A 57,671-nucleotide genomic window follows, 5' to 3' on the forward strand; every position below is an offset into this window, starting at 1 on the left:
ACTTCGCCACCGCTGAAACCCTGTCTCGAAAACAGAATCAATTATAAAAGAGGCGCTGCAGACCAATACTCTGTGGCTATCAGCAACAACGACAGTCTTAGGATTTTCAGCGTAGGCGCAATGCTTGCCTGGTACAAGATTTTTTAACTACTCGGGACACAACAAATGAACTGTCAAAGGAGCCTTGTACTCCTGGCCACGATTTTTCTTATCCTGGTCAGCCCTGCCGCTTTTGCCGCGAGCAGCACATTGGATATTACCCTTACCACCGCCAGCCTGGCCTGCATTGTTATCTTTGTGCTGGCTTATGTACTGGTAATGCTGGAAGAAAAAATCCATCTGCGCAAATCCAAACCTGTACTGGTCGCTGCCGGTATTATCTGGACCCTTATCGCCTGGCAGTATACCGCAGTCGGTATGCCAGAACAGAGCACCGACGCCTTCCGTCATGCACTGCTCGAATTTGCCGAGCTGATGTTGTTCCTGTTGGTGGCCATGACCTATATCAACGCCCTGGAGGAGCGGCGCCTGTTTGACGGTCTGCGCGCCTGGATGGTGGAAAAAGGCTTCAGTTATAAACAGCTGTTCTGGATCAGCGGTATTCTGGCCTTTTGTATCTCCCCTGTGGCCGATAACCTCACTACCGCCCTGTTGCTCTGCGCCGTAGTGATGAAAGTAGCCGACGGTGATAAGAAATTTATCGCCATGAGCTGCGTGAATATTGTGGTAGCGGCCAATGCCGGCGGTGCCTTCAGCCCCTTTGGTGATATCACCACACTGATGGTATGGCAGGCTAATGTGGTGGAATTTACTGAATTCTTTGCGCTGTTCTTACCTGCGCTGATCAGTTATCTGGTGCCAGCCCTGGCCATGTCTTTGTTTATCGAAGACAGAAAACCCGCCAATTTCAGTGAAGAAGTGGAGCTGAAACGAGGTGCATTGCGAATTCTCACTCTTTTCCTGCTGACTATCGCTACAGCCGTAGTGCTGAAAACCACACTGCATCTTCCGCCTGTACTGGGTATGATGATGGGCCTGGGTTACTTACAGTTCTTTGGCTACTTTCTGCGCGTCACCCTGCCCGGCTCTCTTGCCCGTAAACGGGCAATGGCCGAGCGTGCCGGTGATCAGGAAAAGCTCGCACGTTTAGGCTCTGTGGTGCCCTTCGATGTATTTGGCCGGGTCGCCCGCGCCGAGTGGGACACCTTATTGTTCTTCTACGGCGTGGTGATGTGTGTGGGCGGCCTGGGCTTTATTGGCTATCTGTCGATCATGTCAGACTTCCTCTATCACGGCTGGAACCCGACTATAGCGAACGTCGTACTGGGGCTGATGTCAGCGGTGGTGGATAATATTCCGGTGATGTATGCGGTGCTGACCATGATGCCGGAAATGTCCCACGGCCAGTGGCTGCTGATCACCCTGACAGCCGGTATCGGCGGCAGTCTGTTATCCATCGGTTCCGCCGCAGGCGTGGCCCTGATGGGACAGGCCCGAGGCTACTATACCTTTGCCAGTCATCTGAAATGGACACCGGTGATCCTGCTTGGTTATGCGGCAGGGGTGCTGGTGCATCTGTATCTGAATACGCGCTTTTTCGCGTAGCCCGTATGCAGCGAAGCGGAATACGGGTTCTTGCCGTTTCATCCCGCAATCCGCTTCGCTTCTTGACGGGCTACACCGCTGTCAGCCCAATAAATTGGGCCCTACAGGGGAACGCAGATCTTTGTAGGGTCGAAAGCGGATACAGGGATGTATTGTCCCGCGAACCTAAGGACGGAATGTATTCGACTTGATTCAGAATATTTGTCGAATAAATTCCATCTCGCAGAGGCGCAAAGGCGCAGAGAAAGAACTTGCGCCATTAAACCCCCGCGTCTCAGCGCCTCTGCGAGAACCAGTATAAGTTCGTGCTTTTAGTGTTTTTCGTGGTTAAAGGCTTTTTACCCCTAACCACAGGAAAGGCAATATTCACCACTGAGTCGCGGAGGGCGCAGAGAATCATCGTGTTAATTCTCCGCGTACTCGGCGTCTCTGCGGTAAATTTTATGCAGACGGCTTCCACTACTAGAAATAGTACTCCAGACTAAACTGGATATAGTCATCCCGGCGCAGCAGATAAGTGGGCTCGTTTTGTGTATCTGAGCTGAAGAACCAGCCATCGACCCGCCACTTCCAGTTATTGCTGATACGGCTGGAAGCTTCGATAAAGCCCGAGCGGCTGCTGGTTTCATCCAGATCCTGCACATAGGCGATCAGCACTTCAGTACCATCGATATCGTTAAATACAATACGGCTGCCGACCATCAGGTCATTCTGGCCCAGACTGGTAGCCTGCTCGCCCCGTTCATCGTACTGATACTCCATCAGCCAGCCTATATCATAGGCACTGTTAAGCACCCCAACAAAGGTGTGCTCAAAGCCTGCGGTCAGGGCGTAAAAGTCTTCATCGGTGGATTTACGATGAATGGCTTCGAGTTTGTACAGAGTACCCCCTGCAATGGCCAGCATATCCAGACCGGTCTGCTGCATCTGCCCATAGTAAGGTCTCAGACTCACCCCATCCTCGCCTGGCTGAGGAACAAAATCCGGCTCTCTGTTAGTACCGTCAAAGTAGGACAAGCCGATTTCCACAGCCCCAAAATACTGAAAATAGCGCAGCGCCCAGTCCAGATTTTTTTCTTCGTCATCGGATTCGTATAGTGGATTGTCGGTGTCTATAGCGATGGGACTGCGAAAACGCCCTTCGGGTCCGGCAAAGGTGCGTTCACGAAAATAAGGTAAGGCAAAGGCACTGAGCGTTCCCCAGTCTTTGATCAGAGAGAACTGCACCATAGGCTGTCCAAGTTTGTCTTCACCGTCAATGGCTTCGACAAAATCCGTCTGGTTGATCACATCCACCAGGTGCTGTGACTCAGTCTGGCCCCAGAATACCTTACTGATACCGGCGCGCATTTCCCACTCATCCCCAATCTGCATCCATACAAACTCGCGCAGATCCCAGTGCGTGCGCTCTGAATCTCTGCTGTCATAGCGCACAAAGGGCTTGATATTGATACTGCCAGTGCCCTGATTCCAGCTGTAATACAGTTCCGGCTCGATAAACACCGAAATATCGCTGTTGTGCTGCGGCTCATACAGCGCATCCTGAAAATAGAAGCGCTGTTCAATGGCCGCTTTAAGGTAGGTCTGAGTGTCTGCCAGCGCAGTAAAGCTGGCCAGCAGACTGAGTGTAACAAGTGTCCTTTTCACGCTGCTCTGGTCCTCGCTGTTTAAGCTATTGGGTGCGTTAACGTGCACGCCTCAGGGTTGCCTGGTTAAAGTCGTTTTCTTCCAGCCCGGTACGAAACTTAAGCTCATGAGTAATCAGATCGGTGCTCTTGCGGTTCTGATTATTCACCATAGAGAGTTTCATTGGCCGCCAGTATTTATCCAGATAGAGTTCAAAATCATGCATGGTCAGGGTCTTTAATAAACTGCCCTTGCGATCGTAGTATTCAATCTTGTGGGCACGATAATGCTCCTTGTCTATCCATACTATCATTTTGGTATAGCCGGAGTGCTCATAGGCCGGGGTTTGTTCCACCACAAAGCTGTCCAGACCGTTAATCTTATCATCACGCAGAAATTTATAGCTGTATTTCTCTACCTCAAAGGAGCTTAAGTCCTCAAAGGCAAACTCGCTGCCCATAAAGGGCCCGGATTTATTCCTTGAGGAAATACGCTTAACCCGTTTCAGGGCTGGCAGATACATCCACTGGTCATCGGGCTCAATGGCATGGGAATAATTTAAAAAGGCGGTGCCTTTTACATCGGCTGGCTGATCAAAAATAGTCAGCCCTTTATCGCCATCATCCTGCATCTCCAGTGACAGCATCCGCATCTTACGCTCAATCTGCTGGCCACTGGCGGTGCGCAGGATCATACTGGCTTCAGCCTGAGAGTCGCCCCAGCCTCTGTCTCTGGCTTTACGTTCCTTGGCAATTTCCAGTCCCTTTTGTTCAGGGCTTTGCGCCTGTACCGGCAATGCCAGCAGCAGTGCCGTTAAAATCAGACCATTAATTTGTCTGATGGAGTGTATGCGAATCATCCCTTTGCTCCTTAGCTGTTTGTTGCTTATCAAATACCATTAGAAATGCTGGCAGGAACAAAAAGTCCACAGCCAGTGCCATAAGAATAATAATGCCGGTCAATAGTCCCATATCGGCATTCAGGGCAAAAGATGACAGCGACAGTACGCTGAAACCTATTACCAGCACCAGGGTCGTTACCCACAAAGCCCGGCCAACACTGGCGAAGGCAAAGCGCACCCCCTGCTCGGCGCTCTGCCCCTGGCCTCTGGCATGGCGATACTTGCTTAAAAAGTGCACTGTATCATCAACAATGATCCCCAGGGCCATACTCAGTACTACCGACAAACCGAGGTTAATATTGCCGGACAATAGTCCCCATATACCAAAGCCAATACCTGCGGGAAGCAAATTTGGGATCAGACTGATCAGCCCCATACGCCAGGAGCGCAGAGCAAACACCAGCAACCCGGAAATCAGCACCAGGGCTAATAAGGTGCCCTTGAGCATACTGTCCATATTCAGTTCACCGATATGGGCAAACATCAGTGACGGACTGGCGGCCTTAACGGTAAGCTCCGGAGCCCGCTCAGCCATCCAGTCTGTGGCACGCTTCTCGAAATCAGTAAATTCCTTGCTGCCGAGATTTTTCATGGTCGCCATCACCCGGGTAGCGGATTTATCCAGATTGACCTGGTTATTCAGATCAAGCCCGTAAGGCAGTGACATCTCATACAATAGCAGATACTGCGCGGCCAGCTCCTGACTGCCCGGCAACCGGTAATAGCTTTGATCATCGCCATGCATATTCTTGTTCAGGCGCTTGAAGGTATCAGAGATGGTATTCACATGATCCACTTCCGGTTGCTGTCTGAGCCACTGACTGAAATCTTCCACAGCCTGCAATACTTGCGGATCATTCAATGCCGAGGGCTCACCGGCATAAATGGCAAAATCCACCGTCGACATGCCGCTTAAATGCTGCTCCTGAAAGTCAGTAGACTGCCTGAACGCGGTACTGTCATCGAAATATTCGGTGGCAATATCATTGACGCTGTTGTTAAAACTGGCAGCCACTGCCAATATCGCAATCACAAAGGTGACCGGCAACAAACGTTTATGATGACGGATCACCCACTCACCAAAGGCTTCAATACCTTTTCCTTTAGTCTTTTGTTGTCTGGCGACCCGCATCGGCAGAATCATCAGCAAAGCCGGCAATAAGGTCACAGAGAAGACAAAGGCCAGCATCACGCCAAGGGCCGACACATTACCCAGATCCGCCAGTATCGGCACATTGGAGAAGTTCATGGTCAGAAAACCAATGGCGGTGGTGGCGCTGGTGATAAAAATTGGCATCAGATTTATGTCCATGGCGTAATGCAGGGCCTGAGCCTTATCTTTGCCCTGGCGCAGCGCAAACAGCATGGATGAAATCACATGTACGCAATCGGCCACCGCCAGGGTCATAATCAGAGTAGGCGCATTAACCGTCGCGGTGGAGAGAAAAATACCCGACCAGCCTGTAAGCCCCATGGTCGCAACAATAGTAGTCACGATAACCAGCAACGTGGCCAGCGTGCCGGTAAAAGAGCGCAGCAGAAACCACAGCACCAGAATGATGGCCAGAAACATAAAGGGCACCAGGGTTTCCACATCTTTTTGTGCTTCTACCGCAAAGGCTTCGTTCATAAACACAATACCGGTGTGGTAAAACTTATGCTCAGGGTAGTCAGCCTTATATTGCTCTGTTAATGCCCGTACATGATCCGCCACTTCCTTAACCACGGCGGTTTTATTCTCCTCAGGCATATGCACCGTGATATTGATCATGCTGGCCTGGCCGTCTGTGGCGATGATCTTATTCACCAGATTGGGCTCGTTAAGGGCCACGGATTTTATCCGTGCGATTTCTTCACTACTCAGAGCATCAGGCTCGAGGATAAGGTCCTCAACAATCAGATCATCCTCTTGTGCCCATGTATGCTGGAAATTGGCCAGCGAATCGACCCGGGTCGAATACGGGGTCTGCCAGGCCGCATCGGTAAGCTCGTAAATCAGTTTCAGCGTTTGAGGGTTAAAGACTTCACCCTCTGGTGGCGCCACAATGATGCTGGCGTTTTCGTTTTTGCTGAACTCCTCCTGCATCTGCTCAAAATCCAGCAACTGAGGATTATCGGGCTGAAAATAAACCTTATAATCGCCACGAAAATACAGATCCTTGGCACCATAACCAGCCGCAGCAATAAACAGTATCCCAATCAGTAACACCAGCCACGGCCGTTGCAGGATATTCTTCAACCACATTGATTTCATCGTACTTTCCTTTTTACTAAAGCCACTTCTTCGGCAAAAATTTGATCTGCGATACGCTGCCAGCTCTGCGCATAGTTATGCTCATGACTCAGGGGAGAAAAATTCATCCCGTCCAGCAGCAGATTAATATTCAGTAATATGGATTGCTCGGCGTCCAGTTGCTGCAACATTTGCGCTTCGCTGGCGGCATTAAACAGCGCATTGCTGCCAAACATCAGCGCCCAGGCAGCAAAGGTTAGCTGGCTGGCCGTTCGTTGTTCTGTTGGAGGTAATTCCCCGCTTTTCATCGCCTGCGTAAAGATTCTGTCACCCACATCACCGAGTTTCTGCTCCAGCTGTTGCTGATGTTCCAGTCGCCCGGCGCTGGCCTTTTCCATCACTGCAGGTGTCTTGGCGCTGAGCACAGAATAAAACAAGGTAGGGTTAATCAGCGCGTGCAATCGATAGGCAAAACACAGCGCCAGCAGTTTTTCTCTGTTACCGCCCTCAAACGCCAGCGCCCTTTCAAACAAGGCCAATTCCACCTGCATGCTGCGGGTACATAAGGCGCAGAGCAGATCTTCCTTGCTGGAAAAGTGGTTGTATACCGTGCCCTTCGAGTATTCGCAGGCAGCCACCAGCTTGTCCATGGTCAAAGCAGCAAAGCCATGTTGATCCATTAACTGCTCGGCCAGAGCCAATAACTCCTGTTCACGCTCAGCAAAAGCCCGCTGGCGCTTGTTCTTGAATCCCTGCAGTAAGCAGGAACTGCCATTTTGTTGGTTACAGCTAAGCCTGAAATTCATTATTTGACGATTCGTCATTTATTGACGGATCGTCATAATAGTTGAAATTTACGGCAATGCAAGAGACAAATGCAGATTTATACCGGCGGCACAGATTTGGAAAACAGATTCATCACCGCCACCCCGAGAATGATCAGGCTGATGCCTGCTATAGCCGGCCAGTCCAGTTTCTGACCGAAGAACAACCAGCCTGCTATTGATATCAGTACGATACCCACCCCAGACCAGATAGCGTACACAATGCCTACAGGAATCACTTTCAGGGTCAGTGACAGGCAATAAAACGACAGACCAAAACCTATTATCACGACAACCGAGGGCAGCAAACGGGTAAAGCCATCACTGGCCTTTAGTGATGAAGTGGCTATCACTTCGGTCAGAATTGCAATACTTAACAACAGCCATTTATTCATACAATTTCTCGATCAAAATGGATTTCAGTAACTTATAACAATAGATGTGACTCAGCAGCAACGTCACTCAAAGCGGCAGTAAAATCCGTCCATAAGCGTCAGCTTCTTTAACAGAAAATTCTTCACTCCAGTTTCATCCGGAATAATCTATTGATTAGTAAAGCGTTATCTAACTGGTTTGATCTTTGCTTTGTCGATGTTTGCATTTATGCACAACAGACACCGTTGTATTCCTGCCTTGGCAGCGTTTTGGTGATATTTCGCACTAAATGAAAATCAACAAAAAGGTGAATCGATGAAAATCACAAGATACTTGCTACTTACACTGCTTGCCGGCTCTATGGCCACGCAAGCCAATACCATTGTCTACGACGACACATTGCAATGGGGTAACCCGGGTGGTGAAAACAGTGGTGGTGGCAGCAGTGCCATTACCGACAGCAGGGCCAGAGCAGGCAATGGTTCCCTGGAATTATTCGGTGATCGTACCCGTTTTGTAGGGCTCGGAAACTTCTATGATCCGGGCTCAAACCTGATGTTGCTCAGTGATGTGCTGGATTTTGGCTTTGACTGGATGATTGCCGATGACAGCCTCTCCAATCTGCACCCCGACGCCACACCAGCACTACGCCTGCATATCTGGGACGGAGATCAGCGCAGTGAATTAATCTGGGAAGGGGCGTATAACAATGGTTATGGCAACACAGATAAAGAAACCTGGTATACCACAGGCAGTGACGATGCGTTCTGGCGTTGGGAGTCAGGCATAGGTGTAACATTATCTTCAGGTGCCCAGGTAAATCAGAGTATCAGTGACTGGATGGATGCAAGCTGGTATTCAGCTACGGCTTATATTGCCGGTATCAGTGTCGGTGTGGGGTCATCTATTGGCAGTGATTACCATGCTTTTGCAGATAATGTACGCCTCAATGACACGGTATTTAACTTTGAAGTACAGCAGGTACCGGAGCCAGCGCCTTTGCTTCTTCTGTGCGCCGGGCTGGCAACTTTAATGCTGCGAAAATCGCGCAGGTAAGCTATGCCTTGAAGAGAAGGGAGCCAGAAGCTCCCTTTTTACCTATGACTTCTCTTAGCCGTCAATAACCGGCACAATAGTCCCCTTTCGTTACTGCGCCTTCCTCCGGAATCAGTATGGCCCAACTGTATTTTTATTACTCGGCGATGAATGCCGGTAAATCCACCTCTCTGTTGCAATCCGCTTATAACTATCGTGAGCAGGGTATGCATGCTGTGCTCTTTACCGCCGCACTGGATAACCGTTTCGGTCGCGGTAAAGTGGCTTCCCGTATTGGCCTGGAAGCAGAAGCACAGTTGTATGACCAAAGCACTCACCTGCTTGAGCAAATCCACAGTCTGGACAAAAAAATACCCATTGACTGTGTGTTTGTCGACGAAGCCCAGTTCTTAACCAAAACACAGGTGCGTCAGTTAACCTTTGTCGTGGATGAGCTTGATATTCCGGTACTGGCCTATGGCCTGCGCACTGATTTTGCCGGTGAAACCTTCGAAGGCAGCCACTATTTGCTGGCCTGGGCCGACAAGCTGGTAGAGCTGAAAACCGTCTGTCATTGTGGTCGCAAGGCCAACTTCGTGGTGCGCATGGATGAATTCGGCCAGGCAATTAAACAGGGCGCACAGGTCGACGTAGGTGGTAACGATAAGTATGTATCTATGTGCCGCAATCACTTCCGCCAATTGGTATGGCAGGACTGACATTTCACTGATTGAGTTGAACACTGATCAATCTGGTTTTAGTATGCCCATATTAATAACAGATGGCACCACCTCATGGATAAGCCACAGTATCAGGAATTCCTGCAAACATTGCCTTTCCCTGCGTTGCTTGGTGAACCGGCAGAGGATAGCAACAACCATAAAGTGACCTTTGTTAATCAGGCTTTTATCGATGAATTTGGTTTTACCCTTGCACAGATACCGGACAAAGACCACTGGTGGCAGCTGGCCTACCCGGATCCGACATACCGGGCAGTAGTGGCCAGTCAGTGGGAACTGGAATGGGAGTTGGCCGAGGACAAAGGTCTGCAACAAATCAGTATGGAAGCCTGTGTTACGAATAAGGCGGGAGAAGAATATCGCTATCGGGTCATCAGTGCTGTCGGTCACAATCCGGCCGATACAGTCTATCAGGTGTTTTTTATGCGCCTTGAATAAGCATAGTGGTTGCCCCCGGGGATCATTATATCTCTCACCATCCCCCAGTTAAGTCAGCATCGTCTGTAGGAACAACCCATGAGTATTAATTTTCGTGATCGCATAGACCTGAGCAGACCCTATGGCGGCGGCACCTTTGACAGCATCCGTAAGCTGGAGCGGGCGCTGGAAAGTGACAGGGGCAGAATCATCAACTCTGCCGCCATTCGCCGCCTACAGCAAAAAACCCAGGTCTTCCCCCTTGAGCGTAATGCTGCGGTGCGCAGCCGCCTCACCCACTCACTGGAAGTGCAGCAAACCGGGCGGTTTATCGTTCGCACCCTGTTCGACAAATTGGGCGATGACGCCAAGGCCTACGGACTGGATGGACTGGAGCGGGCCATCGAGTCATTGGTCGAAATGGCCTGCCTGATGCATGATATTGGCAACCCGCCCTTTGGTCACTTTGGTGAAGCGGCCATTACCAAATGGTTTCGTCAGTATCTGCCCGAACTCCCGCTGTTCAGAAACTCAGAGTCCGGTATACAACCGCTGGCGGATAAACTGATCGCCGATTTAAGTAATTTTGAAGGCAATGCGCAGGCCATTCGTCTTATCCATTCTCTGCTGGGCCTTAATCTGACCTATATGCAAAGTGCCTGTATTCTCAAATATACCCGCCCGGCTTATCAGCCCCGGCCAGCAAAAGGCGCAGCACTGGACTATCTGCAGAAAAAACCTGGCTTCTATCTGACTGAACAGGAATTTGTCAACGCTCTGCGGGAACAACTGGGACTGGAAGAGAATGCCCGCTACCCGCTCGCTTATCTGATGGAAGCGGCAGATGATATTTCCTATTGCCTGGCTGATATTGAGGATGGTGTCGAAAAAGGCCTGCTCAGTTATCACCGGCTGGCGGAACTGTTGATCTCAACCTTTGATGATGGCAAGGGTAAAGCGGATATTCCTTGTTTTGCCAGCGAGGGTAAAAAGCCCAAAAGCTTTCGTCAGGTGATGGAGTACGTTACCCAGCGGGCAGACAAAGAGCCGATTAACAAAGCCCATGAGTTTTTCGTCTGGCTCAGGGTTAACCTTATCCACCCGCTGGTGCATCACGCTGCAGAGGGCTTTATCGCCAACATTGATGATATTTACCATGGCCGCCTGAACCGGGCCTTGCTGGAGGATGATTCTCTTTGTCACCATCTGATCGAAACCTTTAAACAGGTCGCCATCAAACATATATTCAGCGTTGAGGAAGTACAGACCCTTGAGCTGCAGGGGTACCGGATTATCTCTGAATTGCTTAATCAGTATCGCCCCCTGCTGGAACTGGATACTGAGGAGTTTAATCAGGTGATCAGCGGCGGTCACCGGGATTTGCTGATTGAATCCAGACTGGCCAGGCGTTTGCCCAATAAGCATGTCAGCGCCTATGGCGAGGCGATGAGACAACTTAAGATAACAGACCCCGGGCAACTACGGCTCTGGGAGGGCTACTACCGCTGTCGCCTGTTGCAGGATATGGTTTCGGGGATGACCGATCAGTACGCGCTGGATGAATATCGTGAGTTACTGGCGCTGAGCACCTGATGCTGCAGATATCACAACTGTCATTTATCCTGCCAGTTGCACCTGTGAGCGAAAAACACCACACCAACGCCAAAGCGTGATAATAATAGGATCCGAATAAAGCCGCATCACGTAACCCGTTTGAACAATAACCAAAGGAGAAGGATATGAATAAAATAAAAACCCTCTGTGGCTTCTGCGCCACTGTGCTAATCAGCACCTCGCCACTGACGCAGGCCAACGAATTGCAGCAGGCGGTCATAGGTGAACACCGCACCGCCTCCTATCAGGCCAGAGACGAATATCGTAACCCTCAGCAGACGCTCCGCTTTTTCGATGTAAAGCCAGATATGACAGTGGTTGAAATCTCCCCGGGCGGTGGCTGGTACACAGAAATTCTTGCCCCTTACCTAAAAGACAACGGCAAACTGATCGCAGCCCACTTTGATCCCAACTCTGATGTGGAATACTACCAGCGCTCCCATAAAAACTTTATGCAGAAAGTGGAAGCAAACCAGGATGTATACGGCAAGGTGGAAGTCAGCGTATTCCAGCCGCCACAAAAACTGGATTTCGCCCCTGCTGGCAGTGCTGACAGAGTACTGACCTTCCGTAATGTGCATAACTGGTATATGCGCGGTGCCGGTGAAGAAAATCTGAATAAGGTTTTTGCGTCTTTTTATAAAGCCCTGAAACCGGGAGGTGTCCTGGGTGTGGTAGAACACCGCCTGCCCGGAGATCGCCCTGCTGAGGATATGGAGCAAAGCGGTTATATGCACGAAGCCGTGGTCATCAAAGCGGCGGAGCATGCCGGCTTTAAACTGGCCGCCTCATCAGATATCAATGCCAATTCAAGGGATTCAGCAGATCATCCCAAAGGCGTATGGACCCTGCCCCCCAGCCTGCGCTTAGGAGAAGAAAACCGGGATCATTATCTGGCCATAGGCGAAAGCGACAGAATGACACTGAAATTTGTTAAGCCAGCACAAGAATAATCTGCTCTTAGCTTAACCACGCAGCAAGGCCGCCACTCAGGCGGCCTTTTTAATAAGTAGGGTCAGAGTAAACTTTTTAGGGTCCCCGTCAGGCAAATATTTACTCTGGAAAAAAGTTTACTCTGACCCTACTTTTCTTTGTTTTCATATTTTTTTCCATCCCAAATAAACCTTTTGCACCTTTCCCGCGACTTACCCTGAAACCCATATCAATCAGAGACAAGAATGAAAATAGCTGATACCAGTGGTCAGGATGAAGTACTGTCTTCACCATCCAGGCGCCCGTTGTATATCTGGGGAGGGCTGGGTGTGCTGCTTGTCATCGGCCTGCTGCTGTTAGTTATCCCTAAGGTGCAAAGCTACAGTACGACCGATATCAGTATCCCGGCCGAACGTTTGCGTCTGGCGACGGTAACCAGGGGCGATCTGACCCGGGATTTATCGGTGCAGGCCAGGGTTGTTGCTGCAGTCAGCCCGACACTCTACAGCCCGGCTGACGGTACCGTGACATTGATGACCGATGCCGGTGACAGCGTGTCACAAGGCCAGATACTGGCCCGGATTGACAGCCCGGAGCTGAGTAACCAGCTGGAACAACAACAATCAGGCCTGGCAAGCCAGAAAATTGAGCTGGATCGTCAGCGTATTGAGTCCAAAAAACAGCAGCTTGCCAATCAGAAAGCCGTGGACATGGCCAAAGTGGCGCTGACCGCCGCCGATCGGGAAAAGCGACGGGCCGATAAAGCCTACAGCACCAACAGCATCAGCCAGCTTGATTATGAAAAAGCGCAGGATGATCTGGAAAATGCAAAACTGATATACCAGCATGCAATACAGGACGCCGAGCTGGACAAAGAAAAACTGAATTTCGAAATCCGCACTCAGGAGCTTTTACTGGCCCGGCAGACACTGCTGGTTGAGGACCTGGAACGGCAGGTCAGTGAGTTGACGGTACGCTCACCCGTGGAGGGCATCGTTGGCAACCTGGCGGTAGCAGAAAAAAATCAGGTCAGTCGCCACCAGCCGCTGCTAAGCGTGGTGGATCTCAGCCAGTTCGAGCTGGAAGTGGCCATTCCCGAGAGTTACGCCGATGATCTCAGCATTGGTGTGCAGGCAGAAGTTAATCTTAACGGTCACACCCACGAAGCCACTCTGGTCACCATTTCGCCGGAAATTGAAAACAATCAGGTTACCGGCAGAGTGCGCTTTAGCGACAAAATGCCGCAAGGTCTGCGTCAGAACCAGCGCCTGACCACCCGCCTGCTGATGGAGAACAAAGCCGATGTGTTAATGGTACAACGGGGGCAATTCCTGGAAACGGGCAGTGGTCGCATTGCCTATCTGGTCGATGGCGAAATCGCCACAAAGCGACAAATTCAGACCGGTGCCCGCAGCCTTAATGCAGTGGAAATCCTCGACGGCCTTAATCCCGGCGACACCATTATTATCTCAGGCACCGACCAGTTCCGTGGTGCAGACACTGTGCTTATTACCCAATAAGGAAATCCCGATGTTAAAAATGCAACATATCAGTAAAGTATTCCGTACCGATCTGGTGGCCACTCATGCCCTCAGAGACTTTAATCTTGAGGTGGCCGAAGGTGAGTTTATCTCGGTAACCGGGCCCTCCGGCTCAGGAAAAACCACCTTTTTGAACATCGCCGGTTTGCTGGAGACCTTCGACCAGGGTCAGTATTTTCTGGACGATGAGGACATCAGTCACTTATCAGACAATGCCCGTAGCCGTCTGCGTAATGAAAAAATCGGCTTTATTTTTCAGAGCTTTAATCTGATCCCCGATCTTAACCTGTTCGACAATGTCGACGTACCACTGCGCTACCGCAAAATGTCTGCCTCTGAGCGTAAACGGCGTATCGAAACAAGTCTTGAGACAGTAGGGCTGGCCAGCCGCAGTAAACACCTGCCCTCACAGCTATCCGGTGGCCAGCAGCAACGGGTCGCCATCGCCAGAGCATTAGCCGGTCAGCCAAGATTTCTGCTTGCCGATGAACCCACTGGCAATCTGGATTCAGCCATGGCCGCCAGCGTGCTGGAGCTGCTCAAAGAGATTAATGCCGCCGGCACCACTATCGTGATGGTCACCCATGACCCGGTGCTGGCTGAACAAACAGACCGGCAGATTTACGTCCGCGATGGTCAGATCAGTAATATCGCCAGCACCGGTCAGTTGGCCGAAGCGCGCCTGGCCAGCGGAGCCTGATCATGATTAGCTACTATATGAAACTGGCGCTGTTGAGCCTCAGACGTAACCCGCTACTCAGTGGCCTGATGGTATTAGCCATCGGTCTGGGTGTGGGAGCCTGTATGACCATTATCACCGTCAACTATCTGATGTCAGCCGATCCCATTCCGCAAAAAAGCGGACAATTGTTCTATGTTCAGGTAGACAGCTGGGATCCCCATGACACCCGTGATGAGCGCAACCTGCCACCGGATCAGCTGACCTGGACCGATGCCACCAATCTGATGGCCGCAAAACGCGCTTACCGGCAGGCAGCCATGGCCAGTTCGGGAGGCGTGGTAGAACCGGCTGATGCGGATGCCAAACCCTTTAATGCCTCCATACGCCTGACCTATCAGGATTTTTTCAGCATGTTCGAGGTGCCATTTTTGTATGGCAGTCCCTGGTCTGCAGAGGATGATGCCAATGAACGCCAGGTAGTGGTATTGAGCAAGGCCATGAATGACAAGATTTTTGGCGGCAGTGACTCGACAGGCCAGACACTGCGTATCGCCGGTACTCTGTTTACCGTGGCCGGGGTACTGGACCACTGGCAACCGGTGCCACGTTTTTATGACCTTACCACCGGTGCCTTTAACACCACCGAAGATCTGTTTATGCCCCTGAGCCTGAAGATGCCTCTGGAACTGAATTCGAGTGGCAATGTCAACTGCTGGAAAGAGCCTGAGGAGCCAGGTTTTAAGGGCTTTTTGCTGTCTGAGTGTGTCAATTTTCAGATGTGGGTGGAACTGCCCGATGCCGACGCAAAAGCCGATTATATGGCCTTTCTGGATAATTATGTCAATGCCCAGAAAGAACTCGGTCGCTTCCCACGGCCTTTAAACAACCGACTCTCTGACGTCATGCAGTGGATGGAAATTGAGGAAGTGGTGGCTGATGATGCCCGCATTATGCTGTGGCTCAGCTTTATGTTTCTGGCCGTATGTCTGCTCAATACTATCGCCTTGTTGCTGGCTAAATTCAGTGCCAAAGCGCCGGAAATCGGTCTGCGCAGGGCAATAGGCGCATCCCGCGGGGATGTCTTTACTCAGCATCTGCTTGAAGCCGGCAGTATCGGCTTACTGGGCGGTCTGCTTGGGCTAATGCTGGCATTGCTGGGTTTGCAGGGGGTCGGCGCCCTGTACGGCGAATTTGCCGACAATCTGACCTCGCTGGATGTACCGCTGGTGTTACTGGCATTGCTGCTGGCGCTGGTCGCCAGTTTACTGGCAGGACTCTATCCCACCTGGCGCGCTTGCCAGGTTAATCCTTCACAACAACTTAAGAGTCAGTAGGAGCCATCATGCGAGATCTTGGTCCAATTCTGCGCGCCATGCTGCGCAACAAAACCGGCGCAATACTGATTGCCATTCAGATTGCGGTCACCATGACCATCATCGTCAATGCGGTGTTTATTATTCAGCAGCGCAACGAACTGATGGCCCGCGAATCCGGCCTCGATGAGGCCAACACTTTCTATCTTTCTTCTGTCGGTTTTGCCGATGACTTTAATCCGCAAAACACAACACAGGAAGATCTGCTTGCCCTGCGTGCTTTACCCGGTGTGGTGGATGCTATTCAGACCAACGCCGTCCCCATGAGCGGCAGTGGCTGGTCGATGGGATTGCAAACTCAGCCCGGCGAGGAATTTGACGGTACCGGAGTTGCCGTGTATATGGTCGATGAGCAAGGGCTTAACGCCATGGACGTGCAACTCATAGCCGGACGAAACTTCAATCAGCAGGATATCCGCTGGCGTGAGCCATCTGCAAGCACCTGGCCTGATGTGATTATCATTACCCGGGACACGGCCAGTGCCCTGTTTCCTGAGTCGGCGATTCAGGAAGTGGTCGGTAAGACCGTGTATATCAATGATGATGAGCCGATTAACATTATCGGTATTATCGACAAACTGCAGGCGCCCTGGGTAGGCTGGGGCTCTGTTGAGCGGGCCATGCTCAGCCCGGAGCGGACATTGTTTAATTCCGCCAACTACCTGATCCGCACCGAACCAGGCCAGCGGGACATGCTGATGCCAAAGATAGAGGAAATGCTGGCCAAAAGTAACAAGGGCCGTATTATCCGCGATCTGACCACCATCGAAGATACACGGGAACGCAGTTACCGTCGTCACAGCGCCATGATCAAAATTCTGCTTATTGTTGTACTGACACTCACCCTGGTCACGGCAGCCGGTATCGTCGGTTTATCCAGCTTTACGGTCAATAAACGCCGCAAGCAAATCGGTACCCGACGAGCGCTGGGTGCCACCAGAGGCGACATCCTGCGTTACTTTATGCTGGAAAACCTGCTGATCAGTTCAATCGGTATTGCACTAGGATTGTTGCTGACACTGGGTCTGAACATGGTGCTGGTGAATAACTTCGAAATGCAGCGGCTGGATTGGTATTACCTGCCCTTTGGCATGGCGGTATTATGGCTGCTTGGCCAGCTTGCTGTGCTGGGCCCGGCCAGCCGCGCCGCCGCCATCCCGCCAGCCGTGGCCACCCGCTCGGTTTAACCTGATAAAGTGGGGTCAGAGTAAACTTTCTTGGAGCTGTGCCGCTTTAAAACGCGAAAGCAGAGAAAGTTTACTCTGACCCCACTTTTTCAAAGATCAAAATCAGGCAAAGGCAGTTCAATCTGGCGAGTTTTGGTTTTACCCTGCGCCAGAAAGTACTTCATTGCAGTTAAGACCTCTGGTGAACTGGTATACAGGTTGTGCCCGGCGTTGACCACCATCACCTGAGTCAGGTTAGTCAGGCCAGCCACCGCCTCAGCTTGCCCTGCAGGGTAGGTTCGCCCGTCAAGGGTGCCGGTTAACAGCAGAACTGGCACATCGCCGACAGGATCCTGACGAAAACTGTCTCCCAAATCTAAAGGTTTATACACACCCGCAAGGTGGGGCATGGGGAAGTTTAATATTCCTCCGAGTAAAGACTGCTTAGCCTGCTCTTTAACCTGCTTCAGTCGTGCGGCTGAAATTCCAGAGGCGATATCCATCGCCGTTGGCATAATTCTCATCTTTATCGGTTCATTGTTAAGCAGATTGCGAGACAATACCCCCTGCAGCATTCTGGTATCCCCCTTATCCAGACTATGGTACAGCCCCAGCAGCATGCCCACATAACTGCCCGGGTCAGCTATGGTCATGGATGCCAGAATCTGTAAGTGCACCGGCTGAAATAAAAAGTCCATTGGCTCCCCCTGTTTGACCGGCACCTTAATCCTTATAGGCTCTGCTGAAAGTTGAGCATGTACCCGGTGCATCGTGGCAATAATATCCGGGAACTGAGCCTTTAAACCCGGCTGCTGGTCAATAACCTGCTGCAACCTGGTAAAATAATCATCGGTTCGCGCAGGTAATTTCACCGTCTGATCCAGCCCCTCTGCGCTGGCGATGATGACTTTGTCTATCTTCTCAGGAAACAGATTCAGACTGGCCAGGGCCAGATGGCTGCCGTAGGAAATCCCCCATAATGTCACTTTTTCAGCACCCAAATGCGCCCGCAGGGCATCGATATCCAGTGCATTTTGCACTGTGGTATAACCCGTAATATCCGCGCCCTGCTCTTGCCAGAAGTTCATACACTCAGAAAACGCCTGGCGATACAGCGCTGCCATACTCTGTTCATCCCAGCGCTTGTGGGTATGCATGATTTGCGAAGACTCGCACACGGGTACATCCTCTGACTTGCCTGTGCCGCGCTGATCCAGTGCAATTACATCACCATACTGGCGCAGTGACTGAAACAGGCCATAGCGGCGCCATTTCGAGGTAGCAATACCAGAGCCGCCGGGGCCGCCAGCCAGATACACGATGGGCGCGCCGGGATTATCGGTCAGGGCCGGGAAACGCACATAATGAATCTTTAGTTTTCGGCTGTCAGGACTGTTGCGATTTTCAGGTACTGAAAAATACCCCTCAAAAGCCTCGGTGCTTTGTCCGTCATTGGCAGTAAAGGTAATCGGCGACTCATTTTCCGTCTTCTTTCCGCTCTGGTCTGAAGCGGTCACATGCCCTGATAAGAGCAATAATAAAAGCAAACCCGGCAATACTGTTAATCTGTTGATCAATAACATAAGATTTTCTCCTCGTTGAACTGAGCAACAGTAAAACAGAGAAAATCGTCTGACTGGCAAGGGTTTTCGCCAGGCGGCAGTGAAAAGCATGATAAAACAGATAAGCGGTAGTCTGCTGTCAATAAGCGGTTATGGTCGAAATGGTTATAAACAAACAATCTCCTGGCGGTTTTCGATTTTCAATCAGGCTATGGTTGCTGGTACTGCTTGTGAGTATTTCCACCAGCAGCGCCGCTTTCGTGCCGTTCGAAGGTCAACAACCTGTAACCCTTTGCGATGGTGCTCATCAATGGCCGGTGGATTTTACCTCCACGGATTGCCGCACGGTGCTGCTTAAGGACGTCGATCCTCAGGGCAAAACACTGTGGGTTGAGATCCCCGTTAACCTGAGCGAACAACAGTTACAGGCGCTGACACCTCCACTGGCCTTGTTCCTGTATGCTAAAGCCAGCAGTAGAGCCTATTTTAATGATGTACTGCTTGGAGAGAATGGCAAGCCCGGCAACAAGGTCACCGAAATCCCCGGTGCAATGGACAGCCATTTTTATCTGCCCGAAGGCCTGCTCAAAATGGGCAAAAACCGGCTGGTGTTGCATCTGTCTGCGCAGCAAGGCTGGTTAACCTTAACCCGGCCTCTGCATTTTATTGGCATAGGGGGTTTTGCCGATCCACGCCAGCATTTGCAACAATACAGTGAACTTGGCCTGGTGTTGCTGGGGGTTCTGCTTACCGGATTGGTGTACTTTTCTGTGCGCAGTATCACGCCATCACAGCGCAGCAACCATCTGTTGCTGGTGTTAATGTGCCTGTTCAGTGCCGTTCAGTTGTTTGCTGAAATGTCGCGGGGCTTGTTGGGATACGCTTATCCCATACACGACATCAGGTTGCTCACCATCACCCTGATGTCATTGGGCTTTGGTGTTTGCCTGCTGGTATTTATTGCCGGTCAGTTTGCCCGTCATCATGCCCTGCACTGGATTTATGCCGGTATCCTGGTGACGCTGGGCGCATTATGGTTACTGGATAGTTTTGATGCCAGAACCACTGCCGCCACATTTTTCCCCGCCTTCTTTGCTGCTATCATCACCGTCAGATTTTGGTGGCGAACCCGCTCAGACCAGGGTGGTTTCAGCGCGCTGGCACTGAGCCTGTTTATCCTCTGTATGATACTGACCGCAGATTATTTCCATGAAACCTTATACTTTGTATTTGTATCGCTGCTGTTAGGCTATTTGTTTATTCAGCAGGCACTGGAATCCAACCGCCAGGAACTGAGGCAACAGCAGGATAATGAGCGGATTGCCAGGCTCAGCTTCAGGCTGGAACAGGGTCAACAACAAGCCAGGCCCGCCCTGCTCACCTTAAAAAGCGCAGGCAAGATAGATAAGCTCAATACAGCAGAGATCGCCTACTGCCAGGCCGCCAAAGATTACTCTGAGATCCATCTGCTCAACGGCCAGCAACACTTGTACAGCGGCACCCTGAAAAGCCTGGAGGCTGAATTGCCCAGCACCTTCTTGCGGGTGCATCGCTCTTTTCTGGTTAACCTTGAGCAGATCAGGCGCCTGTCCTCCGCCACCCCTGATAGTACTAACGCCAGTTTAATCCTGAGTAACGGCCAGACTGTGCCCGTTAGCCGTCGCCTGGTACCCGCTGTACGCAGCGCCGTTGCTGATAAGCCTGACTTTGGTGCGGATTAGCGTCGCCTGTTCAGCAGCCACTCGGTCAGATAAGCAAATAACCCCGTCAGGAAAAATACCAGGCCGAACAGTTGCATCAGATCATTAGCCGACTGATTTACCCGACGGGTCTGGGTTAGCTCATAGGTGCGCGAGCCTCCTTTTACCGGCACATTGAAGATCTCGCCCTGATAGGCAGCAGTGACCAGATAATCTTCATGCAGGCATACCAAGATGAATATCGATTAATATCAGGAATATAATTAGAAAGTAGGGTCAGAGTAAACTTTCCTTCGGTCTGAGCCTGGTTCAGAGGAGGGAAGCAGAGAAACTTTGCTCTTGCCCCACTTTGCATCAGCCGGTGGCCTGAAACTCACCGAAAAAGCGCAGGCCCAGATGCACATCTTCGATAATCCGCACCTGATTAAAGCGGCTGGCCAGACGGGTCACCTTCTCCATCCGGAAACTACGTTTTTCATCACTGGCCATGCCTTCGTACTCGGCAATCACCTGGAACAACCAGATTTCGGGATCCCACTCAAGATCATTCCGGTTCATATAATCCAGCGCACTGACAGGATTCCCCTCATCAATCACCGCAATAAAGAAGTTCTCCACGTCCTCCACCAGTTTTTTCTGTACCCTTTCGGCCAGCTGTTGCTCAGGGGCGGCAAAGGGCTCGGCGTTTTCGGTTGGTGTGACGTCCTGCTCCGGGCGCGGAATGGCACGGGCCAGTTGCGCCAGCGTGCTGCTGTCGCTGTCTCTGTCCAGAGCAATGGCGGCAGCAGCTCTGATCTCTTTAGCCTGATTCACCACCGCCGGTACCTTGCTGCGGTTGGGATAATCGCCAATCTGAAAATTCGGATGCTGGCGTAAGAAGGCGCTCATGCGACTGACCAACAGTGCCCGCTCCTGCTGCTGGCGAAACCTGGCCATCAGCAATACCAGACGCTTCTGCACTTCCAGCAAGGAGCCGGAATGTTCTGAAATACGTGCCTGCAACTGACTGACCAGCAGCTTACGCAGGCTGCCGTCACTGCCCGCCAGGGCAATCAGTTGATCAAAATCAATCAGACCAAAGCCATCAAGCAGGCGGCGAAGTTGTTTTTGCGCCAGTTCGATTTCACGAATTTTGTCATCCAGACTGGAAACAAAACCAAACTCGGTATTCAGGCGGTGCCACAGGCTTTCGATGGCATCGCCGAACTGACCGCTCATATCATGCACCCGTTCGGTCAGCAGTTGCATATGATGCTCGGCCGCGGCGTAATCCCCTTTGGCTCTTGCGGCCTGCAATGACTGTACGCGGGTGTGTATCTGATCCAGATGCTCGGCCACATCGGCATTGATCTGGCGTTTACGCTCATCCCGGGTCAGGCTGGCGATAAGTTCGCCCATTACCGGGCGCAGGCTTAAAGGGGCCTGTTCATCCGGCCGCCAAAGAATTCTGGCGTCGATAAGTTTGTTCAGCGCGGCTTCTGATAATGCCGACTCATCGATGTGACCGTTCAGATAGCCCTGCATCAGCACTTCAGAATGCTTGCCAATCAGCGCCAGCCGCTCCCGGCCAAGCTGGAACAGACTGCTGTGCTGATTCAAAACATATCTCCCTGCTCCGGGCTGTCCTCGTCCAGCGGCAGATTTTCTTCATCCTTGATAAAGCGCACCAGTTCAATCAGATGCTCTATCTTGCCGGTAACAATATAGAACTGACGGTCACGATGGGGCTGATGCAGATAGCCCAGCTCGCGTATACGCTTAAACACCTGCTTGATCTGCATATCCAGCTGGTCACTGGTGGACTTAAATACTTTGTCGGCAGAGAGCATGGCCAGGCGCTGGCGCAGCGACTGATTATCCTCTACCTTCAGGGAAAATTCCTGCAACTTGATGGTATCCCCGGCGGTCAGCGCGCCGTCCCGTCCCAGCGCCTCCTGCACCAGTTGCATCCATTCCAGCATCGGCAACAGCGACTGAATAGTTACACCGAACTGCTGGCTGAGTTGGTGCCGCGCCGGTTCGGTGAGTTCGTGGTAGGCCAGAAAAAATACGCTGCCGTCCTCGCTTTTGGCGATGCGCCGGTTCAAAGGGCGCAGAAAATGATTGAGGTCCTCTCGCAGGTTTTCGTTCTGCAGTTTATTGAAGCTGTGTTCATCGGTCACCGCACAGATAAACTCCCCTTCCAGCATGCGCTCGAGGAGCGGGCCATGTTCTATCATACGGCTTCCTCCATCTTACTGCCGGCCCTGAGGCGCTCTGCAATACGGCTGACTTTGGGTTCAATTTTCTGTAATTCCTGACGTTGTTTGTCGATCAGATAACGATGTTTAAACAGCATCAACACCTCTGATTCCGGATTAGGAAAGGCGCCAAGAATATCAATGCCGTTGCTCTGGCAGGCAGCAAAGAGTTTTTCCACATTGTGATAGGCCAGCGTGCCAATCTCATCGATCGGCCAGTGAATACGGATATCCGCCTTATTACGCAGCAAGCGGGTAAAGGCAAGCAGGAATTTGCACAAAATGAGGTAGGCCATGCCATGGCTTGACGACTCCAGCAGTTGCCTGTCGTTCTTGATCACCAGATCCGAGCCCCCTTCATTCAGGTGCAACTCCAGCCTTAGTAAGGACTCAATATTGTAACTGGCGTCATTGGGCAGCACTTCTACCACATCTGCGAGACTGTCCAGATAGTCCTGCTTAGGCATATCATCACCGGAGTCGCGCCAGTTCTGGTACGCCTGGGCGAAGCGCTTCAGCGGCTGCCAGAAGTTCAGTTCATCCACGGTAGAGAGGATCTTCACTTCAGAGCGGGCAATACCATCCAGACTCAGATCATCGGCCACCTCTTCGGTAAGGCGGCGGCTCTGGCTGGCAATCTTACGATTGATATCACTGAACACGGTAAAGAATCGGTTCAGATCCCCGCCTATGGTTTCGCCCTGCTCGATGATTTGCCGGGCACGGGAGTCAAGGATGCTCAGCAGGCGTTCCAGAATCGGCAGCTTCTCGCGGCTGTCGGCGTGTTCGTCGAGTACGGCGAAGCTTTGCTCCATCACATCGAGAAAATCCTTGCCTGCGTCTTTGCCCAACACCGATTCAAAATCATTCAATTCTTCTTTGAACTGACGCTCCAGGCGGCTTCGGCTTTCCAGCGCTTCATTGGTGCGGCTGATACGCTCCTGCTGATCCCCCAGGCTCCCCTGTGATGCCTCATCGGTAAAGGCAAACTGTAAGTGGGCCAACTGGCGGATCAATGGCTCAATTTCATTTAACAGACCGGCGCACTGACTGAGCTGCTGCTCTGTATCGCGCTGTTGTTGCTGCAAGGCGGACTTATCGCCCTGGTATCGCTGTTTAAGGTTATCACGCTGCTGATGCAGATTTTGCAATGTGGCCTTAAGCTCAGTTTCCTGCTCCAGCAGTTCAGGGCGACGTTCGCTCCAGTCTATCTGCATAAACTCTTTATACTCGCGTAATTCATCGCGGCGCGAACTGACCCGGTGGATCCGCCCCTTAAGTTCGTCAATGTCCTGTTTAAGCTTTTGCAACTGGGCCGGATCGATATCCTTGCTGGCCAGTTCTTCATTGAAGGCCTGCTCAAGCTGCTTGATCTGCGCCTTATTCTGCTCGCGGCGCTTCTCTACCTGCAGTTCCAGCTCCTGAATCTGTTCGTCCAGCACTGCCAGCTCTTCCTGCCAGCCGCTGCGAAACTCCAGTAACTGATCCTCAAAATCCTGCTGCAACTGTTTCAGGGCTTCATCCCGCTGCTGCTGTTTGCTGTTTAGCTGCTGTTTTAGCTTGTCCAGCGCCTGTTGGGCGTCTGCCCGCCTGCTATCCAGTAACGTCTTGTGCTGTTGCAACAAGCGCTGGCGGGCATCGGTGGCATAATGCACTTCCTGCTCTGCCTGCTCGAATGCCTGCTGGGCCTTGCTCAGCTGTTCGCGCAATTTTTCTGTCTGCTCATGGCATTGTTGCAACAGGGCTTCGTCCTGTTGCTGCTGCTCTCGGGCCTGTTCCAGTTGCTTTTGCGCCTGCTCCAGACGATTTTTCAGTGCCGCTTCATCTTCGGCGTATTCCGGGGAATCAATCTGACTTAAGTCCAGGCAGATACCCATTATCCCCTGCTGCTCTGTACTCAACTCTGGGGAAAGATCCTTGCGCTCCAGCAAAGGCGCGTGGATAACCTTACCCAGTTTGTGCTCCCAGCCACTGACATTATCCCGCAAAAAGGCCCGCAAACTGCCTTGCTCCGGGCTAAGTTGCTGTTCAATGCGTTGCAGACGTTCCGCCATCTGGCGATATTGACGGCGACTGTCATGCAACTGATTATCGGCCTGAAGGGTCTGCTCACGAGCCTGCTGGTGCTGCCTGTCACATTGGGTGCGTTGCTGCGCCTTTTGCTGCCAGTTGCGCTGAGCCAGCTCCAGACGCTTATCGGCCAGTTGCTGGTTCTCCTGCTCCTGGTCACTGAGCATGGGCTGTTGCACCTGCATCTGCTGAGTGGCAATAGCCAGTTGCAATTCTGATAAGGCCTGTTCAAATTCACTGCGCTGCTGTTCCCGACGCTGTTCATACTGACTGCGAAGCTGGCTTTCCTTATCCTGATGAGCCTGACGCAGGCTGTTTCGGCCTTCTTCCAGTGCCTTGATTCGACTATGGTTTTTCTGCCTGACCCGGTCGAGAGATTCAAAAAGCTTGTTCTTTTGCTGTTCCAGTTGCGCCTGCATATCCTGATGCTGATCGATCAACAGCTGATAATGCTCCTGCTGCTGCTCCAGCTCTTCACGCCAGAGAGGCAGTACTTGCGTATCTTTTTGCAACTGCTCCATATCAGAGTCCAGATAGCCGTCATAACGCCCCTGAATATGATCTAATTGTTTGGCGCAGGCGTTGCGCCCGGCGTCGGCTTCACTGATTGAACTGTTTAGGGTCGACTCCTGTTGTTCAAACTGCTCTTTTAGCTCTGCCATCTGACGTTTGAGAACATTTAGCGTTTCTGCGCTGTCGGCCTTTTGCCGTTTAAGCTGGCTATAATCCTGTTCAAGCACAGGTTTAAGCTGTTGCAACCGGGCTTCTTCCTGATTCAGCTTGTCAGCCTGAGTGCGGATCTGGGCAAAGGTTTTGTGCAGGTCTTTAAGGCGCATGGTCTGGCGCATCTGGGTGATCCATTCCCGGGCCTTGGTATTTCTGACTGTAGTGCTGGGCTGTACCAGGCCATCTTCTTCGAAAATCGCCGCCAGCATGGTACGCAGGGTATCCATTTTTCCTTCTTTGGCATGCACCGCACTGACCAGTTTTTCCATATGACGAATACGGTGGCTGGCCGCTACCAGGCTGAAATGTGCAGCCAGTTGGCGCAGACGGGTGTTGTCACGGCTATTGGCTCGCCCCACCGCGGCATCGTTCTGGATCACACTGCGATATTCACTGGTAGAATGCAATTTGCTGGAATAATCGATACCCAGTTGTTTAAGCTGCCGCAGCCACTGCTCCGGCAACATTGGCTGTACCTGGTTGTCATCCACTTCCACCAGAACCTGCTCATACTCAAAAGGTGCCCCGACAAAACGGTATTGCACGCTGTCTGCGTCTTTGCGGGTCAGTACCGCCTGACACACCTGACCGTCTTCACGCTGATATTCATAGATCAGATAGCTGTTGTTGGCGGGAAGATAAAATTCGCTGAATTTCTTGCGGGTGCGGGGTACGACTTTACCTGGCAGTTCACCGTAAAATACCGGCACCAGTCGCTGCAGGGTCGTTTTACCCGAAGCATTCGTGCCACAAACATTGGTGTGACCGTCCAGCTTCAACTCCACCACACCGGGCAGGTGGGTATGAACTAGAATAATGCGCAGTAATCCTGACATAGACGTCCTGTTTATTGTTTTTGCTTCTGTGCCAAAGGGCGCCATTTTACTGTGAAAGGAGACAGATTGGTATGTCTGGCTTATTCCACTGTGACAAGTTTTCATAAATTGTGCCATCCTTGTTCAGCTACTGAGCAAACAGTGGCAAAAATACAAAAACTCATATACAAAGCCTAAGATCTTCTTCTATGCTGAAAGTAACTCAGAACGGGTAATGAATGACAATGCAAGTGACAGACTATGCCATGGCGATCACCAACTCCTTTGTCCTGCCGGATGCCTGTATGCGGATCAAGGAATTGCTGGATGACGGCCAGTCCTCTGCTGAAGACATTGCCAATATTGTCGCGCTGGATCCTTCCCTGAGTACTAAACTGTTGCAACTGGCAAACAGCGCGTTGTACAGTTTTCCCTCTGAGATCAATACTATCAGCCGTGCCGTTAACGTGATCGGCGGAAGATCACTGTATAATCTGGTGATCACTGAAACGGCCAGTACTGCGTTTAAGGAATTTGAGAATAACGCCATCGATCTGGAACGTTTCTGGCAACAGAGTGTTTATGCCGGGCTGATTGCCCGCCAGTTAGCTCAGGAGGTTGGTCTTCGTGATGTAGAGCGCTATTTCCTGTTAGGGTTGCTGCATAACTTCGGGGAACTGGCGGTTGCTCACAGAGCACCAGAAACCGCCGCAGAATGTCAGGCCTTCGCTGAAACCCAGTTACCATGGGAGCAGCAGAAGAGAGTGCTGGGCTTCACCTACGCCGACTGCAGTGCAGAAATCCTGATGCTCTGGAATCTGCCCTCCAGCCTGTTCACCCCTATTGCTAATCAGCATAATAAAACACTGGCCATAAAACAGACTGATGTAGGTCTGCTTTACGTCGCCGTACGACTGGCGCTGGTAATAGTCTACAAAGACAGGTTCGCTGCCGAACGCCTGCTCAGTGAAGACGTGCTGAAGAGCCTTGGCATTACCGAAACGGAAATAAAACAGGCAATTAAATTTGCCCGCATTGAAGCCTACAAAATCCTGGTGCTGATGAATCCGGAATTATTTCTTATCCCCTGAATCCGCCGGAACCGGAGCAAAATACTCCGATTTGAGTTTATCCAGTTCACCCTTGCTGCGCATGCTGTTCAGTTGCTTCTGCAATCTGGTCACAAGCTGCTGTGGAACCTCAGGGTTAAGAGCCAGGTGGTTACCGCCAACACCCGGCAAAGGCAGTACAGCCTCAACCGCTAATCTGTCTTTCCCCAGGCGACTCAGCCAGTAGGGAATCACCACCTCGGAACCCATAATCAGATCGATCTTACCTTTGAGCAGCATATCGAAACCATCGGGCTTATTCGAAAAGGCAATCAGATTTTTATCATAGCTGAAGCCACGCTCCAGAAAATACTCCTCATAAACATCTCCACGGGGAATGCCGACAACATATTGCTTCACCCCGTTGAGATCAGCTACTTTCACTTCGGGTCTGGAGCCAAGACGATATAAGTAACTGTCGGCAAAGAACAGTGGTCCCACCCACTTAAACTGGTTCTCGCGCTTCTGAGTTCTGGACGTTGATACCAGGCCGCCCCGAGGATCCTTCAGGGCATTATCAAACGCCCTTAACCATGGATAAATTTCAAACTTACAGACAATTCCCGCTTCCATACAGAGATGCTTAACTAGCCGAACATTAACACCATCTATCTCACCATTGTGACGATAGTTATAGGGTGGGAAATGCTCAGTATAAATCGTTAGCCTGTCAGGCTGAGCATTGGCGGTCACTGCAATCTGAAAAGCGATCAGTATTGCGCCTAAAAATGTATAGCTGATTAACTTAATACCACACAAATTCAATACACAGACTCCTTGGGGAAACAGACCTCAGTCATCGCTATAATGGCCGGCCCTAAGCCAGACTCTTTTCAATTTCTTTGAGACTCATGGGTTTGGCATAGACATAACCCTGCCCCTGATCACAGCCCATTCTTTTCAGAATGTCACGTTGCCGCTCTGTCTCTATTCCCTCAGCCAACACTTCCAGCCCCACGGCATCAGCCATGGCGATCATCGCATTGACCAGCCCATAGGTCCTGGAGTTCTCCAGCTCCTGAACAAATACCTTGTCAATTTTCAGCAGGGCTACAGGCAAATCCTTCAGATAACCGAGCGAAGAATAACCTGTACCGAAGTCATCAATGGCAACCTTCACGCCTTGTTGCCGGAAAGCCCTGAGGTTATCAATAATGACCGGCGAATTGCCCATGGCCGCCCCTTCAGTGATCTCCAGCGCGATGCAATCCAGCGGAACCTCATGTGTGCGGGCGCATAACTGAACCAGTTTAAACAGCCCGGCATCGGCAAAATGATTTGCTGTAATATTTACCGCCACAGGTTTTGGATCATACCCTTGTTGACGCCACAGGTGGATCTGCTCAAACACCTTATTCAGCACCCAGGCATCCAATACCTTTCCCAGATTCACCCGCTCTGCAATAGCGATAAAAACATCCGGCCTGACGGTACCCAGGATGGGATCATGCCAGCGCAGCAGCGCCTCATAACCACACAGACTCATATCCTCTAACATAAACTTGGGCTGCAGAGCCAGTTCAAACAAATCCTGCTCCAGCGCCCGTTTTATGCCCTGCTCAATCTCCAGTGAGCGGGTCAGATGATGATGTATATCCTGATGGAACAAGCGGATGGACTGATTGTTGGCTTTAGCCTCAAACATGGCCGACTCAGCCTGACGGAGCAAGATACTTAACTGATCAGAGTCATCTGGATAGACGCTGATACCCAGGTTTGCCGAGGGAGCGACCTGCTCTCCGGCAAGAGAATAAGGCTTGGTCAGTTGTTCGAGTAAATCCCGCCCGTGTTCAAGTAAGTCTGTCTGGCTGTGAAGAGGCAGAATCAGCACAAAATCGTCGGCGCCGGGACGGCATAATAAGCTGTCTGGCGGAACACTCTGTTTTAGCCTTTGCGCCGCCTCCATCAGCATCAGATCGCCCACATCATGACCATATTTTTCATTGATAAGACGAAAACGCTGACAATCTGTAAAATACACCGCGTAACGCTGATTCTTTTCAGTGCTCCCGGCAAATGCCTGGGCCAGTCCTTCCTTGTTATATAACCCGGTAAGGCTGTCATACTGAGCCAGAAAGCTGGCATGATATTTGGCCTTTTCCTGCTCGGTGATATCCATACCGATAGCCTGAATTTCATGTTTGAACTCTGAACTGGCTGGCAGGGTCCGGAATGTCCAGTCAATATTGAACGGCTTGCCGTCACTGGCCTGCATGGTCATCAGTACTGAAATACTTTGTTCTTCGTGCTTATTACGCAGTTTGGACAATAACAATTCAACGTTGCTGCGCTCTGCATCCAGCACAAATTCCAGTACACTGACGCCAATCACCTCATCCTCGTTGTAGCCCAGTTGCTGACAAAAGGCATTATTGACAAAACTCAGCCGCAGACTGGTACTCAGGCGACAGATAAACTCTTTCTGGTATTGAATAATATCTTTGTAGCGCCGCTCTGCCCGGCTAAGCTGCTGCATAAGCTGCTGGTATTCAGTGAGGTCATGGCAAACGCCGACAAAGCGTGGCCCCTTGTCACTTTTTGCTTCACCGACACTCAGGTGCAGAGGGAAAGTGCTGCCGTCCTTACGCATGGCTTTAACGTCCCGGCCAATGCCGATAACTTTTGGTTGTTGTGAGCGCAGATACTCTTTATATAACCGTCATGGCGATAGGCTTGTCTGGCTGGCATCAGCATCTTTACATTCCTGCCCAGTACCTCATCACGGCGATAACCAAACAAGTGTTCCGCACCGCTGTTAAAAGCCAGGATCTGGCCCTGTTCGTCAATACAGATAATGCCGTCTACAGCAGCATCGAACAGCGCTTCCTGCAACGAAGACAGTTGTTGCTGTGATTCGAGTGCTGCACGGTAATCACTGAGATCATGACAGATACCAATAAAAATGCTTTGCCCGTCAATCTCTGTCTCACCCACCGATAAATGCAAAGGAAACTCAATGCCATCCTTGCGTTTACCCTGAACATCCCGCCCTTTGCCTATAATTGCCGCCTTACCGGTACGCTGATATTCCCGCAGATAGTCATCATGACGAACCGCCTCGGTTTCTGGCATGAGTATATTGAGGTTGGCTCCTGTGGCTTCCTCTGCGCTGTAACCAAACAGAGATTCTGCGGAAGGGGAAAAATACAGTATCCTGCCTTTTGCATCACTGATAATGATGGCATCGACTGCGGCAGAGACTATTGCTTGCTGAATGGGATCGAGTTTTAACAATGCGGTTGTCAAGGCGCCTCCTTGTGAACTGTGATGTATGGCGGCCAAATTGCCGTGCAACTTATCACAGGATTCCATAGCTATGGATGGCATACGACCATAGTGATAAATAACAAGATAGCAGACATAATTTGCTCTGACTGCCTATACTGATGAGAAAAGCACAACGCATCTTCGCCCCTATGCAACAAACTCAGGCACTAACCAAACAATCACTCCCCGAGTTAGCTGACCTTATGCGGCTGTATCTGCAGTTGGGTAAGTTCCGGCTTTCGATGATGGTCACCTTCACCACTTTGGTTGGCTACCTGTTAAACGCTGACGGAAATATATATTCCGGCGCTGTCACCTTATTGCTCTGCGGGACATCATCTATCGCCATGGGCGCAAACGGACTCAATCAGTGGTGGGAGCAGGAACGCGATGCGCTGATGCTGAGAACCCGCACCCGACCTTTGCCAAGCGGCAAGCTGTCTTCGACTCATGCGTTAACTGTGTGTCTGTTCTGGAGTGTGGCCGGTTTTATGCTGCTTCTGCAGCTAAACCTGCTTACCGCTTTACTGGCGGCTTTTGTGTGGTTCAGTTACCTGTTTCTGTATACACCACTGAAAACCCGTTCCGCTCTGGCTATTCTTGCCGGCGCCATCACCGGTGCCCTGCCACCGGTAATGGGGTGGACGGCAGCATCAGGAGAGGTTGGGCTTGCAGCCTGGGCGCTGGGTTGCATATTGTACATCTGGCAAATTCCCCACTTCCTGGCGCTGGCCGCTTTATACCAGCAGGACTATCACCGGGGTGGTTACAGAATGCTGCCGGACAACCCTGAACATGACCACGCCACCCGCAGCATCATCGTGGTTTTTTCTGCCGCCTTACTGGTTATCAGCCTGTTAGCACCGGCCTTAGGTCTGGGAGGAATGATATTCTTTGTCTGCGCACTGGCAGGCGGTGGCTGGTTGCTGATACAGGCGCTTCAGCTCCTGCGGGAATTCAGCAGACCCCGGGCGCGCAAACTCTTTGTCGCCACCATTCTCTACCTGCCGATCATAATGTGCGCACTGCTATTGGACTTATTGTTTAAAAGTTAATCTATATACTATGTTCAGACGTATAGATTTTAACATTTGCAAGTAATCACTTTCCTGACAAGCCTTTTTTAGTAGCTTTGTCAAATTATGACTATACTTGCTTTTGTTAACGATATTTTTACATTTCACTCTGTCTGCTGACAGATGAAGGAGCATAGTATGTTACGTCACTATTATATCAGCGATGATCTGGACGACCTCGAAGCCATTGAAAATGAGCTTGAGTCAAAAGGCTTCAGTAAACCTCAGATTCATGTTCTGAGTGAAAAAGACGCCGAAGTAGAAAAACATCATCTGCACGCCATAGAGGCAGTACTGAAACAGGATGTGGTCCACTCCACCGAAATTGGCGCGGTATTTGGTGCCATCGGAGCAGCCATCATCCTCGCGGTGGCCTATTTTCTGGGCTGGACAGAAACCGCCGCTGGCTGGTTACCCTTTGTTTTTCTGGCCGTTGTGGTGCTGGGTTTTTGTACCTGGGAAGGCGGTTTAATCGGCATTCAGGTGCCTAACTATCAGTTTAAACGCTTTCAGAAGCTACTTAAACAAGGTAAACATGTGCTTTTTGTGGATCTCGACGCCGAGCAGGAAGCCATCGTTAATGAAGTGGTTAAGCACCACCCCAGGCTCAAACATGCCGGTACCGGTGAGGCGACTCCCGGTTGGGTGGTCAAAGGCCAGGATAAGTTCCAGCGCTTTATGAAAACTATGCCCTGAGCGTTTGTCAGATTATAAAAAAAAGCCGGTCAGCATCAACAGACCGGCTTTTTTATGCCTGAATAGTAAGTAAATGACATCACCAGATTGAGCTGCGCAAACACGCTATTAATAGGTCCCTTTATGGGTCTATCAGGATTGTTTCCCATTGGCTAGAATCGAGATAATAGCTGCTCTCCACTATATTTGTTTCATTATCGAGCATCACTATGTAAGGCACCGCTCTGTTTTCATTGCCAAAATAGCGCCTCTGCAGGGCCATAGTACCTTCACTTGCGAGCCAAACCTTTCCTGAAAAGCCAGTCTTATCTAACATCCCAACAATACCCTCCAAGTCTCCATCCAAGGCAACAGTAAGCAGATCGATTTGTAAGGTGTTATTCTGGGAAGTTTCCTGAAGCATAGCGAGGGTTTTATAACAAGGGCGACACCAGGAAGCAAAAAAATATATCACCGTGGCGTTGCCTTCCAACTCATCAAACGAGCGGGTATCTCCATTAAGATCGGTCAACTCGACTCTTTGAATCGGATTGCCCACGACGGATGAAAATGAGGGAGCGAAAAAACCCAAATAATGTGCTCCAAACAGCGTGACAATCAACAAAAAAATCAACACGCCTACTATCCATTTTCTCAAATCAAGCCCCAGAGCCTCGTCGATACATATAAGGTTTTATCTACGGAAGAGCTCCGCGATTAACTGCTAAATACTACCTTGCTCTGGATTTTTAGCATTTTTATGGCGTCTGCACCACCACTGTCTGATTGTTTGCCAGTTGGAAAAGTAGCAGCGTTAACATTGAGACTATCGGTGAACCAGGCCTTTGGAAAGCCGTGGCGGATTTATCTGCGACGACCTTATGAGAAAAGGGACTTCGAAGATAAGCGTACAGGGACGTATTCACAGCGTGTCTGCGCGAGGCAACCCGCCACGGCTTTTAAACCACCCAAGAAATCCCATATCTCATAAACCGGAGATAGCCAGCTCAAAGGATTGATTTCCCCTCTGAGCTGGCGTCGTATGAAGGTTAACTCTCCTGTTGCGCCAGTTTGCGCAGTACAAAGTGCAGAATGCCGCCATGCTGGTAATACTGGAACTCATTCGGCGTATCGATACGAACCCTGGCTTCAAAGCGGACTTCGTCGCCATTGGCTTTTTTGGCCGTTACGGTCACGCGCTTAGTGTTTTTGTCTACTGCCGGCACAGTGAAATATTCACTGCCATCCAGCTCCAGTGAGTCAGCACTCTGGCCGTCAACAAATTCCAGCGGCAGTATGCCCATTCCCACTAAGTTTGAACGGTGAATACGTTCATAACTCTGGGCAATGACCAGTTTTACACCCAGTAATGCCGGGCCTTTGGCGGCCCAGTCGCGGGAGGAACCTGTGCCGTATTCCTTGCCTGCCAGCACCACCAGAGCCGTACCCTGTTGTTTGTACTTCATGGCGGCGGCATAAATAGACATTTGCTTATCATCCGGGAAGTAATGGGTGGCACTGCCTTCTGTACCCGGTGCCAGCAGGTTTTGCAGGCGCACATTGGCAAAGGTGCCTCGCATCATCACTTCATGGTTACCACGGCGCGAACCATAGGAGTTAAAGTCCTTAGGCTCTACGCCCTGTTGTTGCAGATATTCGCCAGCCGGGCTGTCTGGCTTAATGGCACCGGCAGGAGAAATATGGTCGGTGGTAATACTGTTACCAACCCTGACCAGACAACGGGCATCTTTTATCTCCGGTACTGCATCAGGCTCAGCCCTGAGGCCTTCAAAGAAAGGCGGCTTGCGCACATAACTGGAATCGGGCCACTGATAACGATCGGATTTATCCACATCCAGATTTCGCCAGCTGGCATCCCCCTCAAACACATCGGCATAACGATCGGTAAAGTCTTTCGCATGGATATTGGCATGAATACTTTGCTGAATTTCTTCGCTGCTGGGCCAGATATCCTTAAGATAAATATCGTTACCTTTGGCATCCTGGCCCAGTGGCTCATTGTAAAAATCGATATTCATACTACCGGCAAGGGCATAGGCCACCACCAGTGGTGGCGAAGCCAGATAGTTGGTACGTACATCCTGATGAATACGCCCTTCGAAGTTGCGGTTACCGGAAAGTACCGAAGAAACCAGCAGATTGGCCTCTTTTACCGCTGCACCTATGGGTTCAGGCAGTGGACCGGCATTGCCGATACAGGTGGTACAGCCATAGCCAACCAGATAAAAGCCCAGGGCTTCGAGATCATCCATCAATCCGGCTTGTTGAAGATAGCCGGTTACCACCTGAGAGCCGGGTGCCAGGCTGGTTTTAACCCAGGGCTTGGTTTTCAGCCCCAGCTCCCGGGCGTTTCTCGCCAGCAAGCCTGCCGCCATCAATACAGCAGGATTGGAGGTATTGGTACAACTGGTTATGGCTGCAATAACCACATCGCCATGGGTAAGATTAAAGGTTTCACCACGATAACTGACCTCAACCTTGCCCGCTTCGCTGGCATCTTCATGGCCGACGGCGGTGCTGCCCCCTTCATCCTCAAATTTGGCGATGAGCTGTTGCTGCTTTTCCTGATGTTCGGTCACCAGTTTGGCAAATTCCACTTTAGTATCAGTAAGGTTAATTCTGTCCTGCGGTCGCTTAGGCCCGGCAATAGAGGGCACAAGAGAAGACAGATCCAGCTCCAGCAAATCGGAATACTCTGCTTCCGGGGTATTCTCATCATGCCACATGCCCATTTTCTGCATATAGCTGCGCACCAGCTCAACCTGTTCATCACTGCGGCCGGTCAGGCGCATATAGTTAAGGGTTTCTTCATCAACAGGGAAAATGCCGCAGGTAGCACCGTATTCAGGTGCCATATTGGCGATGGTGGCCCGATCTGCAAGGCTGAGCTGACTCAGGCCCGGACCGAAAAACTCGACAAATTTACCTACCACACCGAGTTTGCGTAACTGCTCTGTTACTGTCAGTACCAGATCCGTGGCGGTAATGCCTTCCGGCATGGCGCCGCTGAGTTTTACGCCAACCACCTGCGGGATCAGCATGCTGATGGGCTGACCTAACATCGCCGCTTCCGCTTCGATACCGCCAACGCCCCAGCCCAGAATACCGAGGCCATTAATCATAGTGGTATGAGAATCTGTACCTACCAGCGTATCGGGATAGAGTACACCGTCTCTTTCAAAGGTCACTCTGGCCAGGTATTCCAGATTTACCTGGTGCACGATGCCGGTGCCGGGTGGCACCACGCGGAAATTATCAAAGGCCTGCTGACCCCAGCGCAGAAACTGGTAGCGCTCTTTATTGCGCTGCATTTCTATCTCTGTGTTTCGGGTGAAAGAATCAGCCGCACCATATTCATCCACCATCACCGAGTGGTCAATTACCAGCTCCACCGGCGACAATGGGTTAATTTTATCAGCCTGCTTGCCAAGATCCTGCATGGCGTCACGCATGGCAGCCAGATCCACAATAGCCGGTACACCAGTAAAGTCCTGCAACAGCACCCGCGCCGGAACAAAAGCAATTTCTTTATCCGGTTCGGCTTTTGGCTGCCAGTTCACCAGCGCCTCGATATCCTCATCAGTAACAAAGTCCTGATCGGCGTGGCGAAGCATGTTCTCCAGCAGAATTTTCAGGCTGTAAGGCAACCGCCCAGGGCTGAACTTGTCAGACAGCGCATTGAAAGGGTAATACCGATATGACTGCCCCTGATGCTCTAGCGTTGCCGGTTTTGCGTAAGCTGATGACATATTGTCTCCTTGGTTCCATGGTGAACTGTTACTCTGAGTATAGTCATAGTAGAGCGCCATACAGTTTAAATAAACAACACCAGCGAGAGTTCAAAACACGTGCAGGCAAGGCAATTTTTTGAAGGTTTAGTGGGCCTAAATCAAAAAAATTTGCCGCCGGATGCGCGCTTTTTCAGGCAGCTCTGATGTTCGTTTTTTAAACTATATGGCACTCTATCATGTACTAGACTTATGACCGAGTACTTGTGTATGAGATTAGGATAAATCACGATAATTCAAGCAATAGGGAGTCTATATGCAAAAATACCGAACTGAAAAAGACAGCCTGGGGGAGATCAACGTACCCGCCGACGCCCTCTATCAGGCCCAGACCCAAAGGGCTCTGAATAATTTTCAGATCAGTGGCCACACCTTTGCTCAGAGTTTTTACGCCGCCCTGGCGCAGATAAAGCTGGCCGCCGCTCTGGCCAATCAGAAATCCGGGAAATTAACCAGTACTCAGGCTGAAGCTATCCGCCACGCGGCGTCATCAGTTATCGCAGGGGAGCATTCCAGCCAGTTCAGGGTAGATATCTTTCAGACCGGCTCAGGTACCAGCACCAATATGAATATGAACGAAGTGCTGGCCACCCTTGCCAGTCGCCACGCCGGGGAGCCTGTTCATGCCAATGATCATGTTAATTGCAGCCAGAGCAGTAATGATGTGATCCCTTCGGCGCTGCAGCTTAGCGCCGCCAGTGAACTGCATGAGAAATTACTGCCTGCAGTCACCCGGATGCTGCATAGCATTACCGATAAAACCCATCAGGTTGGCGGCATCGTAAAAACCGGACGTACTCATCTTATGGATGCCCTGCCTCTGACCATGACCCAGGAGCTCGAATGCTGGCATTTCCAGCTACAGGAAAACCATACTGCTTTACAAAGCAGCATAACCGAACTCTGTGCTCTGCCTATCGGCGGTACCGCCATAGGCACTGGCCTTAACTGTCCGGCCGGTTTTGACACGCAAGTCTGTGAACATCTCAGCGAGGCGACCGGGTTGCCTGTGACCGCCTGTGCCAACAAGTTCTCCCGTATTGCCAGTCAGGATGTGTCAGTGCGTCTGAGCGGGAAATTAAATGCTCTGGCCGTCACCTTGATGAAAATTTGCAATGACTTACGCTGGATGAATTCCGGTCCTTTATCGGGACTGGCAGAGATCCGACTTGAATCCCTGCAACCTGGTTCGTCAATTATGCCCGGTAAAGTTAACCCTGTGATCCCCGAGGCGATTGCGATGGTGTGTGCAAAAGTCATGGGACTGCATCAGACGGTCAGTATCGCCGGTCAGTCCGGTAATTTTCAGTTGAACGTCATGCTGCCGCTGATTGCTGACGCCTTGCTGGAAAGCCTTAGCCTGCTCAGTCAAAGTCAGTGGGCACTGGCCGGGTGTATCGAAAGCTTTGAGGTCAACACCGAACAACTACAGCAAGCACTGGAGAAAAATCCGATTCTGGTCACCGCTCTGAACGAAAAAATAGGTTACGAGCAAGCCGCAAAGATTGCCAAGCTGGCCTATCAGCAGGGCAAGCCCATTCTAGAGGTTGCTATGGAGCATACCGAACTGAATGAAGACGAACTTAAAACCCTGCTGGATCCGAAGAAAATGACCTGACCAGTATTAATAGGGCCTGTCCCGGTACCATTTAGTGATCACATGCTTAACACCGACAGTGATCTTATGGGCATGGTGCAGAGTCTGAGGATTAACACTGCCATCTGTCAGCAAATTGTTCCAGATTAGCGCCATGCCGGTTACCGGCCTGAAGGTTTTGTCCAGACGCACAAACTCGGTCTCTCCCCCTTCACAATCCTGGTTCAGATAAATCATAAAGGTCCAGCTTCGCTGCCCGCGACGGCCGCCATGGTGCTCATACTCCACAGAGCCCGGCTCAAAATAGTCCGTATGGGCTTTAAACTCCTGTCCGGGCTGGTAACGCTGAGCCTGTATCGGCTCGCCCCAGGCCGGGTCAATACCCATCGCCCCGGCAATGCGCTGATTGACAATGCCCACCAGCGGATGGTCACGGCGCTCCAGATCGGCGCTGCTGGATGTGCGAAAGGCTTTATCGGCTGTTGGTGAAGCCAGTTCCGATGGCCGCACTTTGGCGTCGGTAAGCGCAACCAGCTGTTCACACTCGTCACCATCAAGAAACTGTGGCCAGCAATATAGCTGTGTTGGCTGCACAGCTTGTATCTGCGGGCCTGCTTCGAGTCGGGTCAGCGCAATCCGGCTCAGCTGTTGATAGAAATCAGCATCCCATTGCCAGCTGAAATCTTTACTGAGATTATTGCCCAGCAATCGTCTACAGGGTTCAAAAGCAAACCCCTTGTCGAGCATAATCTGCAGAATCCTGTCAGCGTCCACACCCTGCATCAGATTCTGTAGCACCCAGTTTTTCCACTGCTGCGGGATACTCTGCATTCTATAGCTATCCATCCGGATAAAGGTTTACTCAATCATTCTCAGCTGCTGACCTTTAAGGCGATGAGGGATGGGAATAAAACCATCGCGACTGACCAGGTCCTGCCCCTGTGAAGACAGCACAAAGCGCAGGAACTCCTGCACCAGAGGCGGCAGGGGCTGTTCAGGCTGCTTGTTTACCACGATATATAAAAACCGTGACAACGGGTATTCACCACTGGCGATCTTTTCCATGCTCGGCTCTACATACTGCATGCCATCCCGGGCCACAGGCAGAGCCCGCACACCGGCTGTCTTGTAACCAAAACCCGCATAGCCCAGGGCACCATCAGAATAGGCTACAGACTGCACCACTGAGGCCGACCCTGGCTGCTCATTGACGGTTTTCAGAAAATCCCCCTGACACAAGGCTTTTTCCTTGAACAATCCATAGGTGCCGGACACCGAGTTACGACTGAAAAGCTTAATTCTTTTACCTTGCCATTCCCCCTCAAGCCCTACCTGATGCCAGAATCGCAATGGCTGTGGCCCGCCACAAAATCGGGTAGCAGAAAAGATGCTGTCTATCTGCTGCAGGTTCAGCCCCTGCACCGGATTGTGCAGATCCACAAACAGAGCGATGGCATCCACCGCCACAATCAGTACCGTGGGCTGATAACCATGGGTTTTGCTGAAATAGGCGATTTCACTCTCTTTAAGCTGACGACTCATGGGGCCGATATTAGCGGTGCCTTCGGTCAGTGCTGCCGGCGCGGTAGACGAACCGGATGCCTGGATCTGGAAGGTCACATGAGGATAAATACGCTTAAATTCTTCTGCCCAGAAGGTCATCAGATTGCCCAGCGTATCTGAGCCCACCGAAGTGATATTACCGGCCACACCCGGCTTTTTACTGTAATCTTCAGCCACCGCTGCAGGCAGTGTAAAAAACAGGATAAATACCAGCAAACTACGCAGAAGCATCACTTTTCACCACTGTCAGTTCAGTTGAGAAGCGAAACGAGAAGCGGCTGCCCTTGCCCACTTCGCTGGCAATTTCGAGCCTGGAATTGTGGTGGGTCAGTACATGCTTAACGATAGCCAGACCCAATCCGGAGCCACCGGTTTTACGGGAGCGGGCCTTGTCCACCCGATAGAACCTTTCTGTCAGTCGGGAAAGGTGCTTTTCCGCAATCCCTTCGCCGTTATCCTGTACAAAAAATTCTGCGCACTTGCCCACCAGCTGCCAGCCCACCAGAATATCTCCCTTGGCTGGCGTGTAATGAACCGCATTGAAAATCAGGTTAGAAAAGGCGCTGCGTAATTCGGTTTCAATACCAAAGACCTGCAGATTCTTTTCAACCTCAAAGCGGATGTTGTGGCCCTTGACTTTATTCAGGGCCCCGGCCTCACTTTCAATGGCACTAAGCATTTGCGGTACATCCACCATCTTCTCATACACCCTCTCGGCACTGGCTTCGATACGGGAGAGGATCAACAACTGTTCAATCAGATTCTGCATGCGACGACTCTGGGATGTCATCTCGGCAAAGGCCTTTTGCATAAATTCCGCAGGGTAGTCGGCTTCATCGGTATTGAACATCTCAAGATAACCGTTCAGCACTGTCAGTGGCGTACGTAGTTCATGAGACACATTGGCGACAAAATCCTTGCGCATCTCTTCCAGTTGGGTCACCCGGGTGACATCTCTGGCAACCAGTAACAGGTGTTTGTCGCCATAAGGCATAATCCGGTATTCGAGGATCTTGTCAATATTGGTGGGCGAAGTGATCTCAATCGGATGGTTAAATTTACCCTGATGAAAAAACTCAATAAATTGTGGATGACGGATCAGATTATCGATACGTCTGCCGGCGTCTTCCGGCCAGCTTAACCCCAGCTCGATACGGGCCAGGCGGTTACACCAGGCTATACAGGCATTGGCATCGACCACCACTGCCGCATCAGGCAAGGCTTCAGCCCCTTCCCGGAAACGTTTGACCAGATTGCCCAGTTCTTTGCGTTTATTACGGTTACGGCGCTGTAAGTAATAGATCCCCTCATAAATATGCTCCCACACGCCCCGGGTCTTAGGCGGGGTCATCTTCTTACTGTGCCACAACCAGCGATTCAGCCGGTACAGGTTCCAGTAATGCATCAGCAGCAGTAACAAAGCCCCGACAGCGATAGCTTCGGTCAACACATCGAAATACAGCCCTATTACGCAAACCAGCGTAAAATAAAGGGCCAGTCTGCCGAGGGTTTTAAGCCATGAAAAAGGATAATACATTCAGGTCCGTCAGACTTTGGTGGAAAACCGGTACCCGGCACCACGTACTGTCTGGATCATATCGTCATGCTGGTGACGGGAAATCGCCTTACGCAGACGCCTGATATGCACATCCACTGTTCGGTCTTCTACGTACACATTAGTGCCCCATACGTTGTCCAGCAACTGCTCGCGGCTATACACCCGCTCGCTGTGAGTCATAAAAAAGTGCAACAACTTGAATTCAGTCGGCCCCATGTCCAGGGGCTCTTCATTGGCGGTTACCCGGTGAGAAACCGGATCCAGCATTAATCCATTGTACTCAATAGGCTCATCACCGGAAGTGGGCGTTACCCGGCGAATGACCGCCTTGATTCTGGCCACCAGTTCCTTGGGTGAAAAAGGCTTAGTGACGTAATCATCGGCACCGGCTTCCAGGCCTCTGACTTTATCGTCTTCTTCTCCCCTTGCAGTGAGCATAATAATGGGGATTTCCCGGGTATGCTCATGTTGCTTAAGTTTCTTCGCCAGTTGCACGCCACTGCCGCCCGGTAACATCCAGTCGAGCAGGATTAAATCCGGATATGGCTCCCTGACCATATCCTGAGCAATGTCATAGTCCTGAGCTTCCATCACCTCAAATCCCGACTGCTCAAGCACAAACTTGATCATTTCACGGATGGGTGTCTCATCCTCCACCACTAATATTTTCTTCGACATACGGGTTACCTTTCTCATATAGACGCCCGCATTATTATTAGGATCTGTGACACTTTTATTAAACTCACCCGTTGATTGCTAAAATCGTCACCGCTCAATCTGTATTAAGCTGTTGTGAGACATCATAATTTCAGCAGCGGCTAATTGCCAGCTAGTCTTGTTTAATACAAGGTTTGCGCATATTCTTGACCTATTACAGGGTTCGGGAATCGGGGACAGTATTAATGTCAAAGGTTAAAACAGGGTTGTCAAAAAAGCTTTTGACTCGTGTGCTCTCTGTTTATTTTGTGCTGACACTGATCGTTACCGTAGGACAGATTTTTACCGAATATCTGAACGCCAAAAGCCATATCGAAAGTGAACTGCAAACCCTGAAAAATACCTTCAGCACCAGCCTGACCCGGGCAATCTGGGAGCTCAATACACCCCAGGCAAAATCTATCGCCGAAGGATTAATGGAGCTGCCCATCGTCGACGGCGTACAGATCCGGGATGAGAATGCCAATTATATTTCCGATATCGGCCGCACCAGCAGTCAGCCCATGGAGCCTGTTACCACCGGGGTTATGCGCGATCATCCGGGCGGTACCTTCGGTTACAGCTTCCCGTTAATCTTTGAATTTTCAGGACGCACCTCTCAGGTGGGTGATGTCACCCTGTATTCAAGCTTCGAGATTATTTTCGGACGCATTGAAGTGGGTATTTTCTTTCTTATCGGCAATGCCTTTATTAAAACCGCCTTTCTGATCTTCCTGTTTTTAAATGCATTTCGCCGCATGCTGACTGAACCCTTGTCTGAACTGACCGAGCAAATCAGTCACTTTGATACCAGTCGCCTTGAGCAATCCAAGCTGCACGTGCGCCTTGAAGATGAAAATGAACTAAAGGTGCTTCAGGATGCATACAATCATCTGATCGATGATCTTATCCACTTCCAGGACAGGCTGAATCAGACCCAGCAGGAACTGCGGGACGCTAACCAGAAACTTGATGAACAGAATATCTCGCTGGAACAGGAAGTGGCCCGTAAGACGGCCTCTCTGAGTAAGATCATGCTGGATCTGGAACAACAAAAAGATGAACTGCTGCATAACCAGAAAGAACTTCGCAGTGAAAATGAAAGCCGCCGCAAAATAGAAGAAGAACTGCGCAAACGTAACGATGAACTGGCAGAGTCAATGCAAACCCTGCAGATGGCCAAAGACCAATTGGTAGAATCGGAGCGGATGGCATCCCTGGGTGGATTGGTGGCAGGTATTGCCCACGATGTAAATACACCACTGGGAGTGGGCGTCACTGCTGCAAGCTTCCTGGAAGAGCGGCTTAAAGGTCTTCAGCAGGCTTTTGACGACAAAACCCTGACCTCCAAGACCATGGCCAGCTTCCTTAACGAAGGACAGCAAACGGCTACCCTGCTACTGACCAATCTAAACAGAGCCTCAGAGCTGATCGCCAGTTTCAAACAAGTAGCCGTGGATCAGACCAGTGAAGCGGAACGGGATGTGGATTTAAAGGAATACATCCAGGAAATCATCCAGTCGCTTGCACCTAATTTCAAAAAGACCCGCCACAAGATTGAACTGAACTGCCCTGAAGGGCTTGAGGTGCGCTGTGCACCGGGTGTTATCGCCCAGATCATTACTAATATGATTATGAACTCATTGATCCATGGCTTTGAGAATAAAAATGCCGGCACTATCAGGATCAATGTCAGTGAACAGGATGGCGAGATCATGATCGACTATCAGGACGATGGTAAAGGGTTGCCACCTCAGTTACTGAACAAGTTATTTGAAGCCTTTTTCACTACCCGCCGGGGTCGCGGAGGCAGTGGCCTGGGCACACATATCATGTATAACCTGGTGACCCAGACCCTCAAAGGTCAGATCCAGGCCAGTTCAGAAGAAGGCAAGGGCCTGCGCTATCAGATCCAGTTTCCTGCAAAACGTGAAGATTAATACCAATCGGATTAATGATACCGCAATGATTTAATCACATTGGTCTGATGCCATAGACGCAAGGTCATGGTACCCTTCGCGCCCTGTTAGCTTATCCAATAATGCCGAGTATGTGGTTCAAAAATCTTAAAGTTTATACCCTCACCCAAACCTTAAACATTTCTGCAGAAGAGCTCGAAGATCAGCTGGCTCAAAGCAGTTTCCGCCCTTGTGGCAACCAGGACATGGCGAGCATGGGCTGGGCTCCGCCCTTTAAACAGGGCTCCAGCCTTGTCCATGCCGGTGACGGAAAGTTACTCATAAGCCTGAAGAAACAAGAGAGAATACTGCCTGCGGCTGTGGTCAATGCTGAGCTTGAAGAGCGGGTAGAGAAGATCGAACAGGAAACCGGCAGTCCGGTGGGTAAAAAAACCAAGCAGGATCTGAAACAGGAAATCATTCACCAGTTGCTGCCCAAGTCCTTCACCCGGGACAGTTACACCCTGGGTTTTATCAGCTTAAAAGATAACCTGGTGATCGTGGATGCAGCCAATGACGGCAAAGCGGAAGCGTTTCTGGCGCATCTGCGCAAATCTATAGGTTCACTGCCTGTTGTGCCCCTGGCCAGACGCAGTATCAGCGCCGACCTTACCGACTGGCTGAAAAATGATTCTCTGCCTGAAGATATTACCTTACTGGAAGAGGCCGAGTTCAAATCTCCCGATGAAGACGGTGCCATTATAAAATGTAAACATCAGGCGCTGGATGCCGAAGAAGTTCAGCTGCACTTGTCTTCCGGCAAACTGGTTCAGAAGCTTGCCATAGAATGGGATGAAACCCTCAGCACCCTGCTACAGGAAGATTTCAGTATCAAAAGACTGAAGTTCTCCGATGTCATCAGGGAGCAAAATGAGGATATTCCGAAAGACCAGCAACTGGCCCGGCTGGATGCTGATTTCTGTTTGATGGCGGCAGAAGCTGTACGCCTGGTCAAAGCGCTGGATCAGGCGCTGAAACTGTCAGAGCAGGACTAGCCCTTGTGCAGTCAGTCATCCACAGTGTGGATGGCTGACTGTAATTGCTTCGCCACCAGAAAATGGGATCAATCAAATACGCTTCTGGCGCTGGCCCGTCTGTTGATGAACTCTTCAGACTCAAGCAGACTGAGATCTTCAATCAGCCCCTTGCGCTGACTTAAATTCAATACCGCGTCTTTGAGGCTGTCCATCTGCCCGCTGACCACGACACCAAGGCGGACAAAATCCAGATATGATACCTGAGCCGTCTGATATTCAAGATTTCGCCAGTTCTCTGTCAGTTCGATCAGTTCATCGTTAAAGCTCCAGGCCCTCAATATCACGCCTCCAATCCGCCCGGAAAGCTTCTCCACCGCCACATTCAGAAATGTGGGATTAGCAAACACATCATCATGGCGCTCTGCCTCGGTAAATATCGGCAGCACACCGATGTTATGCACCAGTGCCGCCAGGGTCATGCTGTCCATATTCAGCTTGCTCTGCTTATTTTCTTTTTTGTAGAGTTGCAGCAACGCGATAGCACTTGCCACCACATCCACCGTACACTCCCACACCCGGTTAATGTGTTCACGCACTATCTCATTTTTTGATACGAAAAGTTGCTCCATGGCGAGAGCCGTGGCGGTGTTCTTAATCTGTCTGAGACCGATTCTGGTTACCGCCTGGTTCAGGCTTTCTACTTTAACCGAGCGGCTCAGATAGGCGCTGTTGGCAATACGCATCATGCGGGCACTGAGGGCAGGATCCTGGCCAAGCACCTCAGCCATCTTCTGCAGACTGACATCCGGATCATCGGCTGCCCGACGCACTTTCAATGCAATAGCCGGGAGGGTAGGTAAAACCAGCGTATCATTATTGATTTTTTCTACCAGGATGGTCAGCAACGCATTTTCAGTAGACATATCAGGGCCTTAAACAGGTGAAAATAAGCTATGAATATCAGCATAAGTAGCTGCGACTATACAGGATAATTCTGAATCCTGGCTATTATTCAATGTCTTGCAAGACTGAGCATAGCAAATTATCAATAATACGTATTTGCGCTATCATGCTGGTACTATTAATCGCCATAACCGCTACTTATACCGATTGGTATTGGCTAAACAACAATATAAAAAGGCAGCTTATGAGACTACCACATTATGCTTTTACAACATTGCTTGCTTTGACATTGGTTGCTGGCTGCTCTGAGCCTGCAACAGAGCAGACAAACGAAATGTCACAGCAAAAAGATCATATTCAACAGACATTGCTGATTGATGAGTCGAGACTGGATATTTACCATCCGGTGAGCCTCACTGCCGATCTGTCTTCTTTAACGGATAACCAGCGTGAAATGCTCGGGGTACTGATTGATGCCTCAGAAATTATGGATGACTTGTTCTGGCAACAGGCCTTTGATGGCGACAAGCAAGAATTTCTGTCCTCTATTCAGGATGAGAAAATAAGACAGTTTGCCGATATCAATTATGGTCCCTGGGACAGATTGAATGCAGATAAGCCCTTTCTTGCTGGTTTTGAGGAAAAATCTGCCGGTGCAGAGTTTTATCCAAAGGATATGACCAAAGCCGAGTTTGAAGAGGCTGATTTTACCGACAAGACCGGTCTGTATTCCATGGTGGTCAGGGATGAATCCGGTACTCTGGCCAGCATTCCTTATTCTGAGTATTTTAAGGACTCCCTGACGCAGGCCGCAGCTCTTCTGCGCCAGGCGGCAGATCTTGCCGAACACCAGCCTTTTGCTGACTATCTGAGACTGCGGGCCGATGCACTGCTGACTGATGAATATCAGCCGTCAGATATGGCCTGGATGGAGATGAAATCCAACCCTGTTGAACTGGTCTACGGCCCTATAGAAACCTATGAAGATCAGTTGTTTGGCTATCGGGCTGCTTTCGAATCTTATGTACTGCTTAAAGATCTCGCCTGGAGCGAAAGGCTCGCCCGTTACGCCGGATTTTTACCTGAATTACAGCAGGGGTTGCCGGTTGAGGATGCCTACAAGCAGGAAATGCCCGGCGCCAATGCAGACCTTAACGCCTATGATGTACTCTATTACGCCGGTCATTCCAATGCCGGCAGTAAGACCATTGCCATCAACCTGCCCAATGACGAGGAAGTTCAGTTACAAAAAGGCACCCGCCGACTGCAACTGAAAAATGCCATGCGCGCCAAGTTTGATCATATCCTGCTACCCATCGCCGAGATTTTGATCACGCCGGTGCAGCGCAAACATATTACCTTTGATGCCTTTTTCGCTAACACCATGTTCCATGAAGTCGCCCATGGCCTCGGCATTAAAAACACTCTCAATGACAAAGGCACGGTGCGCCAGGCCCTTAAGGAACACGCCTCGGCCTTAGAAGAAGGCAAGGCCGATGTGCTGGGCCTGTATATGGTCAGCCAGTTACTGGAAAAAGGTGAAATCACGGAAGGGACGCTGGAAGATTATTACGTCACCTTTATGGCCGGAATATTCCGCTCTGTGCGCTTTGGTGCTTCCAGCGCCCATGGTAAGGCGAATATGATCCGCTTTAATTTCTTCAATGAATTTGGCGCCTTCAGTCGTGATGAAAATGGCTTTTACCAGGTCAATATGGACAAGATGCAGGAAGCGGTGGATGCCTTATCTGAATTGATCCTGACCCTGCAGGGTGACGGGGATTACGAGGGTGTGGATAAGCTGGTGCAGGAAAAAGGCCTGATTAAAACCCAGCTGGCAGAGGATCTGGCCCGCTTAACTCAGGCTGAGATCCCGGTAGATATCACCTTCAAGCAGGGTAAAGCCGTACTGGGACTGTAATCGTCGATTCACGAAAGACCAATTCACCACAGAGGCACGGAGAACACAGAGATGAGAAAACAGTTTTAAACCTCTGTGTTCTCTGTGCCTCAGTGGTTAATTACAAATCAGCAGGTCACAATTTCGTGAGTTTAGTGTTTTTCGTGGTCCAAAGGCCTTTAACCACGAAGGACGCGAAGAGCACGAAGACGGCAACAGAAGAACACCTTAAAACCTCTGTGTCTCAGCGCCTCTGCGAGATCGAATTTTTCCTGTGATTTAGTAGCCCGTTATGTAGCTCAGCACAATCCGGGGCATCCCCGCAATACGCTGCGCTCCTTGCGGGCTACGCCTGACAGCTTTAAGGGGTTTTCAGGGTCTCCTGATACGGAGGCCAGCCCATGGGTTTACCGGCCAGTACGTGCAGATGCAGATGATAAACGGTCTGGCCGCCATAAGGATTGCAGTTCATCACCGCTCTGTAACCTTCTTCGGCAAAGCCCATCTGTTTTGCCAGTTTGGCAGCCACCAGATACAAGTGCCCGACCACTTCGCGGTCTTCTTCCTCAATATCGTTGATGGTGGCAATAGGCTTTTTAGGGATCACCAGAAAATGCACCGGTGCCTGCGGATTAATATCAGCAAAAGCCAGCGCCTGTTCATCTTCATACAGTATATCTGCCGGAATTTCCCTGTTAATAATCTTACTGAATAAGGTGTCGCTCATATCCCAATCCTCTTTTACAAAACCCGTCAGCCTCAGAGTAACACAAAGCCTAATAAAACCAGACCCAGCGCCAGGCGGTAAATCACAAAGGGCAACATCCCCAGACGCCCAATCCAGGTCAGAAACAGACTGATACAGATATAAGCGCTGAAAAAGGAAAATACCACGCCGTAAAACATGGCCTGCCAGTCCACCTGTGTCTGAGCTTCAAGCAAGTCCAGCGTCACCAGTAAACCCGCTCCGAGTATAGTGGGAATAGACAACAAAAATGAAAAGCGCGCGGCACTTTGCCTGTCCAATCCGGCCATCAAACCCGCGGTCATAGTAATGCCTGAACGTGAGGTGCCAGGGATAATTGCTAAAGCCTGCGCCAGGCCCACAAACAGCGCACTTTTCCAGGTCAGCTGGTAAATATGTTTATTCTGCTTCGCTTTTACATCGGCATACCAGAGCAATAAGCCAAAAACCAGGGTAGTAATGGCTATAACCAGCGCAGAACGGGCATAGGTTTCTATCAGTCCTTTGGCCAGAAAACCCGCAATGACGGCGGGAATGGTGGCCATAATGACCCACCAGGCCAGGCGGCTGTTATCAGTCTGCCTGCCACTGATCAAAGAACCGGTCCAGGCAACGATCATCGAAGCGATATCGCGACGAAAATAAATTATCACTGCCAGCAAACTGCCGAGGTGTACTGCCACATCGAACGCCAGCCCCTGATTTTTCCAGCCAAGCAAAGCCGAGGGCAGTATCAGGTGAGCAGAACTGGATATAGGCAGAAATTCGGTGATGCCCTGGATCAGGGCCAGGATAATAATTTCAATCAGGCTCATTCGGGAGTCCAGCTAAAAGGGATTGTCCATAGTTGTTGTTTGTTTTTATCAAAATCCTGCCATAACTGCGCATAGGATTGTTGTACCAGCGGGTGTCGCCGTTCCGGAGCTATTTCTGCCAGCGGCCAGAGTACAAAAGCATTGTAGAGAATTTCTCCACGGGGTAATTGCACCAGTTCGTCAGTGACAAGGTCATCATAAAGCAACAAGTCCAGATCCAGAGTCCGCGGTGAGAATTTCTTGCCCCCTCGCACCCTGCCGTTGTCGGCTTCGATCTGTTTTAGTAAATGAGCGACCTCGGGCATGGTTTTGGTAGTGATGGCACCAATCACCATGTTATAAAACGGCTTACCATCGAAACCCACAGCTTCACTTTCAAAAAGACTGGATAGCTGCAATTCACCAAAACTCTGATGCAAGGCCTGTAAACCCGCGCGGGTATGTTTTTCCCTGTCAACATTACTGCCAAGACTGATATAAATCTGTGCCATCAGCCTTTTCGCCTGCTGATTCGGATCGCCACATTTTCAGCATCAGGCAGAATATCAGGCTTACTCAGCTTAAGGGTCGCCCCCTGCAGTGCAAACTCTGCAAACAGGGCATCGAGCATGGCACCGGCGAGAGCTTCGAGTAAGAAAAATTCACTGTTCAGGGCAACCTGCTTGAGTGTCTCTGCCACCCTGGCATAGTCGATAGTGTCGCTGACATCGTCGGAGGCAACAGCCGGGGCGAGATCCACTTCCAGTACCAGATCCACCAGCAAGGGGCGTCGGGCGGTTCTCTCCCAGTCGTATACACCTATCAGAGACTGGACCTGCAGCCCCTCTATTATCACGTTATCCATTCAGCACTCGGTTCAGACATCGGGCCTGTTAGTAGTAGATCCATCACAGGGTTGGTGACATTCTCAGTCCTGGGCAAGACAATGCGTTACAATGCTCAGGACGCGGCAAATTCTAAGCCATGCAACAGTAAAGGGAAACCGCCGCGCCCAGGTTTTTTATTCATGGAATAGTCACAATGACAGCACTGACGCTTTTAATGATGGTTCTCGCTTACCTGGCCGGCTCAGTATCCAGCGCCGTGTTAGTGAGCCGGTTGTTCGGCTTGCCCGATCCCCGCACCCAGGGCTCGGGCAACCCCGGGGCGACCAACGTTTATCGGTTGGGTGGACGTATTGCCGCCTTCCTGACCCTGTTTCTGGATGTGCTTAAAGGCACTATTCCGGTCTGGATCAGCTATTTTCTGGGCATCGAAGCCATCTTCCTCGGACTGGTGGCCATCGCCGCCTGCCTCGGACATATTTTCCCGCTGTACTTTGGTTTTAAGGGCGGTAAAGGGGTATCTACGGCACTGGGTGCCATGCTGCCTATAGGCCTGGACTTGTCCGGACTGTTGATTATCACCTGGATTGTCACTGTATTTATCAGCGGCTATTCATCACTGGCCGCCCTGATTACAGTCAGTCTGGCTCCGTTGTATACCTGGTTTATCAAGCCTCAGTATACCCTTGCGGTGGCAATGTTATCGCTGTTGATCATCCTTCGTCACCGCGGCAATATTATCCGTCTGCTCAAAGGCAAAGAAAGCCGCATCTGGGATAAAGGCAAAGCCAACGAATAGAGAAGAAAAGTTATCAGCCCTCAGTTATCAGTGGTCAGCAACAGCGTCTTCAGCAAGACAGGGGCAGTTTTGGTTTCTGCTGAAGACTGATCACTCTTTTACTTTGCGCCTTAGCGAGATCTTCAACTTATTTTCCATTTATCTCGCAGAGTCGCAGAGGACGCAGAGATTCAGGTGACTTTCCATCTTCGTTTTCTCCGCGCTCTCGGCGACTCTGCGGTGAAAATCTCTGTTTGCTTGTGCCTTTACTACGGACAGTCATGCCCGAGCGCTTTTGTCGGGCATCCAGTAACTTTGAGAAGCCATAAAAGTGGCTAATTATCTATGCGGATTAGTATTAAACTGCGGGCAGGGATTCCAGTGGCCAGCGTGGTTTGGCCCGAGCATCCAGTCCTTCGTGCTGACCGGCCAACAGCCTTTGCATACCGGCGTAGGCAATCATCGCGCCATTATCGGTGCAAAATTCCGCCCGCGGATAAAATACCTCCCCCTTTAGTTTCTTCATCATCAACTCAAGTTTGTGACGCAACGACTGGTTAGCGCTGACGCCACCGGCGATCACCAGACGATGCAGGCCTGTCTGTTCCAGTGCGCGACGACATTTTATCGCCAGAGTCTCGACTACTGCAGTTTCAAATGCCAACGCGATATCTGCTTTGGTTTGCTCGTCATCACCCTGATCACGAATGGTATTGGCAGCAAAAGTTTTCAGACCACTGAAACTGAAATCCAGTCCGGGTCTGTCTGTCATCGGCCGCGGAAAACGAAAGCGATCGGGCGTACCTTGCTGCGCCAGTTTCGCCAGTAAAGGACCGCCCGGATAGTCCAGCCCTAACAGCTTGGCGGTCTTGTCAAATGCCTCTCCGGCGGCATCATCCACCGACTCACCAAGCATTTCATAGCGCCCAATCCCCTTCACATTCACCAGCATGGTATGGCCACCAGAGACTAACAGGGCCACGAACGGAAATGCCGGTGCCGGCTCATCCAGCATAGGCGCCAGCAGATGCCCTTCCATATGATGCACCCCTACTGCTGGCACTCCCCAGGCATAGGCCAGACTGCGGCCAACGGATGAACCCACTAACAGTGCCCCCACCAGTCCGGGCCCCTGAGTAAAAGCCACACCGTCAATCTGACTGGCATCGGTGTCCGCATCCTGCATGGCTTTTTGCACCAGTGGAACAACCTTGCGGACATGATCCCTTGAAGCCAGCTCAGGCACCACTCCGCCATAATCGGCATGCAGTTTTACCTGGCTGTACAATTCATGAGACAATAACCCTGACTTATCATCGTATATGGCAATGCCGGTTTCATCACAGGACGTTTCAATACCCAGTATTCGCATGCGTTGCACTCGTGGTTCAAGATGGCCGGATCTTACCCCCGACAGAGAAATTTCTCCATCTAAAAGCCATACGGGACTTTACATTAGCCGCGGATATGATTAAAATTCCGCACCATTTTTAACCATGCCGGTTAATTTTCGAGCTGGTAATAAGCATTTATTTTTGAGGTGAGATTTTAATGCCAATTGTTAAAGTTAAAGAAAACGAGCCGTTTGATGTTGCTCTGCGCCGTTTCAAGCGTTCATGTGAAAAGGCAGGAGTATTGTCAGAGGTTCGCCGTCGTGAATTTTTCGAGAAGCCGACCTGGGAACGCAAGCGCAAGAAAGCCGCTGCTAAAAAGCGTCACCTGAAAAAACTGGCTCGCGAAAACGCACGTCGCATCAAGCTTTACTAAGATCTCACAAAAGGGCGCGGCATCGCGCCTTTTTTCTGCTCTGTGATAATACGTTGTCAACACGCTGAACACCCTGATATGTGCTGATAACACAGTGTAAACAAGTGAATCCTTTGCAATGAGTTTGATAGATACCCTGAAAGACAATCAGAAGCAGGCGATGCGGGACAAGGACAAGTTGCGCCTTGGTACCATTCGTATGGCCCTGGCTGAGATTAAGCAACGGGAAATTGACGGCCGCACTGAACTGAATGAGAGTGATGTCATTGCTATTCTGACCAAAATGGTTAAGCAGCGCAAAGATGCTCAGCAACAGTTTGAACAGGCAGGTCGTCAGGATCTGGCCGAAAAGGAAGCCGCAGAAGTGGTTATCCTGCAGGACTTTCTGCCGCAACCTCTTTCCCCGGCAGAGCTCGACGAGCTTATCGCACAGGCGATGAGTGAAACCGGTGCTGCCGGAATGCAGGATATGGGCAAAGTCATGGGCTGGCTCAAGCCTAAGGTCCAGGGCCGCACTGACATGGGCCAGTTAAGCGGTCTGATTAAGTCCCGTCTGAACTGAGCCTTGCACCAGAATGACAGTACATGGCCGGTTTACGCTGGCTGTGGCATACACTATTCTGAATTCAGGTGCAGTTGATTCAATCTCTTTTCGGTAAAGCGGAGTAATGGATGGCAGGGTTGATCCCCCGTGATTTTATCGATGATTTGCTGGCGCGTACCGACATCGTCGAGCTGGTCGACAGCCGGGTACGGCTGAAGAAGGCCGGACGCAACTATCAGGCCTGCTGCCCCTTTCATAGCGAAAAGACCCCCTCCTTTACCGTCAGTCAGGACAAGCAGTTTTATCATTGCTTCGGCTGCGGTGCCCATGGCAATGCCATTTCCTTTTTAATGGAATATGACCGCCTTGAATTTCCTGATGCTATAGAAGAACTGGCCCGCTATCAGGGCGTGGAAGTGCCCAGGGAACAAAGTCCGAATCCACAACAGAGCCAGCAGAACCGGCAGCAAAAAGAAGATGATTATGAACTGATGGAAAAAATCTCTCGTTTTTTCTGCCATCAGCTTAAGCATCATGCCGACGGACCTAAAGCGGTGAATTACCTGAAACAACGTGGCCTGTCAGGAGAGGTGGTTAAATCTTTCGGTATCGGCTATGCCCCCGACAGTTGGGACAGTCTGCTCAGCCAGTTTGGCAACACCCCACAGCGGCGTCAGCAGATGCTGGATTTGCGCGTACTGAATGACAATGAACAAGGTCGCACTTACGATTTTTTCCGCGATCGTATTATCTTTCCTATTCGTGATCGCCGTGGTCGCGTCGTCGGTTTCGGAGGCCGGGTATTAGGTGACGGCACTCCCAAGTACCTGAACTCACCGGAAACCCGCATCTACCATAAAGGCAGTGAGCTTTACGGTTATTATCAGGCCCGCCAGGCCCATCGCCGCTTAGACAGGCTGATGGTGGTGGAGGGCTATATGGATGTGGTGGCTCTGGCGCAGTTTGGTATCGACTATGCCGTTGCCGCACTGGGCACCGCCACGACCGAGGAACAGGTCCAACTGTTGTTTCGCGCTGCACCGCAAATTGTTTGCTGTTACGACGGCGATCGTGCCGGTCGTGATGCAGCCTGGCGCGCACTGGAAAATGCTTTGGGCCATCTCAAGGATGGTGTGGAAATGCGTTTTCTGTTCTTGCCCGACGGAGAAGATCCCGATTCCATGGTGCGTGCTCAGGGGAAAGAAGCCTTTGAGCAACAACTTGACCAGGCCGTGCCCCTGTCGAAATTTTTCTTTGATAACCTGCTTTCCCGGCATCATGTTTCCAGCACCGAAGGCAAAGCCGCTCTGAAGGCCGAGGCCATGCCCCTGATCGAAAGAATTGCCGGAGAACATCAGCGCGCCATGCTCGAACAGGAACTCAGCCGGTTCACCGGTGAACAGACCCAGCATCAGCATCGTACTGATATCAGTATGGCCAACAAGGGAAGCCGGGTTCAGCAGTCAGACTACAGTTCGCCCGGGAAGAGCCGGCTTTCACCGGTACGCATCATGCTCAGATTGTTGCTGGAACAACCGGGACTGGCAAAACAATGTGAAGAAGTAAATCCACAGCTGTTGGAGGGGATGGAGATACCAGGCCTGACGCTGCTGAACGAAGTATTTGAATATTGCCTCGCTCATCCCCATAAACAGACCATGCAGGTGGTGGAATATTTCCGCCAGCATCCCCAGGCCAGTCATCTGTCCCGTTTGCTGGTGCTGGATTATCCGGTGGATGAAGAAAACCGGCTGAAACTTTATCACGACAGCTTTGCCAAACTATTAGACTGGTATTGTCAGAATCGTATTGAGGCATTGATATCAAAATCGCGGCTTGGCAACCTCACCAAGGAAGAAAAGCTGGAATTGAACAACCTGATGAAAGCAACCTGAACACGTCTGCGATGATGTGTTGGTTAATAATCGGGCTAGCGGCCACTATGGTGATTCTGCTATACTGGCTAATTCTCTGCGCGTCGGTTCAGAGCAGATTTAAACCCTTATTTGAGAAGTGGAAGGTATATGGCGTCGAACAAGCAGTCTCAGATTAAACTCCTAATCGCAAAAGGTAAAGAGCAAGGTTATCTGACCTTCTCGGAAGTCAACGACCACCTCCCACAGGATATTGTTGATTCGGATCAGATCGAAGACATTATCCGCATGATTAATGATATGGGAATTCAGGTGTTCGAAGCAGCTCCCGATTCCGATGAGTTACTGATGCAGGAAACCACGGCCGACGAAGATGCGGCTGAAGCTGCAGCCCAGGCTCTGGCAACAGTGGAGAGCGAGATAGGCCGGACCACAGATCCGGTGCGCATGTACATGCGTGAAATGGGCACTGTGGAACTGTTGACCCGTGAGGGCGAGATTGATATCGCCAAGCGTATCGAAGAAGGCATCAACCAGGTCCAGTGTTCTGTAGCCGAATATCCTGAAGCCATCACTTACCTGCTCGATCAATGGGACCAATACGAAGCCGAAGAAATTCGTCTCAGTGATATCGTACTGGGTTTTATCGACCCCAACGAGACAGACGTGGCACCCACGGCCACCCATGTGGGCTCAGAATTGTCTGAAGAAGAGCTCGATGATGAAGACGATGATGATGACGACGACGAGGACGATGAAGAGACCGATACTGGTGTGGATCCTGAAGAAGCCCGTGAACGCTTCACTGCCCTGAGAGAACAGTATTACAAAACCCGTGATGCCATCGCCAGCAAAGGCCGGGCCCATAAGGTCGCCAAGGCCGAAATTGCTAACTTAAGCGATATTTTCAAAGAATTCCGCCTGGTGCCCAAGCAATTTGATCGTATGGTCAAAAACATGCGTGGCATGATGGACAGAGTGCGGGTTCAGGAACGCATCATCATGAAGCATTGTGTGATGCATGCCAAAATGCCGAAGAAAGACTTTATCCGTGCCTTCGCCGGTAATGAAACTGATGGCACCTGGCTGGAAAAGGTGCTGGCGTCTAACAAGCCCTATGTACCTAAATTGCTCGAGTACAAAGAAGAACTTGAGCGCAGCATCGGCAAAATGAACCAGGTGGAAGTGGAAACCGGGCTGGATATTGTTGATATTAAAGATATCAACCGCCGCATGAGCATCGGTGAAGCCAAAGCCCGTCGTGCCAAGAAAGAAATGGTCGAGGCGAACCTGCGTCTGGTGATCTCCATTGCTAAAAAGTACACCAACCGTGGCCTGCAATTCCTGGATCTGATTCAGGAAGGTAATATCGGCCTGATGAAAGCGGTGGACAAGTTCGAATACCGTCGCGGCTACAAGTTCTCAACCTACGCCACCTGGTGGATACGTCAGGCTATTACCCGTTCGATTGCGGATCAGGCCCGTACCATACGTATCCCGGTGCACATGATTGAGACCATCAATAAGCTCAACCGGATCTCCCGCCAGATGTTGCAGGAAATGGGCCGTGAACCCTTACCCGAAGAACTGGCCGAACGTATGTTAATGCCGGAAGACAAGATCCGCAAAGTGCTGAAGATTGCCAAAGAGCCAATCTCCATGGAAACGCCCATTGGAGATGATGAAGATTCACATCTGGGTGACTTTATTGAGGACGGTACTATTATCCAGCCGCTGGACTCTGCCACCTCGGGCAATCTGAAAAACGCCACTCAGGAAGTGCTGGCAGGGCTGACTGCCCGGGAAGCCAAGGTACTGAGAATGCGTTTCGGTATCGACATGAATACCGACCACACGCTGGAAGAGGTAGGCAAGCAGTTTGACGTTACCCGTGAACGGATTCGTCAGATTGAAGCCAAGGCGCTGCGCAAATTGCGCCATCCCAGCCGTTCGGAGCAGTTACGCAGCTTCCTGGACGAGTAATAATGAGTACCCTTTAAGGCGCCTGTTGGCGCCTTAATTCTATCAGGAAAGATGTCGAGTAATGCAAGACTGTACCCCCCAGGCATTACGGCAGCAATTTCGCCAACGTCGCCGTCAGTTGTCCGCTGAAGAACAGCAGCAAGCCAGTGCCGCCGTGCTCAAACAATGCCTGAATCAACCTGAATTCAATGATGCCAGAACAGTGGCCTGTTATCTGGCCGAAGACGGTGAGCTGGATCCCACGCCCATTATCGAATATTGCTGGCAGCAGGGAAAACAGGTATGTCTGCCGGTATTACACCCTTTTTGCAAAGGCCATCTGCTGTTTGTACGCTATTGCTCCCATAGCCTGATGAGCCCGAATCGCTTTAATATCCCGGAACCCGCACTGGAATGTGCCCATATCGTGCCGCTGGCAAAACTGGATATCATTTTTACTCCGCTGGTGGCGTTTGACGCACAGGGCCACCGACTGGGGATGGGAGGGGGCTTTTATGATCGCACCCTGGCCCCCTGTACCGGAACAATCCACAAACTCCGGATTACAATACGGCTGTCATTGGTCTGGCCCATAACTGCCAGCAGGCAGAGACGCTGGTTGCACAGCCCTGGGATTTACCGATGCAGAAGATCATTACTCCTTCAACAACCTTTATCATCAGGAATAAGGACTAACAATGGACCAGAATCAGCTTAAGCAAGCCGCAGCATTAGCAGCCCTGGAGTATGTGCAGCAAGACAGCATTGTCGGTGTAGGCACCGGCTCTACGGTAGCCTTTTTTATTGAGGGGCTGGCACAGATCCGCGACAACATCCGGGGTGCCGTATCCAGCTCTGAAGACTCCACGGCTAAGCTTAAGGCGGCAGGCATTGAGGTATTCGACCTGAATGCGGTGGACGAGCTGGATATCTATGTTGATGGCGCCGATGAAATTACCGCTCACAAGCACATGATCAAAGGCGGTGGCGGTGCGTTAACAAGGGAAAAAATCATCGCCGCTGTGGCCAGAAAATTTATCTGCATCGTAGATAAAAGCAAGCAGGTAGATGTACTTGGCGACTTTCCGTTGCCGGT

49 protein-coding genes and 1 pseudogene (1 of these 50 running past the window's edge) are annotated in these 57,671 nt (G+C 50.9%); 25 read left to right on the forward strand and 25 right to left on the reverse strand.

Going from position 1 to position 57,671, the window contains the following annotated elements; all coding sequences use genetic code 11:
• Positions 1–165 precede the first annotated feature (165 nt).
• On the forward strand, positions 166–1,605 hold the full coding sequence (gene nhaD, locus AT746_RS15115) for a sodium:proton antiporter NhaD (protein ID WP_062481832.1): 1,440 nt from the start codon (positions 166–168) through the stop codon (positions 1,603–1,605).
• A gap of 462 nt (positions 1,606–2,067) precedes the next feature.
• Here the strand turns inward: nhaD and AT746_RS15120 are convergent, their stop codons facing one another.
• From AT746_RS15120 to AT746_RS15140, 5 genes are all read right to left on the reverse strand, one after another.
• On the reverse strand, positions 2,068–3,252 hold the full coding sequence (locus AT746_RS15120; protein ID WP_062484281.1) for a hypothetical protein: 1,185 nt from the start codon (positions 3,250–3,252) through the stop codon (positions 2,068–2,070).
• 37 nt (positions 3,253–3,289) lie between these two features.
• Positions 3,290–4,090 (reverse strand): outer membrane lipoprotein-sorting protein, encoded by an 801-nt coding sequence (locus AT746_RS15125; RefSeq protein ID WP_062481834.1) that lies wholly within the window; start codon positions 4,088–4,090, stop codon positions 3,290–3,292.
• Positions 4,059–6,386, reverse strand: coding sequence for an efflux RND transporter permease subunit (locus AT746_RS15130; protein WP_062481836.1), 2,328 nt, complete (start codon positions 6,384–6,386; stop codon positions 4,059–4,061). The genes AT746_RS15125 and AT746_RS15130 overlap by 32 nt, the downstream gene beginning before the upstream one ends.
• Positions 6,383–7,171 (reverse strand): TetR/AcrR family transcriptional regulator, encoded by a 789-nt coding sequence (locus AT746_RS15135; RefSeq protein WP_062481839.1) that lies wholly within the window; start codon positions 7,169–7,171, stop codon positions 6,383–6,385. The genes AT746_RS15130 and AT746_RS15135 overlap by 4 nt, the downstream gene beginning before the upstream one ends.
• Before the next feature lie 77 nt (positions 7,172–7,248).
• Positions 7,249–7,584 (reverse strand): DMT family transporter, encoded by a 336-nt coding sequence (locus AT746_RS15140; RefSeq protein WP_062481842.1) that lies wholly within the window; start codon positions 7,582–7,584, stop codon positions 7,249–7,251.
• Between the two features lie 295 nt (positions 7,585–7,879).
• Between AT746_RS15140 and AT746_RS15145 the strand changes: the two genes are divergently transcribed.
• From AT746_RS15145 to AT746_RS15185, 9 genes are all read left to right on the forward strand, one after another.
• The gene (locus AT746_RS15145; protein ID WP_062481845.1) at positions 7,880–8,620 is read left to right on the forward strand and encodes a PEP-CTERM sorting domain-containing protein; all 741 of its coding nucleotides are present in this window, start codon (positions 7,880–7,882) and stop codon (positions 8,618–8,620) included.
• A gap of 116 nt (positions 8,621–8,736) precedes the next feature.
• Positions 8,737–9,318, forward strand: coding sequence for a thymidine kinase (locus AT746_RS15150; protein ID WP_062481848.1), 582 nt, complete (start codon positions 8,737–8,739; stop codon positions 9,316–9,318).
• 75 nt (positions 9,319–9,393) lie between these two features.
• On the forward strand, positions 9,394–9,777 hold the full coding sequence (locus tag AT746_RS15155) for a hypothetical protein (protein ID WP_062481852.1): 384 nt from the start codon (positions 9,394–9,396) through the stop codon (positions 9,775–9,777).
• A 78-nt stretch (positions 9,778–9,855) separates the two neighbouring features.
• A complete protein-coding gene (gene dgt / locus AT746_RS15160; protein WP_062481855.1) occupies positions 9,856–11,349 on the forward strand; it encodes a dGTPase in 1,494 nt (497 codons plus the stop codon).
• Positions 11,350–11,495: 146 nt separating this feature from the next.
• Entirely contained in the window at positions 11,496–12,323 is an 828-nt protein-coding gene (locus AT746_RS15165; protein WP_062481858.1) for a class I SAM-dependent methyltransferase, read from the forward strand.
• 225 nt (positions 12,324–12,548) lie between these two features.
• Positions 12,549–13,823, forward strand: a complete 1,275-nt coding sequence (locus tag AT746_RS15170; protein WP_062481862.1) for an efflux RND transporter periplasmic adaptor subunit — start codon at positions 12,549–12,551, stop codon at positions 13,821–13,823.
• 10 nt (positions 13,824–13,833) lie between these two features.
• The gene (locus AT746_RS15175; RefSeq protein WP_062481864.1) at positions 13,834–14,544 is read left to right on the forward strand and encodes an ABC transporter ATP-binding protein; all 711 of its coding nucleotides are present in this window, start codon (positions 13,834–13,836) and stop codon (positions 14,542–14,544) included.
• Between the two features lie 2 nt (positions 14,545–14,546).
• Complete coding sequence (locus AT746_RS15180; protein WP_062481867.1) at positions 14,547–15,860, forward strand: ABC transporter permease; 1,314 nt, start codon at positions 14,547–14,549, stop codon at positions 15,858–15,860.
• 8 nt (positions 15,861–15,868) lie between these two features.
• Positions 15,869–17,086, forward strand: coding sequence for an ABC transporter permease (locus AT746_RS15185; RefSeq protein WP_062481870.1), 1,218 nt, complete (start codon positions 15,869–15,871; stop codon positions 17,084–17,086).
• Positions 17,087–17,175: 89 nt separating this feature from the next.
• Here AT746_RS15185 and AT746_RS15190 read toward each other — a convergent pair whose 3' ends face one another.
• On the reverse strand, positions 17,176–18,648 hold the full coding sequence (locus AT746_RS15190; protein ID WP_156413715.1) for an alpha/beta hydrolase: 1,473 nt from the start codon (positions 18,646–18,648) through the stop codon (positions 17,176–17,178).
• A gap of 209 nt (positions 18,649–18,857) precedes the next feature.
• On the opposite strand from AT746_RS15190, the gene AT746_RS15195 reads away from it, so the two are divergent.
• The gene (locus tag AT746_RS15195; RefSeq protein WP_197414272.1) at positions 18,858–20,348 is read left to right on the forward strand and encodes a LytR/AlgR family response regulator transcription factor; all 1,491 of its coding nucleotides are present in this window, start codon (positions 18,858–18,860) and stop codon (positions 20,346–20,348) included.
• On the opposite strand, the gene AT746_RS15200 is transcribed toward AT746_RS15195, so the two are convergent.
• The 4 genes from AT746_RS15200 to AT746_RS15215 form a co-directional block, all read right to left on the reverse strand.
• Positions 20,345–20,560: a hypothetical protein gene (locus AT746_RS15200; protein WP_062481876.1), complete on the reverse strand. Its 216-nt coding sequence runs from the start codon at positions 20,558–20,560 to the stop codon at positions 20,345–20,347. The genes AT746_RS15195 and AT746_RS15200 overlap by 4 nt on opposite strands.
• A gap of 121 nt (positions 20,561–20,681) precedes the next feature.
• Positions 20,682–21,926, reverse strand: coding sequence for a hypothetical protein (locus tag AT746_RS15205; protein ID WP_062481879.1), 1,245 nt, complete (start codon positions 21,924–21,926; stop codon positions 20,682–20,684).
• Entirely contained in the window at positions 21,923–22,546 is a 624-nt protein-coding gene (locus AT746_RS15210) for a hypothetical protein (RefSeq protein WP_062481882.1), read from the reverse strand. The genes AT746_RS15205 and AT746_RS15210 overlap by 4 nt, the downstream gene beginning before the upstream one ends.
• Entirely contained in the window at positions 22,543–26,199 is a 3,657-nt protein-coding gene (locus AT746_RS15215) for an ATP-binding protein (RefSeq protein ID WP_062481885.1), read from the reverse strand. Before AT746_RS15215 ends, AT746_RS15210 begins: the two co-directional genes overlap by 4 nt.
• A 218-nt stretch (positions 26,200–26,417) precedes the next feature.
• Here AT746_RS15215 and AT746_RS15220 point away from each other — a divergent pair, with 218 nt between their 5' ends.
• On the forward strand, positions 26,418–27,269 hold the full coding sequence (locus tag AT746_RS15220; RefSeq protein WP_062481888.1) for an HDOD domain-containing protein: 852 nt from the start codon (positions 26,418–26,420) through the stop codon (positions 27,267–27,269).
• Here the strand turns inward: AT746_RS15220 and AT746_RS15225 are convergent.
• From AT746_RS15225 to AT746_RS15235, 3 genes and pseudogenes are all read right to left on the reverse strand, one after another.
• Complete coding sequence (locus tag AT746_RS15225) at positions 27,252–28,052, reverse strand: substrate-binding periplasmic protein (RefSeq protein WP_062481891.1); 801 nt, start codon at positions 28,050–28,052, stop codon at positions 27,252–27,254. The two genes, AT746_RS15220 and AT746_RS15225, sit on opposite strands and share 18 nt — an antisense overlap.
• A gap of 52 nt (positions 28,053–28,104) precedes the next feature.
• On the reverse strand, positions 28,105–29,763 hold the full coding sequence (locus tag AT746_RS15230) for an EAL domain-containing protein (RefSeq protein WP_420480316.1): 1,659 nt from the start codon (positions 29,761–29,763) through the stop codon (positions 28,105–28,107).
• A gap of 48 nt (positions 29,764–29,811) precedes the next feature.
• Positions 29,812–30,614 (reverse strand): annotated as a pseudogene (locus tag AT746_RS15235) (PAS domain-containing protein); the annotation flags it as partial.
• Between the two features lie 59 nt (positions 30,615–30,673).
• Here AT746_RS15235 and cyoE point away from each other — a divergent pair.
• Together cyoE and AT746_RS15245 are read left to right on the forward strand one after the other, a co-directional pair.
• Positions 30,674–31,609: a heme o synthase gene (gene cyoE, locus AT746_RS15240; RefSeq protein ID WP_231730948.1), complete on the forward strand. Its 936-nt coding sequence runs from the start codon at positions 30,674–30,676 to the stop codon at positions 31,607–31,609.
• A gap of 159 nt (positions 31,610–31,768) precedes the next feature.
• Positions 31,769–32,326 (forward strand): hypothetical protein, encoded by a 558-nt coding sequence (locus AT746_RS15245; protein ID WP_062481900.1) that lies wholly within the window; start codon positions 31,769–31,771, stop codon positions 32,324–32,326.
• A gap of 121 nt (positions 32,327–32,447) precedes the next feature.
• Here the strand turns inward: AT746_RS15245 and AT746_RS15250 are convergent, their stop codons facing one another.
• Positions 32,448–32,963, reverse strand: coding sequence for a TlpA family protein disulfide reductase (locus tag AT746_RS15250; protein ID WP_062481903.1), 516 nt, complete (start codon positions 32,961–32,963; stop codon positions 32,448–32,450).
• A gap of 391 nt (positions 32,964–33,354) precedes the next feature.
• Positions 33,355–36,075, reverse strand: a complete 2,721-nt coding sequence (acnA, locus tag AT746_RS15255) for an aconitate hydratase AcnA (RefSeq protein ID WP_062481906.1) — start codon at positions 36,073–36,075, stop codon at positions 33,355–33,357.
• Positions 36,076–36,370: 295 nt separating this feature from the next.
• On the opposite strand from acnA, the gene AT746_RS15260 reads away from it, so the two are divergent.
• Positions 36,371–37,732 (forward strand): class II fumarate hydratase, encoded by a 1,362-nt coding sequence (locus AT746_RS15260; protein ID WP_062481909.1) that lies wholly within the window; start codon positions 36,371–36,373, stop codon positions 37,730–37,732.
• Positions 37,733–37,738: 6 nt separating this feature from the next.
• Here AT746_RS15260 and AT746_RS15265 read toward each other — a convergent pair whose 3' ends face one another.
• The 4 genes from AT746_RS15265 to phoB are packed head-to-tail and all read right to left on the reverse strand — an operon-like array spanning position 37,739 to position 41,510.
• A complete protein-coding gene (locus AT746_RS15265; RefSeq protein ID WP_197414274.1) occupies positions 37,739–38,542 on the reverse strand; it encodes a prolyl hydroxylase family protein in 804 nt (267 codons plus the stop codon).
• 27 nt (positions 38,543–38,569) lie between these two features.
• Positions 38,570–39,505, reverse strand: coding sequence for a PstS family phosphate ABC transporter substrate-binding protein (locus AT746_RS15270; RefSeq protein WP_062481912.1), 936 nt, complete (start codon positions 39,503–39,505; stop codon positions 38,570–38,572).
• The gene (gene phoR, locus AT746_RS15275) at positions 39,492–40,811 is read right to left on the reverse strand and encodes a phosphate regulon sensor histidine kinase PhoR (protein WP_062481915.1); all 1,320 of its coding nucleotides are present in this window, start codon (positions 40,809–40,811) and stop codon (positions 39,492–39,494) included. Before phoR ends, AT746_RS15270 begins: the two co-directional genes overlap by 14 nt.
• Positions 40,812–40,820: 9 nt before the next feature.
• Positions 40,821–41,510 carry a phosphate regulon transcriptional regulator PhoB gene (gene phoB / locus AT746_RS15280; RefSeq protein ID WP_062481918.1) on the reverse strand — a complete coding sequence of 230 codons (690 nt, stop codon included), beginning with the start codon at positions 41,508–41,510 and terminating at the stop codon, positions 40,821–40,823.
• 224 nt (positions 41,511–41,734) lie between these two features.
• Between phoB and AT746_RS15285 the strand changes: the two genes are divergently transcribed.
• Entirely contained in the window at positions 41,735–43,468 is a 1,734-nt protein-coding gene (locus tag AT746_RS15285; RefSeq protein ID WP_062481921.1) for a sensor histidine kinase, read from the forward strand.
• 110 nt (positions 43,469–43,578) lie between these two features.
• Entirely contained in the window at positions 43,579–44,481 is a 903-nt protein-coding gene (gene rdgC / locus AT746_RS15290; protein ID WP_062481924.1) for a recombination-associated protein RdgC, read from the forward strand.
• A gap of 68 nt (positions 44,482–44,549) precedes the next feature.
• On the opposite strand, the gene AT746_RS15295 is transcribed toward rdgC, so the two are convergent.
• Positions 44,550–45,386 (reverse strand): HDOD domain-containing protein, encoded by an 837-nt coding sequence (locus AT746_RS15295; protein ID WP_062481927.1) that lies wholly within the window; start codon positions 45,384–45,386, stop codon positions 44,550–44,552.
• 314 nt (positions 45,387–45,700) lie between these two features.
• Between AT746_RS15295 and AT746_RS15300 the strand changes: the two genes are divergently transcribed.
• The gene (locus tag AT746_RS15300) at positions 45,701–47,287 is read left to right on the forward strand and encodes a dipeptidyl-peptidase 3 family protein (RefSeq protein WP_231730949.1); all 1,587 of its coding nucleotides are present in this window, start codon (positions 45,701–45,703) and stop codon (positions 47,285–47,287) included.
• Positions 47,288–47,627: 340 nt separating this feature from the next.
• Here AT746_RS15300 and AT746_RS15305 read toward each other — a convergent pair whose 3' ends face one another.
• The 4 genes from AT746_RS15305 to folB are packed head-to-tail and all read right to left on the reverse strand — an operon-like array spanning position 47,628 to position 49,670.
• Positions 47,628–47,993, reverse strand: a complete 366-nt coding sequence (locus tag AT746_RS15305; RefSeq protein ID WP_062481933.1) for a histidine triad nucleotide-binding protein — start codon at positions 47,991–47,993, stop codon at positions 47,628–47,630.
• A 32-nt stretch (positions 47,994–48,025) separates the two neighbouring features.
• Positions 48,026–48,826 (reverse strand): undecaprenyl-diphosphate phosphatase, encoded by an 801-nt coding sequence (locus tag AT746_RS15310; RefSeq protein WP_062481936.1) that lies wholly within the window; start codon positions 48,824–48,826, stop codon positions 48,026–48,028.
• Positions 48,823–49,317, reverse strand: a complete 495-nt coding sequence (folK, locus tag AT746_RS15315) for a 2-amino-4-hydroxy-6-hydroxymethyldihydropteridine diphosphokinase (RefSeq protein WP_062481938.1) — start codon at positions 49,315–49,317, stop codon at positions 48,823–48,825. Before folK ends, AT746_RS15310 begins: the two co-directional genes overlap by 4 nt.
• Positions 49,317–49,670, reverse strand: a complete 354-nt coding sequence (gene folB / locus AT746_RS15320) for a dihydroneopterin aldolase (RefSeq protein ID WP_062481941.1) — start codon at positions 49,668–49,670, stop codon at positions 49,317–49,319. Before folB ends, folK begins: the two co-directional genes overlap by 1 nt.
• 176 nt (positions 49,671–49,846) lie before the next feature.
• Here folB and plsY point away from each other — a divergent pair, with 176 nt between their 5' ends.
• A complete protein-coding gene (plsY, locus tag AT746_RS15325) occupies positions 49,847–50,449 on the forward strand; it encodes a glycerol-3-phosphate 1-O-acyltransferase PlsY (RefSeq protein ID WP_062481945.1) in 603 nt (200 codons plus the stop codon).
• A 337-nt stretch (positions 50,450–50,786) separates the two neighbouring features.
• Here the strand turns inward: plsY and tsaD are convergent, their stop codons facing one another.
• Positions 50,787–51,800, reverse strand: coding sequence for a tRNA (adenosine(37)-N6)-threonylcarbamoyltransferase complex transferase subunit TsaD (gene tsaD, locus AT746_RS15330; RefSeq protein WP_062481948.1), 1,014 nt, complete (start codon positions 51,798–51,800; stop codon positions 50,787–50,789).
• Between the two features lie 179 nt (positions 51,801–51,979).
• On the opposite strand from tsaD, the gene rpsU reads away from it, so the two are divergent.
• From rpsU to rpiA, 6 genes are all read left to right on the forward strand, one after another.
• On the forward strand, positions 51,980–52,195 hold the full coding sequence (rpsU, locus tag AT746_RS15335) for a 30S ribosomal protein S21 (RefSeq protein ID WP_062481949.1): 216 nt from the start codon (positions 51,980–51,982) through the stop codon (positions 52,193–52,195).
• A 118-nt stretch (positions 52,196–52,313) separates the two neighbouring features.
• Complete coding sequence (locus tag AT746_RS15340; RefSeq protein ID WP_062481952.1) at positions 52,314–52,757, forward strand: GatB/YqeY domain-containing protein; 444 nt, start codon at positions 52,314–52,316, stop codon at positions 52,755–52,757.
• A 110-nt stretch (positions 52,758–52,867) separates the two neighbouring features.
• Positions 52,868–54,634: a DNA primase gene (gene dnaG, locus AT746_RS15345; RefSeq protein WP_062481954.1), complete on the forward strand. Its 1,767-nt coding sequence runs from the start codon at positions 52,868–52,870 to the stop codon at positions 54,632–54,634.
• Between the two features lie 129 nt (positions 54,635–54,763).
• Positions 54,764–56,596, forward strand: coding sequence for an RNA polymerase sigma factor RpoD (rpoD, locus tag AT746_RS15350; RefSeq protein ID WP_062481957.1), 1,833 nt, complete (start codon positions 54,764–54,766; stop codon positions 56,594–56,596).
• Positions 56,597–56,657: 61 nt separating this feature from the next.
• Positions 56,658–57,293, forward strand: a complete 636-nt coding sequence (locus AT746_RS15355) for a 5-formyltetrahydrofolate cyclo-ligase (RefSeq protein WP_231730950.1) — start codon at positions 56,658–56,660, stop codon at positions 57,291–57,293.
• A protein-coding gene (gene rpiA, locus AT746_RS15360) for a ribose-5-phosphate isomerase RpiA (RefSeq protein ID WP_062481960.1) crosses the window boundary here: on the forward strand, positions 57,274–57,671 show its 5' portion. 259 nt of this gene lie beyond the right edge of the window; only the first 398 of its 657 coding nucleotides appear in the window; it begins with the start codon at positions 57,274–57,276; its stop codon lies beyond the right edge, outside the window. Before AT746_RS15355 ends, rpiA begins: the two co-directional genes overlap by 20 nt.

It is taken from the genome of Lacimicrobium alkaliphilum (assembly GCF_001466725.1).
Classification (GTDB): domain Bacteria; phylum Pseudomonadota; class Gammaproteobacteria; order Enterobacterales; family Alteromonadaceae; genus Lacimicrobium; species Lacimicrobium alkaliphilum_B.

What these genes read in the sequence shown, in the direction of transcription:
- AT746_RS15125 (WP_062481834.1), bottom strand. Translation starts at nt 4,090, where the DNA reads ATGATTCGCATACACTCCATCAGACAAATTAATGGTCTGATTTTAACG.
- rpsU (WP_062481949.1), top strand. Translation starts at nt 51,980, where the DNA reads ATGCCAATTGTTAAAGTTAAAGAAAACGAGCCGTTTGATGTTGCTCTG.
- AT746_RS15210 (WP_062481882.1), bottom strand. Translation starts at nt 22,546, where the DNA reads ATGATAGAACATGGCCCGCTCCTCGAGCGCATGCTGGAAGGGGAGTTT.
- AT746_RS15135 (WP_062481839.1), bottom strand. Translation starts at nt 7,171, where the DNA reads ATGAATTTCAGGCTTAGCTGTAACCAACAAAATGGCAGTTCCTGCTTA.
- acnA (WP_062481906.1), bottom strand. Translation starts at nt 36,075, where the DNA reads ATGTCATCAGCTTACGCAAAACCGGCAACGCTAGAGCATCAGGGGCAG.
- AT746_RS15265 (WP_197414274.1), bottom strand. Translation starts at nt 38,542, where the DNA reads ATGCAGAGTATCCCGCAGCAGTGGAAAAACTGGGTGCTACAGAATCTG.
- AT746_RS15220 (WP_062481888.1), top strand. Translation starts at nt 26,418, where the DNA reads ATGACAATGCAAGTGACAGACTATGCCATGGCGATCACCAACTCCTTT.
- rdgC (WP_062481924.1), top strand. Translation starts at nt 43,579, where the DNA reads ATGTGGTTCAAAAATCTTAAAGTTTATACCCTCACCCAAACCTTAAAC.
- AT746_RS15175 (WP_062481864.1), top strand. Translation starts at nt 13,834, where the DNA reads ATGTTAAAAATGCAACATATCAGTAAAGTATTCCGTACCGATCTGGTG.
- plsY (WP_062481945.1), top strand. Translation starts at nt 49,847, where the DNA reads ATGACAGCACTGACGCTTTTAATGATGGTTCTCGCTTACCTGGCCGGC.
- AT746_RS15285 (WP_062481921.1), top strand. Translation starts at nt 41,735, where the DNA reads ATGTCAAAGGTTAAAACAGGGTTGTCAAAAAAGCTTTTGACTCGTGTG.
- AT746_RS15295 (WP_062481927.1), bottom strand. Translation starts at nt 45,386, where the DNA reads ATGTCTACTGAAAATGCGTTGCTGACCATCCTGGTAGAAAAAATCAAT.
- nhaD (WP_062481832.1), top strand. Translation starts at nt 166, where the DNA reads ATGAACTGTCAAAGGAGCCTTGTACTCCTGGCCACGATTTTTCTTATC.
- AT746_RS15155 (WP_062481852.1), top strand. Translation starts at nt 9,394, where the DNA reads ATGGATAAGCCACAGTATCAGGAATTCCTGCAAACATTGCCTTTCCCT.
- phoB (WP_062481918.1), bottom strand. Translation starts at nt 41,510, where the DNA reads ATGTCGAAGAAAATATTAGTGGTGGAGGATGAGACACCCATCCGTGAA.
- AT746_RS15180 (WP_062481867.1), top strand. Translation starts at nt 14,547, where the DNA reads ATGATTAGCTACTATATGAAACTGGCGCTGTTGAGCCTCAGACGTAAC.
- AT746_RS15355 (WP_231730950.1), top strand. Translation starts at nt 56,658, where the DNA reads ATGCAAGACTGTACCCCCCAGGCATTACGGCAGCAATTTCGCCAACGT.
- folK (WP_062481938.1), bottom strand. Translation starts at nt 49,317, where the DNA reads ATGGCACAGATTTATATCAGTCTTGGCAGTAATGTTGACAGGGAAAAA.
- AT746_RS15170 (WP_062481862.1), top strand. Translation starts at nt 12,549, where the DNA reads ATGAAAATAGCTGATACCAGTGGTCAGGATGAAGTACTGTCTTCACCA.
- AT746_RS15270 (WP_062481912.1), bottom strand. Translation starts at nt 39,505, where the DNA reads ATGCTTCTGCGTAGTTTGCTGGTATTTATCCTGTTTTTTACACTGCCT.
- AT746_RS15215 (WP_062481885.1), bottom strand. Translation starts at nt 26,199, where the DNA reads ATGTCAGGATTACTGCGCATTATTCTAGTTCATACCCACCTGCCCGGT.
- rpoD (WP_062481957.1), top strand. Translation starts at nt 54,764, where the DNA reads ATGGCGTCGAACAAGCAGTCTCAGATTAAACTCCTAATCGCAAAAGGT.
- AT746_RS15310 (WP_062481936.1), bottom strand. Translation starts at nt 48,826, where the DNA reads ATGAGCCTGATTGAAATTATTATCCTGGCCCTGATCCAGGGCATCACC.
- dgt (WP_062481855.1), top strand. Translation starts at nt 9,856, where the DNA reads ATGAGTATTAATTTTCGTGATCGCATAGACCTGAGCAGACCCTATGGC.
- dnaG (WP_062481954.1), top strand. Translation starts at nt 52,868, where the DNA reads ATGGCAGGGTTGATCCCCCGTGATTTTATCGATGATTTGCTGGCGCGT.
- AT746_RS15150 (WP_062481848.1), top strand. Translation starts at nt 8,737, where the DNA reads ATGGCCCAACTGTATTTTTATTACTCGGCGATGAATGCCGGTAAATCC.
- AT746_RS15230 (WP_420480316.1), bottom strand. Translation starts at nt 29,763, where the DNA reads ATGCAGCAGCTTAGCCGGGCAGAGCGGCGCTACAAAGATATTATTCAA.
- AT746_RS15300 (WP_231730949.1), top strand. Translation starts at nt 45,701, where the DNA reads ATGTCACAGCAAAAAGATCATATTCAACAGACATTGCTGATTGATGAG.
- AT746_RS15145 (WP_062481845.1), top strand. Translation starts at nt 7,880, where the DNA reads ATGAAAATCACAAGATACTTGCTACTTACACTGCTTGCCGGCTCTATG.
- AT746_RS15305 (WP_062481933.1), bottom strand. Translation starts at nt 47,993, where the DNA reads ATGAGCGACACCTTATTCAGTAAGATTATTAACAGGGAAATTCCGGCA.
- AT746_RS15260 (WP_062481909.1), top strand. Translation starts at nt 36,371, where the DNA reads ATGCAAAAATACCGAACTGAAAAAGACAGCCTGGGGGAGATCAACGTA.
- folB (WP_062481941.1), bottom strand. Translation starts at nt 49,670, where the DNA reads ATGGATAACGTGATAATAGAGGGGCTGCAGGTCCAGTCTCTGATAGGT.
- AT746_RS15245 (WP_062481900.1), top strand. Translation starts at nt 31,769, where the DNA reads ATGTTACGTCACTATTATATCAGCGATGATCTGGACGACCTCGAAGCC.
- AT746_RS15340 (WP_062481952.1), top strand. Translation starts at nt 52,314, where the DNA reads ATGAGTTTGATAGATACCCTGAAAGACAATCAGAAGCAGGCGATGCGG.
- cyoE (WP_231730948.1), top strand. Translation starts at nt 30,674, where the DNA reads ATGAGAAAAGCACAACGCATCTTCGCCCCTATGCAACAAACTCAGGCA.
- tsaD (WP_062481948.1), bottom strand. Translation starts at nt 51,800, where the DNA reads ATGCGAATACTGGGTATTGAAACGTCCTGTGATGAAACCGGCATTGCC.
- AT746_RS15130 (WP_062481836.1), bottom strand. Translation starts at nt 6,386, where the DNA reads ATGAAATCAATGTGGTTGAAGAATATCCTGCAACGGCCGTGGCTGGTG.
- AT746_RS15190 (WP_156413715.1), bottom strand. Translation starts at nt 18,648, where the DNA reads ATGTTATTGATCAACAGATTAACAGTATTGCCGGGTTTGCTTTTATTA.
- phoR (WP_062481915.1), bottom strand. Translation starts at nt 40,811, where the DNA reads ATGTATTATCCTTTTTCATGGCTTAAAACCCTCGGCAGACTGGCCCTT.
- AT746_RS15165 (WP_062481858.1), top strand. Translation starts at nt 11,496, where the DNA reads ATGAATAAAATAAAAACCCTCTGTGGCTTCTGCGCCACTGTGCTAATC.
- AT746_RS15185 (WP_062481870.1), top strand. Translation starts at nt 15,869, where the DNA reads ATGCGAGATCTTGGTCCAATTCTGCGCGCCATGCTGCGCAACAAAACC.
- AT746_RS15140 (WP_062481842.1), bottom strand. Translation starts at nt 7,584, where the DNA reads ATGAATAAATGGCTGTTGTTAAGTATTGCAATTCTGACCGAAGTGATA.